Here is a 57671-nt window from a genome sequence, read left to right on the forward strand (position 1 = left end):
AAAAAAACTAAATGCCTATTGGGAGGTAGCCACGATACGAAGTTTAACGGATGATGCCGAAAAGGCTAGAGACTATTTAATGAAACTACCCGATCGTTTAGAACGCATTGCAGAACGTATGAAATTTCCAGAAGATCAATACCAATTTAAATGGGTAGCGGCTAACGGTACATTATAAATAAAATCCGGTTAAAACCGGATTTTTTATCTTAATACTTGCCGTGCTTATGCGCTTCTTGCCATTGGGCAAGGGCTTTCCACTTCCCTTCTGCACACATTTTGGCCTGCATAGGCCATGACGCCGGATCGTGAATTTTAAAGCGGGCACCAGCCGCATCTAATATTTCCTGACACTGGTTTACCTGAACATCGGATAATTCCTTCCAAGTTTGTATTCCGGAAGCGTGAAAAAGCTGTTCTATTTTTGGCCCTATACCTTCAATCACCTTTAAATCGTTCTGTTTTACCTTTCTCCCAAGCAACGAACTAGCCGCTTTTGCATTGTAGACCGGTTCGGGTATCTTTTTTATAACCGAAGTATCTACTGCTTGTATCTTCTTTTGTTGCTGACACTCATTTAAATCGATGCGCAACTGCGCATTTTCATTTTGTAAGGCTTCCCACTGCGATGCATCAAAGGGAAGCACTGCAGATTTCCTTCCTAAAAAATAACCTACAACACCAAAAGCAATCCCCAATAGCAGTAGTAAAATCCATTCTCCGATCACTAAATGTTCAAAATTCATACTATCTGTTGGTTTAGGTTGATGACATTGTTAGTATTTTATATTTCGGAGTACGCATCTCCTGTATGCGTAAGCGCCCTAAAGAAACATCTCTTTCCTTACGTACTAAAAAGTACACCTCTTTCTGTTATGATTGACGATTATAAATATATCAAAAAAAACCGAAACTCTATTGATCCTAAGAGGATTAAAAACAATGTAGCTATGGAGATATTAAAAAATACGTTTTGTAAAAAAAACCGTAAAAGAGGTCAGTTATACAGTATCTCGTACCACTTACATATATTAAAATGAAGCTGCACCAAAATAGTATTACCATTGTATGGTCTACTCTAAAAAATACTGTTTCTCCCGACAAGGTTTCGGCATTGAATCGGTAAGTCGTTTTTAGTACGATGCGTTTTGAGTTAGTTAGTCATAAAACCCGTTAGTTTCCGCTACGGGTTTTTTTGTTTCCCACTTACGGAGGTACGGAATCAGGTTGCATCAAAATTTGAATCTGCGAATGAAGAAGCAATCTATTTTTGACCTTATTTTAAAATGCGTGCCTCCCTATTCATCATAGTACATGGAGGGTATTCCTAAAAACAGTTTCATTTATGCGCTACAGCTGTTTTTGGCTACCGCCAACAAGGTTCTGACCATGGATTTAAAATAGCTTTTTTTGATGCCCTACCATCGGAGGTCTTCACGTAGTTGAACATGTACTATATGTTGCGATTGCAACGATACCTTCTTAAGCCCTATATGTACCTCAAAATAGCCGGTGACAGGCTGCCTTAGGCACCATACTCTTTTACTGCATCCACAAACGCTTTCGCATTATCCAGAGGGATATTCGGTAAAATACCATGGCCTAAATTGGCTATGTATCTGTCTTTTCCAAATTCATTAATCATTTGGGTTACCATTTTCTTTATTTCGGCAGGGGGAGATAATAGACGTGCCGGATCAAAATTTCCCTGTAACGTAATGTTTCCTCCACTTAAATAACGTGCATTTTGGGCAGAGCAAGTCCAATCTACTCCCAACGCCGCAGCACCTGATTTGGCCATCTCATGCAAAGCAAACCAGCATCCTTTCCCAAACACAATAACCGGAGCAAGGTCTTTTAAAGCCTCTACAATTTGTTGTATATAGCGCCAAGAAAATTCTTTATAATCCACTGGCGACAGCATTCCGCCCCAGGAATCGAACACCTGAACCGCATTTACGCCGGCATGTACCTTTGCTTTTAAATAGGCAATGGTGGTGTCTGTTATTTTTTGTAAGAGCAGATGTGCGGCTTCTGGCTGCGTAAAACAAAATTCCTTTGCTTTATCGTAGGTTTTGCTGCCTTCACCCTGCACACAGTAACACAGAATGGTCCAAGGCGATCCGGCAAAACCAATAAGGGGAATTTCATTGTTCAGTTTCAGCTTTGTTAGTTTAATGGCTTCCATCACATAATCTAGTGCCTCGTGCACATTTGGGATAACCACATGATCCACATCCTTTGGAGAGCGAATAGGATGCGGTAAAAAAGGCCCAAAGTTAGCCTTCATTTGCACCTCTATGTTCATGGCTTGCGGAATTACTAAAATATCTGAAAACAAAATAGCGGCATCCATACCAAACCTTCGAATAGGTTGTACTGTAATTTCGGATGCTAATTCCGGTGTTTGGCATCGGGTGAAAAAATCAAATTCTTTTCGAATCTCCATAAACTCAGGTAAATATCGGCCGGCTTGCCGCATCATCCATACCGGGGGTCTTTCTACCGTTTCTCCTTTAAGGGCTCTAAGAAACAAATCGTTTTTTATTTGCATAGCTACTTTATATGATCGGTTAACCCGATATTTTAAAATGATTTATAACACTTTGTACCACTTTTTCAATGGTACTTTCTGTGGCAATTGTATATAGCGACGTATATTTTTTTGCGGTATGGGCTGTAGTTTGCCCAATGCAGAAAGCCATACCTTTTGATAACGTGTTTTGTTGAAAATAACTCTCTACAGCACTCGGGCTAAAAAAAAGAACGCCATCAAAATGCGTATGGAAGCCTTTGAGATTCAATAGGGTCTTATACGCAGTGATTTCGTTTACTTTTATCTTCGCTTCTTTCAACCGTAACGGTAATTCGGCCCTTCTCATCGTTCCGGTAATAAAGGTAAACGCCCTGTCGTGGTATTTTTTTATTAGAACGGATGCTAATTCGTTGGCATTTTTGGCCATTTCCACCACCTGAAAATTGTGCTTCACTAATAAATCTTTTGTTTTTTGACCTACACAAAAGCAATTCCCCATAGATTTCGGAGTCGTGTGTTGTGTATCTCGCCTTTTCAGCACGGCATGCACGGCATTTTGGCTCGTAAAAATAGTGTTTTTTATAGGTTCTTCTATTTGAAAATCGACAAAGTGGATGCGAATGGCATCATACATCTCCAATGAAAATCCGGCTTTAATGAGAGGCTCTTTATGAGAATCTGACAGTATTTTGGTAGAGAGAAGCTTGGTACACATTTCTTTAGTATCTTAAGGTATTCTCTAGCCCCTTTAGGCCAATGCCTTTTTTATTCCCTTTAGTACCTCCCTACCTCCCTGTTGTAAAATTTCTTGCGCACAACGGTTTCCAAAGCCCTCTGCTTCGTCAAGTGCACTACTTTTTTCTATTTCCAATTTCTGACTTCCGTCCAAGGAGCATAAACATCCCTTAAAATGCAGTTGTCCACCTATAATCGTGGCTAGGGCTCCTATGGGCGCGCTACATCCGCCTTCTAAAGTGCGTAAAAACTCGCGTTCTATGGTTGTACATAATGCCGTAGGCGGATGATTTAAAGCAATTAACGCTTCTTTTGCATAGCTGTCTTTTTCCATAGCCACCACTACCATGGCGCCCTGAGCCGGTGCAGGAATCATCCAATCTAACACGATATGGTTTTGAGGCGTAAGCTGAATGCGTTCCAATCCCGCTGCTGCAAATATAGCACCGTTCCATGCGTTGTCTTTTAGCTTTTGCATGCGGGTGTTTACATTACCGCGCAAATCGTCTACCTTATGTTGGGGATATTTGTGCAACCATTGTGCCTTTCGGCGTAAACTTCCTGTGGCAATAGTGCCTTTGGTTTGTAAAAATTCTAAGCCTTTATGAACTAAAATATCAACGACATTGGCTCTGGGCAACACTGCTGCTTGCACCATTCCACGAGGAAGCACTGTGGGAACATCTTTCATGGAATGCACTGCTATATCGATATCGCCACGAAGCATGGCCACATCTAAGGTTTTCGTAAATATGCCCGTAATCCCCAATTCGTACAACGGTTTGTCTAAGATAAGATCGCCATCAGATTTTACAGGCATTAATTGAGCCGAATATCCTTGATTTTGTAACAACGATTTTACCGTATTTGCTTGCCACAACGCCAACTGACTGTCTCTCGTTCCAATACGGATAACTTTACTCATCTGAGGTCTACTTCTAATTGAAATACCTTCTGAATTAAATCTAAGCTGGTATTTGCATCGATGTCCGAATCCTTGAGGTGGTTTGCAAATTGTTTCGTAATTTTTTGAATGATGCGCTCCGAAATAATATCGGCTTGTTGGGTGTTGAAGTCTGATACTTTCTTACTTTGAAAGTTGAGTTCCTCATCTTTCATCGTTTTCAATTTCTTTTTCAAAGCCTTAATCACCGGTGCGAAACGACGGGTTTCCAGCCACTGAATAAATTCACGTTTTATATCTTCAATAATAGCTTCCGCTTCCGGAACATATTGTTTTCTTTTCACGAGGGTATCATCTGTCATTTGCGAAAGCGCATCCAAATGAATGGTGGTAATATGAGTCAGCTCTGCCACGTCTGACGAAACGTTTTTTGGAATAGACAAATCTAAGATGAGTAACGGCTTATTAGTATGTATAATTTCTTTGGATATGGTAGGCGATTGTGCCCCGGTGGCTACAATAAGTACATCGGCCTTTCTAATTTCGGTTTGCAAATCCCCGTAATCTTTGACGATCAGATTAAACTTTCCCGCAATTTTTTCGGCCTTGTCCTTTGTGCGGTTTATAAGGGTAATATGCGGGTTTTTGGTGTGTTTTATTAAGTTCTCACAGGTATTCCGCCCTATTTTACCGGTACCAAAAAGCAATATGTTTTTTTCAGAAATATCGGGGACATGAGCCATAATATACTTTACGGAAGCAAAGGAAACCGAAGTAGCACCCGATGAAAGTTCTGTTTCTGTTTTAATGCGCTTACTAGCTTGTATCACAGAATTGCATAGTCGCTCTAAAAACGGATTGGCTAATTCAAACTTTTTGGAACGTGTAAAGCCTTGTTTTATTTGACTAATAACTTCAAAATCTCCCAAAATTTGACTGTCTAGTCCGGTGCCTACCTTAAATAAATGGCTTATGGCGTCTTTATTTTTATACACATAGGCCACTTCCTGAAATTGTTCCACGGTACCGGGAGTATTGTCACACAAAAGTTTTATTAATTGATACGGATGTTGGGCAAACCCGTATAATTCGGTACGATTGCACGTAGAGGTAACCAAAAGACCATCAATGCCTTCCGCTTTGGCTTGCCCCAATAAACGATCCATACTAATTTCATCCAAACTAAAATTACCACGAACCTCAGCATCTGCTTTTTTATAATTTAGTCCAATGGTATAAAAGGAATTGTGTTTGGAAATATGGTAATCCTTCATGTAAGAATTTTGATCAATGCCCAAAAATAGTCGTAACAACTCATTAAAAATAACGCTGGAGGTACAAATTTTATCAAATTTTGTTTTTTGGGTTCTTTTTAACGGTAAAATGCTTAAAACATCTTATTTTTATAGGAAGCAAAGCAATTTTTTAATTTATAATTTAGAATTATTCTAAATAAAATAACACTAAATAGGGGTGTATGGATCACGAAAATATCGTTAAAGGTTCTTTTGAGGAAGTGTTTATTGAAGACGGTTTTTTTGTGTTTAAGATTCAGAACGATGCTCCCGAAGCGCAGCAGGTAACGCGGCAAATAGACAGTTCGTTTATTCAATTCCATTTTTGTGTAAAGGGAAAGGCAAAATTTGTGTTTAATGAAGGTCGCTATGCCTTGGAGGTAGCCGAAGAGCATTCTCTTTTGTTGTACAATACACAAATGGATTTGCCTTTAAATGTTGGGCTTGAACCAAATTCTTGGTTGGTTTCCGTGGTAATGACCATTCAAAAGTTTCATTCTCTTTTCTCCAAAGAGGCGGATTATATTCCATTTTTAAGTGCCGAGAACCGCGATAAAAAATACTATGTGCAAGAAGATATTACCCCGGCCATAGCGGTAGTATTAAGTCAGATTATACAACACAATCTCCATCCGTCCATTAAAAAATTGTACTTAAAGGGCAAAATATATGAGCTTATATCGTTGTATTTCAATAAAAATAGTGATGTAGATTTGGAACAGTGCCCTTTTTTATTGGATGAGGACAATGTTAGAAAAATTAGAAAAGCTAAGGAAATTATTATCTCGCGCATGGCAGAACCTCCTACTCTGGTGGATTTGTCCGAAGAAATAGGTTTAAGTTTAAAAAAATTAAAGGATGGATTTAAGCAAATTTATGGCGATTCTGTCTATAGCTTCTTATTTGATTATAAAATGGATTACGCCCGAAAAATGTTAGAGTCCGGACAGTACAATGTAAACGAAGTTGGTCTTAAAGTGGGCTATAGTACGGCCAGCCATTTTATTGCCTCTTTTCGCAAAAAGTATGGTACCACTCCCAAAAAATACGTTACCTCTTAAACGACCTCAGACAAAGTTTACAAGGCAGTTAAAGATAGTCTCAAATTATCTAGAAACCATAGTAAACTTCTTTGACAACAGAAATACAAATTACAGCATCCTTCGACTCCAAAACAAAGTTCTTTAGAGCAAATCAAAGAGGTGTAGTAGATGTTAAATTTTTATTATTCAAAAGACTCTATACTTTAGTGCTTTACCTCTTTTACTTTCGAAACTTTTTCGATTTTTACGAATCCCTGTTTCGCATCCTATAGAACCAATACCTTCAAACCGGCTCATACTTACCTTACTTCTTTATTCGGTTTTTTAGTGCTATTTCCGGCCTTATATTGTTGCCCATTATGCATCTTAAACGTAGCGATTTATACTAAATAGCACCTTCATTCGTTAATTTTCAGATAGGTGAACGTATTTTATACCTATACATCGTTAATGCCCTTTCTTTTAGAAAATATGAACAAGCTTTTACCCTTAGTACTCTTAAGCCTTTTGGTTGCCAGTTGTTCGGGCTACTTCGATACGACATCTAAAAACATGCCTTACACCCACCCTAAAAAACATGAGCACATGACAATAGACATCAAATCAATAGCAACGGCCTACCTTAAATCGGGCACTTACGGTGGTTCTACCCAACACGAAGTTTTTCCTACGGTGTATCACTACACCCATTTTGACGGGTACAATTCAGACAAAAACGAAGAATTTCAATCCTTATTTAGCACGTATATCCAAACTATAAAGGTGAACAACAGTATTTCTCTTCAAGAATATCTCACCTATTTATATAACAATAATTCCGAAAAACTGCAGGAAATACACCGTAAAGACCAAGAAAAGCGTGCCGTAGGGAACAGCCATGTGGAACTTGCAAAACTCTTTTTTGTAGATGATGAAGCAGGCACAGTGCTACGCATGGATCCTTACTTGGTCTCATTAAGCCACAACGAACACTCGAGCAACCTCCATCTATTTTTACAGGAAAATGCCACGCACTTTAAAAGCGAAATACCCGATGCATTTTTTACGAAATACTATGGAAACTAATCCTTTGGGCGCTCCCCTTAAAAAGTGGGTTGGGCTTGGAGTATATCCAAAGCGCAGCCGAAGGGCTGCCACCCCTATGGTAAAACCACCACGAGCCATGAGCAAACTATCGGTACTGTTGTTGGTATTATGCACACTCAACGCCTGTGCCCAACAAAAAGTCAAAACTCATAAAAGCACAAAAATGCAGTACAACAAAGAACAAATAATTTTAGAAGTGGCTTTATCGCCAGGAGGTCCAGGAAGCCACAGCTATGCCTACACTGTATATGCCGATGGTCGCGTTTCCCTTCCAGGAGATTCTTATCATACCGCTTCAAACCAACTTTCTTCAAAGCAGTTAGCGGCAATAAACAAAAAATTAAACAACATCGATCTTGAAAAGTTGAGTAACGCACAAAGAGGCGCGTTACCAAAACAAACCGTCCACAACGGACAATCTGTAAAATTGAACTGTTATCACAACAAAAAGTACTTTCGTCTAAGGTACCGAAAAGGAAGCGAACCCATTCCCGATGAAGTTACTCATTTCCACAACTATTTTATAAACTTGGCAACAACCCTTGAAAAAAGGAGTAATTTTTAACAAAAAAGTTGAAATGACAACAACAAAATCAACAGCGATTTTATTCGTTTTGGCGCTAACTATTAGCTGTAATAACACAAACACACAAACTCAAAACAAGGCCATTTCTGAAAATGAAATGACGAAAGAAGTGGAAACCATTATTAACGAAGCCATTTCGGAAAATGAAGCTATTAATGCACTGGCCGAAGTAAAGACCATCATTGAAGCGCTGGATGCATCAATTTTTATGGATAAAACCACCCCTCAAGAATTGGCAACATATTTCCCAATAGACTTACAAAAAGGAGATGCTGGCAATTACAGAAATGATGTTCCCTATATGGAGTATAAAACAATAAATGAATTTTCTTTTGAAGAGGGTGTATTAAACGCTATAATATGCGCTTCGGCGTACTTAGATAGGAATATAAAAGGGCAAAATAACCACGGCAAAGAGGTGCTGGAATACGTAATTACCCAACTTGGAAAACCTGAAATCGTTGATAGGGAGCAGCATTGGGAAAGAGAACATTACAACATCATTTTTCGGGATATTCACTTTTATGAGGATGGCAATTGGACCCTCTGGATACAATCGCACAAAAATTATTTTCCATCCGAATTTCTTCCTGAAGAGTAACCTTAAAATTCATATATGAGTCAACAACCCATAGACCTGCCGGATGAAATATGCCTCAGTGCCGTAATGCCGGAAGGTACATCGTACAAATCACAATTTCTATTTACAATAAAACATATTGTAAACCATCCTAATATTGAATTTTATTCTTGGTTTTTATCTGCGCAAATCGCAGAAAAAAGGTCGTTCAATGCGAAACTAACGACAAAACCTACAGCCAATGATTTTGAACGCTATAAGGACTATTTTGAAGACGGTTTTGGTATAGTTACCTCCGTGGGTCAATTCATTATAAGAGATATGGATGTTGACGACTTCACTAGAAAAAACAACGAAAATTTGGGGTACACTACGGGCTGGAGAATTACTGTAAAGTTGGTTGAATGTCTTATGGAACCATTTGATCAACATAAGTTCTTTGCAGCCATTCCTATTTATCAAAGTATTTTACAGGCATTGATCATTGAATACCCGCCAAAAAGGGCTATCATATATCGCCAACAAATTGGCAATCTTTACTTAGGGCCATTTCCTCCTCACGCAGAGCCAGAGGCCATGGTTGCTTACACAGATAAAATGTATATTGAAGAAACTTATGCTTCTCTGGATGCTTTTTGCGATCAGTGGGACAAGGTAAGTTTTCATAACCAAAACGGGGTTTTGGCAGAAAGAGATCTGCACATTATATCCGAGTCCGATTACAAAATAAGTATATTAAAACGAGGTATGGGTCTACTCCGTGTCGCCAAAGCATCTGTTCTTGGGGGATCGCGAGGAATTTATAGGATAGCACCTACGCCTTACGACGAACAGAAACTAGCGCAACTACCCAGTTATATAGAACAAATAGGCTACAATGAGAACGAAAAAAGCCTTGAATATACGGCCTATGTTCCGGAGGATGCTTTTTTTAGCCCAAAAGATATTTTCTTATTAATGGATTATGCAGAAAATGGCACCGCAGATGGCAAAGAAGTAAAAACCGTCATTATTACATTTCCTACAAAAGCAATGGCAGAAAAAGAAGCCTTAGTTCTTAGGTATTTGGATTATGTGAAAATTCAGTATTTGGCAGGTAATGGCTCGTGGGCAATTCTTTCTTAATAAAGTAAAACGCATTCAAAACATAGGAGATAAATAATAGCAACAAAAGAAAGTATGAAGAAAGTAAACGAACAACAAATAAACAATTACTTTCACCAACTTCAATTAGCCTTTCCTGAATTTGAAACGCATGAAAAGAAAATTTTTGAGCCTTCCGAAACTGATTTTCCATTTTCTTGGAAAGACCCACTAAAAGCAGCTGATAATGTACTTAAAGTGCTTGCCCGGCACATTGGTTTAGATGCAGAACGGTTTGATTTGATGTTCTACGAGCAGTACCCCGAAGAAGACGTAGAAGACCCAAATTCCGTATATCTCAAGTTCAGAAACGATAAAAAATCAACCTTGCAAGATTACCAAAATAGCGTTAAAAAATATTGCATCAACATAGATGCTTTTGTTTTTGCATATGCCGATTGGGTAATTGCTGCTATTGCGCACGAAATTTGCCATTTAAAACTTTTAGAAAAAGGAATTTTTGATGTTGGCGACGAAAAACTAATAGACGTTGCTACGGTTTATTTCGGTTTTGGAAAGTTAACAGCGCTTGCTTCTGCCAATAAGGGCAAAAGCCTAGAGCCACATGCTCATAAACGTTTTGGAAGCTTATGCGACGAGGAATGGTCATTTGCTTTAGCGGTATGCAACAACTACAAAAGATAAGCAAAGCACAGCGATAGCGCTTACTCCATTGTCTTAAGGTGTTGCCCTACTAAGGATAAACTAAGCGAACCTAACACCTGCTTGAAACGTTGCACCCCTTATTTTCAATGTCGTGCGCTAAGCCAAGTTTGCTTTTGGGTAAAAATCCTTTTACAATTAGTGCCAGCCCAAACACCATAAGTACAATCCCCAAAGTACGTTTCATAATGCGAATTCTTTTTGTGGTTAGTTTGCTTCGTAATTGCTTAGCCAGCAATATTTTACATAAATCGGTCAGAAAATAAGCCCCTATCATGGTTCCAAAAAATAAGACCATACGTTCGGGATCGTTATTTACACTAGGCCCAATAATGATAATGATGCCTAACCAAAAAATAAGGACACCAATATTGATAAAGTTAAGCAAAAACCCCTTCAAAAAAAGACCGGCATAACTGCCTTTGGTACGTTTTATTTTTACAGGTTCCTTTTTATTCTCCTTTCTTAAAAATGTTGTGATGCCAAATACAAGGAGAATTGCCCCACCAAACACATATAGCCCCGGCAGATTGCTTAGGTTTTCGAGAAGTTGATAACTACTAAAATAGGCTATGGTGATAAAAAGAACATCTGCCAAAATAACACCTAAGTCAAAACATACGGCCGCCCGAAATCCTTTTAATGCGCTGGTTTCTAATAGCACAAAAAAAACGGGGCCAATCATAAAACTCAATAAAAATCCTAAAGGTATTGCTGCCTGTACAACTTCTAACATGTAGCTACATTCGTATTATCTTTCCTCCAAAAACCGTTTTCTCTTCCATTTTTTCAGGATTGCCATACACATGCACAGTGCCACCAGCTTTTACGGATGCTTTTACGTAGTCTGAAGCAAAAATTTCTGCCGTAGAACCTGCATTCACATTAACAGTGGTAAATTTTGTTTTAAAATCCTTTCCTTTATACACACCTCCTGTATTCACAATAACATCTTGATTGTCTGAAGAACCCTTTGCTGTAACGACGCCACCGGTAACTGTTTTTATTAAAAGTTGTTCTACTTTGGCGTCCACTTCTACCTGACCCCCTTCCTGCGCTTTTAATTCTAACACAGGTTGCGAAAAGGGTTGTTTTGCATTTATTTTAGCATCTTCATTTACATCTAAAACCACTAAATTATCGGTATAATACAAGTCTATAAAAGTCCGATATCCGCTAAAAATTTTAGTAATTTCCATTCTAATTTTTAAAACGTCGTTTGTAAGCACAATGGCCACCTTATCGGTATTGGCACCTGTAATGACCGCCTTATTTTCATTGGATTTAATTAGTGTTACCGACAAACCATCGTACACCTTTACATCCCTAAAAGGCTGAAGCGCTTTGGTTACTTTTTCATTTTGCGATTGTAGACCTGACATCGCAAAAAAAAGGAAAACAAAAAGGAAAGCTTTCTTCATGTTCTATGATTTATCACAGTAATGGCACACGAAATCAAAATTCATTCCAAAAAAACTATTATTCCGTTGCCTTACCTATCAAGGTAAAGTCTAAATGTCGTTTTGCAAGATCGGCATTTTTTACCTTTACAATTACTTCGTCTCCTAACTGAAATGTTTTTTTGGTACGTTCGCCTATAATGGCATATTGCTTTTCATCAAAGATATAATAATCATTTTTTATATCCCGTATGCGTACCATACCCTCACATTTGTTCTCTATAATCTCCACATACACACCCCATTCTGTAACACCGGAAATAACACCCAAAAATTCCTTTTCGCCGTGATCCTGCATATATTTTATTTGCATATACTTTACAGAATCCCGTTCGGCATTGGCCGCCAAACTCTCCATATCGGAGGAATGTTTGCACTTTTCTTGAAAAATTTCTGCCTTTGGCGATGCTGCTCCTTCTAAATAATGCTGTAATAAACGGTGCACCATAACATCCGGATACCGCCGAATAGGCGATGTAAAATGGGTATAATAATCGAACGATAAGCCATAATGGCCTATATTATCTACTGTATATATCGCTTTACTCATACTCCGAATAGCCAAGGTATCTACTAAATTTTGTTCTTTTTGACCCTTTACGTCTTCCAACAACTTATTTAAAGAATTACTAATACTTTTACGATCTTTAAAATTTAATTGATGACCAAAACGTGAAATAATTTGATTCAATGCCATCAGCTTATCCTCATCCGGTATATCATGAACCCTATACACAAATGTTTTAACGGGTTTTTGTTTTCCTATATACTCGGCTACTTTTCTATTGGCTAACAACATAAATTCTTCTATCAATTTATTTGCTTCCTTAGCCTCCTTAAAATACACACTCTCGGGCTCGTGTTGCTCATTAAGATTAAAACGAACTTCTATTTTATCAAAAGAAATAGCTCCAGCTTGCATCCGTCTTGCGCGCATAATGTGTGCTAAATCATTGAGTTTCTTTGTGGCGTCTACTATAGAATCGCTTACATTGTACGCATAGCCACGTATAGATACCTCATCTGGTATGGCACTACTTCCGGTTTCTATAATATGTTGTGCTTCTTCATAGGCAAATCTTTCATTGCTATTCGTTACCGTTCTTCCAAACCATTGGTTTATAACATGTGCTTTAGCATCTAACTCGAAAACGGCAGAAAATGTGTACTTGTCTTCATTGGGTCGCAACGAACAGGCATTATTTGACAGTACTTCCGGTAGCATAGGTACCACTCTATCTACCAAATACACAGAGGTAGCTCGGTTATAGGCTTCATCGTCTAAAAGGGTATCAGGTATTACATAATGCGATACATCAGCGATATGAATTCCTATTTCATAATTACCATTTTCTAAATATTGAAACGATAGGGCATCATCAAAATCCTTAGCATCTTTAGGATCTATGGTAAAGGTAAGAACCTCACGCATATCCCTTCTTTTAGCTATTTCTTCCTCCTTAATCCCTGTATCTAAACCGTTGGCATATTGTTCTACCTCTATGGGAAATTCATAAGGCAACCCATATTCTGCCAAAATGGAATGGATTTCTGTATGATGTTCTCCTGGTTTGCCCAACACCTGTCGTATACTTCCTTCGGGAGAATCCGCACGATCGGGCCAATTGGTAATCTCCACAATAACCTTATCCCCATCGGTCGCCTCACCTAAATTATCCTTCCCTACAAAAATATCGGTATACATTCTAAAATCGGAAGGACGCACAAAAGCAAATGTTTTTTGCATATCTACAATCCCCACAAACGACATTTTATGTCGTTCTAAAACCTGAGTTACTTCCCCTTCTAATTTTTTACCCGATCTTCGTGGATATATGTATACCTCTACGATATCCTTGTGAAACGCTTTGTGAAGTTTGTTTGATGGTATAAAGACATCCTCTTCCATACCGTCAATTTTAATGTAGGCATTTCCTCTTCCCGTAATATCTACCACACCTCTATGATACGATCTTGTAGATGCTATAGCTTTATAATTTCCTCTACTTTCTTCAACTATTTTTTTTCTCTCTTTTAGTGCTACTAAGCTCTTAATGAGTTCATTTCTATCGTTGGCATCTGTTATTCCTATTTTTGCTGCAATTTGTTTATAATTAAAAGTTTTGTTGGGCTCTTTTTCTAAAACAGTGAAAATACCTTTGGTAATTTCGTTGCTTTTTTGCCCTTTAGATTTCTTTTTACTTTTTGACATGAACTATTTTAATTTCGTGAAAATTACGAATTATTATCCGAAGCGAAATGGATATACTTATGGGATTCCAAATGACATCATAAATTGTTATAAACAGTATTATATATATATATACTATTTAATTTTTAATTTAAAAAAAGGAAATGATGCTTATTATAGTATGTTCATAGTCTAAATAACTTTTTGTAGAAATTGTTGCTATGAACACTTAAATAATGTTATTGACATTTTGTACCACCCTATTTTATTTATAAATCAATACCTTATCAATGTTATAAACGATGTTGAATTGTATTTTTCAACATGAAATTAGTGATAATTTAATGTTAGTTTTATGTTAACTTGATAGGCTGTAGGTTTTATAACTTGCTACTATAAAATGAAAGATTTAGGTTGCATTGTTTTGAAATTTTTATAAGCGATAATTGCAAGCTAAATACAAAATGGAATAGTCCTTTTTTTTGTAAAGGTTTTTAACAATAGTAGGTGAAAACTATACTACTAAGAATCAGAATATTGTATTTTAAATTAAAGCTAAGTGTTCATAAACTCTTTTCTAACGGGTTTCCGATGCTTTTCGTACATTTATGTTTCTTTTTAATAGTACTATATATGAAATGAGCATAACTAAATTTTATCATTAGGTACCAAACCGATTTGATTATATTTTTTATGTGAATTCCTAAAAATGAAGTAACTAAAAATTTCTTCATTTACAGCAAACTATAAAATTTTGAACAGATGAAAATAGCTATTGGAAATGATCATGCAGGTACGGAATACAAACTTGCAGTTATTGGTTTATTAAAAGCAATGCACATAGAGGTTATAAATCATGGCACAGATGGTATGGATAGTGTAGATTATCCAGATTTTGTACATCCTGTAGCTATTGACGTAGAAGAAGGTAAGGCTCAGTACGGTATTATTATATGTGGCAGTGGCAACGGTGCTTCTATGACCGCTAACAAACATCAAAAAGTAAGGGCTGCTTTGTGTTGGACTAAGGAAATTGTAGCTTTAGCCAGAGAACATAATGATGCTAATATACTAAGTTTACCTGCTAGGTTTATCTCTTTACCACAGGCGTTGGATATGGTAAAGGTCTTTTTAGAAACCAATTTTGCAGGCGGTCGCCATGAGCGTAGAATTGAAAAAATATCTTGTAGTTAGGTAATTACATTAATTATGGGGCATTCGCATCACCATCATCACCATCATGCTTCGGATGTGAAAGGAAAGAATCTGGTGATTTCAATTGTACTGAATGTGCTCATTACCGTAGCCCAGATTGTAGGCGGTTTATTTTCAGGCAGTTTGGCTTTATTATCCGATGCGCTTCATAATTTTAGTGATGTAATCTCTTTGGTGCTTAGTTACGCAGCTAATGTATTTGCCAAAGAAAAAGCATCTCACCGCCATACTTTTGGATTTAAGAGGGCCGAAATCATGGCCGCTTTTATTAATTCGGCAACGCTTATGGTGGTGGCGGTATTTTTAATAATCGAGGCCATAGAGCGCTTAATTACTCCAAGAGAAATAGAAGGAAATGTAGTACTATGGTTAGCACTTTTAGGAATTTTAGCCAACGGATTTAGTGTGCTTCTTTTAAAAAAGGATGCAGCCTTAAATATGAATATTAAATCAGCGTATTTGCACTTACTTACCGATATGATGGCTTCCGTAGCCGTACTTGTAGGAGGAGTTCTAATTACTTTTTATAAGGTGTATTGGATTGATGCCGTACTTACGATGCTAATAGCCGGCTATTTAATTTACATGGGGTACGATTTATTAAAGGCCTCTACCAAAGTGCTGATGCTGGCAAGTCCGGAAACAATAGAAGTCTCCGCAATTGTAGATACTTTAAGTGCTATTGCCCCCATTAAAAATGTGCATCATGTGCATATTTGGCAGTTAAATGATCATACTATTCATTTGGAAGCGCATATCGATTTTAATCAGGATATTCTCCTTTCAGAATTTGATGCTGTTTTAACTACTATTGAAGAAACCTTAGGTAGGGAATATGGGATAAGTCATTTTAGTATTCAGCCGGAATTTGGTAAGTGCAGCAACAAAGAAATTATTGTACAGGAATAACAGGATGGATATTACGGTAAAAAAATTTAAGGATCTCCAAAACCAAGAACTCTATTATATATTACAGTTGCGAAGTGCTGTGTTTGTGGTAGAACAAAATTGTGTGTATCAGGATCTTGACGGGAAAGATTTTAAGGCACTTCATGTGATAGGCACCAAAAAAGGAGAACTAGTAGCGTATACACGTATTTTTAAGGCAGGTAAATATTTAGAATATGCCAGTATAGGAAGGGTACTTGTAAAAGAAAGTGCACGTAAATACGGTTATGGTAAAGATATCTTGAGCGCTTCAATAACAGCTATAGCAACCTATTTTAATGAAAGCAGGATACAACTTTCCGCACAATGTTATTTACAACGATTTTATAATTCGTTAGGATTTATAGCAATAGGGGAATCTTATTTGGAAGATGGAATTCCACATATCCTTATGGAGAAACGATAGGCACAGTTCCCGGAACGAACTAAATTTTTAATAACGATTCTTCAGACAAATTAATGTCTTTAATCATGTCATTGGTAAATTTATAGTGTCCTTTGGTGGTTATAATTTTAAAGCGATGATCTTTTAAGCGGCTTAGTGCATGCAATACTAGCCATTTGGATTTTAATAAGCGCGCCTTTTCAGATTTAAGACTGATATCAAAAACATAGCGACGACCGTTTTTGTACGCTACAATATCTGGGGTAATGCTAATTTCACTATCTTTTTTATGATACGTCTTTGGCCGATCATATCCTTCTAAATCGGCTTTTATCTGTTCAAAACCATGAAGTTCTAGGTGTTGGATTGATTTTTTTAAAAAAGCCTCGTTTTCCGTTTTTTCCGTAGTAATCATAATGGGAAATATACAAAAAACTAAGAACATAAAAAATTAATTAACAGCACTTTATATAGAAAAGATTTTTTTACATACAAATAAAGATGTTCATGAGACCGCTGATAATCTAAATGAGATTCTGTTTGTGTATGATGAAAAAAAGGTAATTCTAGCACCTTTCTCACCGCTACTTACTTACTCATTTAAAGCGCTATGTAGTTTGTATTTTTAAGGTAAGGCAAACGCTATAATTTTATTGCCTTTAGGCGTGCCTAATTTTTCACCGCCGCACGCAATAACCACATATTGTTTGCCATTAACAGCATACGTAGCCGGAGTAGCAAAAGCAGCAGCGGGCAGTTGATACTGCCAAAGAACTTTTCCGGTTTTTTTATCAAAAGCCCTGAAAAAGCCATCTTTGGTAGCTCCAATAAAGAGTAATCCATTGGCTGTAACTACAGGCCCTCCATAATTTTCGGTTCCGGTGGGCGTATTTCCTGCCTCGTTTAAAGTTTCAGATTCACCAAAGGGAATAGACCAAAGATAATTTCCTGTATTTAAATTAATGGCATGTAGTGTACCCCAAGGCGGGGAAATTCCGGGATTACCCGCTGCATCCAAGAACTTTGTGTACCCTGTATGGGTGTAAGGCACAACGTTTTCAGTTAGGGGTACGTCTGCAAGCACCTCCATTTTATCTTGAATATCAAATAAGTAATTTAATAAAGCTTCCCTTTCCGTTGTGGGTATTTGCGGAAAACCAGTCATCATACCTTTGCCTTGAGTTATAATGTCGGAAACTTCTAGTGTTGTCCTTCGTTGTTCGATATCAACTAAAGAGGGAAAGCCGCTGGCCGCCAATCCCTTTCGATCCTTTTGATGACAACTCGCACAATAGGTGGTATAAACGCGTTGTCCTAATGGCATTTCTTCTGATGATCCTTCTTGCTTTTCCATTTGGAGTAACCACGCCATTTCGTTGGAATTTACGTAAAGTATACCTTCGTTAGGATCTGCGGCTGCACCTCCCCATTCCGCTGCTCCGTCATAGCCCGGTAAAAGAAAAACAGGGGTTAAGGCTGGCGGTGCATAGAGCCGTTTAGCAGATTGATTAAATATGGTGATAAGTTCTTCCCGGTTTGGGGCATAGGGACTTATATCATTTTCGGTGAGTTCATTCGATTGTCGCGCAAAAGGTTTTGGCTTTACAGGAAAGGGTTGGGTGGGCCATGGCGTTTCACCCTCGAGGGTAGAAGACGGAACTGGGCGTTCTTCAATATCAAACAAAGGAACTCCCGTTTTCCGGTCGAATAGAAATACATAACCTTGTTTGGTTACCTGGGCTACAGCGGCAATTTTTTTGCCCTGATGTGTTACGGTTATTAAATTGGGTGGCGCAGGGAGATCTCTGTCCCAAATGTCGTGATGCGTAAACTGAAAGTGCCAAAGCCGTTCCCCTGTTCTTGCGTTTAACGCTAAAAGACAATTGGCATACAAATTACTGCCTTTTCGAATGCCACCGTAAAAATCCGGGGCTGCCGAGCCCGTAGGCACGTAAATAATACCTAACGCTTCATCTACTGCCATACCGGCCCAGTTGTTAGCGGCACCAACGGTGCCATTGTCGATATACGTTCGGTCTTCCCAAGTTTCTGAGCCCGATTCGTCCGGATAGGGAATGGTGTGAAAGACCCACGCTACAGCACCCGTAATTACATTAAAAGCCATAATATCGCCGGGAGCGGCACCCACATCTTCTCCGAGTCGCAACGGCATCACAATAAGATCCTCATAGATAGTACCCGGCGTATTAGAAATTACAAATGCATTTTTAGCCCTTTCCGGAAGGCCGGATCGTAAATCTATTTTTCCATTTTCACCAAAAGAAGGGATAGGCTGCCCGGTTAATGCATTTAGGGCATATAACTCGGAACCTACGGTGTATAGTATGCGTTTGTCTGCTCCTTTTTCCCAATATGAAACCCCTCTACTGGTAGAATGCCAAACTTTTAAGGAATCGCCAAAACGCCAGAGCTCTTCGCCTGTGGCTGCATGTAGTGCAAAGGCTCTAAGTGCTGCCGAAACACCATATAAAATTGTATCTATAATAATAGGATTCATTTGCATCTGTCCGTAGTCTTCAGAGGCGTAAGACCAAGCAACTTCTAAAGTCGTAACATTTTCGGGTGTAATTTGTGAAAGTGTAGAGTAGTGGTTACGATCCGGACCTCCTAAATATGAACGCCATGTAGTATAGTCTTGGACTAGCTTTGGGGATTCTAAGTTGTTTTTACAGGCATAGAAGAAGAAAATACTAAGTAAAAGTAATATGGTGTTACGCATGGTAAAGGCTTAGGATAAAAAAAAACATAGTTTTAAAAGTACAAAAAATAGCGAACACTACATTGGGCAAACCAATTTGTAAACGCCTCACAGAGAATTTAGAATGTAATGTAAGCGAGATTGTTTAAAACGTATGAATTGTGACACTAAAAAGGATACCCGATAGTTGGTTTTTTACCTTCCGATAAGAAAAACGTTAGCGTGCTTAGAAATCACGCACATTTTGATCTTAAAAATATTTGGGATAATCGAATGAGGTAGGTAGTTGCATAAAATTACTTGGCATCATTTGTCTTTGCCATCATAATTACAAAGGAGACATAAGGGAAAACAAATCATCTTCTACCGCGACGGTCATAAGCTGTAGGTTTTCAGGGTGTTTTTTGAGGTAACTGTTAAGAATTCGGTGAATGTCGCGATTGTCTTTTTGATGCACTAAAAGAGAAGCTATTTGTTTTGGGGAGATGTTTCTAAGTGGAGCTGTTTTGTATCCAAAGCCTTTATAGATACCGCCCTGCACTAACACAAATGCCGTTTCTTTGGGATGTCGGCCTTTTTCCCAAATAACAAAATTTTGGTTTTCAAATTGTAGTGAAGCAACGGCTCGTAAGACTCTGTTATTATAAGTGTTTATAGCTTCTTCTTGGCGACATACCCCTTTGCATTGCTTTATTTGGTAATGAAAGCAACTGCTTACATTGGTTTGTAAGCTACAGTATTTGGGGCAAAGCTCATACGTTTCGCAAAGGGTTTCCAAAAAACTTCGGCATTCGGTAACCGAATAAAATTTTAACAAAGGTTGTTGTACCAGTTTACTGTGGTTATAGGCCAGATGCAGTACGCCGGAGGTATCTTCATAGGTAAACAAGGCAATACTTTCTTTTACCCTACGCTGCGCCCGGTTGTATTTTGGAAATAGTTGTTTTATTTCTGCCGATTCCAGTAACAGTGCCAAGAGTTCACTTCCGGTTTCGGTGAAATCGATGTCTGCTACCTCCATACACATGGTAAGCTCTTTTTTCGTCTTATCGTAAAAATGGCTCAATACCCTTTGTTTTATGTTGTTCGCCTTGCCCACATAAATGACGTCCTTTTGGGCATTTTTAAAATAATATACCCCTTCGGTTTCCGGTAATTTTTCAAAAACTTCCTTGGGCAATAGTGGGGGAAGCGTGGCCTGCCTGGAACGAACATTTAAAAACGAAGAAAAAACGGTATTATCTGTGTCCAATTCCAGTAATTGGCGAAAGAGTTTTACCGTGGCTTCTGCATCACCTCTGGCACGATGCCTATCGGTAATAAAAATACCCTGTGTTGCGCATAAAGGACCTAGACTGTAGGATGATAAATGAGGTATCAGTTTGCGAGATAAACGCACGGTACAGAGTTTTTTTAGCTTAAAATCGAACCCTAATTCTTTAAATTCTTTTTGAATGCCGTTATAATCAAAGTTTACATTGTGCGCCACAAAAACAGTGTCTTTGGTAAACTCCAGTATGGTTTTGGCTACTTCATAAAACTTAGGTGCGTGCTGCACCATGGCATTGGTTATCCCCGTAAGATTGCTAATAAATTGAGGGATGTTGCACTCCGGATTAATGAGGGTGGTGTACTCATCAATAACTCGTTCCCCATCGAACTTAAAAATAGCGATTTCGGTAAGTTTCATTCCGGTATACCCATTTCCGGTGGTTTCTATGTCGACAATGGAATACATCTGAAAAGGTAAATATTGGGTTTTGAAGATAAGGATTTATTTTTTTACGCGATAATGGAGATTGAAATGCTCCGACGCTTGCCTTTTTGCACCATGGGCGGACGCAGAAACGCAATGTAAAGGTTCCTTTTGATGCCTCGTGGGCCTGCTCCGGGGTCGTTTGCCAATATAATTGTATACTTTCTGGCTATAAAGATATTTTCTTATGTGCGGTTTTCATATCTGCATATCTTGGATCTTGGATGTAATCTTGTTTTTGCATTTTAATAACCTCGATGCTCAGAAAACCAAATTCACTTACTACTTTTCCATAAAACCGATAAATCCCTTTGCCCCTAAAAATGTATTTTGCGGCCACCGGAGGAAAAAGTACCGTATCGAACACTTCGCCTTGCTGATCTACTAAAGTGGCAAATTGCATCCGTTTTCCGGTATGAGTGCGGGTATTTTTTACCGTTACAAGATAGCCATAAATGTCGATGTGCTTATGGAGGTATTTTTCTAAATCTTTACTGCCTTTGTTGTTTTTAGGGGGTTCTTTTAGTAGTGTAAATGGGCTGCACAAACAAAACCCCAACAACTCCCATTGGGTAAATGCGGTTTCTAAATCTGTGGCATACAATTTGGGAATCTGAAAATTTTGTGGTTTGGGCGGAAATAGTTTCGGATATACTACCGTTTTTGCTTTAGAGAGCAACATATGCGCCTGCCACAGCAACTCATATTTATTGATTTGGGTAAACCGAAAGGCATCAATCCGTATTAAAATACTGATCTGCTCTATGGAAATAGGTACCCGATCTAAAAAATCGTTTAACGAACTAAATGCACCTTCTTTTTGACGCGCTTTTATAAGGCGTTCCATGACTCTGGCTTCCAGTTCTTTTAAGTACATAAACCCCAGATAGATATCTGTTTCATAAATACAGTTTACAATTGCACTTTTATTTACGCAGGGAGGGTGAATTGTGGCACCCAACATTCGCGCCTCATGCACATAGAATTCGGTGCTATAAAAGCCACCCCCATTGTTAAGTACCGCTACCATATATTCTAACGGAAAATAGGCGCGTAAAAATAGCGTTTGGTAACTTTCTACGGCATAGGAAGCAGAGTGTCCTTTAGCAAAAGCATAACCTGCAAAGCTGGCTACCTGATTCCATACTTCGAAGATTACCGTGTCGGGATAGCCTTTTTTACGGCAATTTACGATAAACAGATCCTGTACTTTTTGAAACTCTTCTCGGGAGCGAAATTTGCCACTCATACCCCTTCGCAACACATCGGCCTGACCCAGATCCAGACCGGCAAAATGATGGGCTACTTTAATGACATCTTCCTGATACACCATAATACCATAGGTTTCTGGCATTACTTTTAACAATACCGGATGTGCCATTTTCTGTGCCCGTTCCGGATCGCTGTGGCGTAGGATATATTCTCGCATCATACCACTTTTTGCTACGCCGGGTCTAATTATGGAGCTTGCCGCTACCAAACCCAAATAGGTATCTACCTTTAGCTTTTTCAGCAGCATCCGCATGGCAGGCGATTCTACGTAAAAGCATCCCATACATTGGGCACTCTTTACCAGAGTATTAATTTGAGGGTCTTTTTTAAATTTCTTGACGTCGTGTATATCGAATGTATTTATTTTATTAGGTTGGTTCTGTGCTATAATTGCTATAGCCTCTTTTATTTTCGCAAGGCCGCGTTGGCTTAAAATATCAAACTTAAAAAGGCCTACATCTTCGGCAATGACCATATCAAACTGAGTGGTAGCAAATCCTTTTGGGGGCAAATGAGTAGCCGAAAAACAGTGAATGGGTCTTTCGGTAATTAAAATTCCTCCGGCATGGATACTGAGGTAATTGGGCATTCCATGAATATGTTGTGCGTATTTGAGCACTAAAAGAGAAATCTCATCCAAATCGGTGGGTTGGTAGCCTCCATCACAAAGCAAATCTATATCTTCTTTGGGAAGGCCGAATACTTTGCCCAACTCACGTACAGCCCCATTATGCTGAAAGGTAACATAAGTTCCTAAAAGCGATACATTTTTAAAGCGATTAAAAATATAGGTCGTCATGGCCTCCCGATCTTTCCATGAAAAATCGATGTCGAAATCGGGTGGATTTACCCGATACAGGTTAATGAAGCGTTCAAAATACAGATCGAGTTCTATGGGATCTACATCGGTAATTCTCAATAAATAGGCTACAATGCTATTAGCGCCACTACCGCGACCTACATAGAAAAAACCTTGACTCCGGGCATAGGAAACAATATCCCAATTGATAAGGAAATAGGATACAAACTTCATTTTCTTTATCAGATCCAACTCCTTTTTAAGCCGTTTTGAAATCTCTTCACCTTCTGAAGCTTTTATATCCGGATAGCGATAAGGCAGTCCTTTTTGGCATAATTCTTCTAAGAGCAGGGTGTCTTGTTGTGGGTTTCCGGTATAACACTGTAAGTTTTGTGGTTTTCGTCCTTCAGAAAAATCAAATACAATGTGGCATTCATTCATTAGCTTTTCGGTGTTTTCTAAAATAAAACTGTACTCGGAAAAAACGGCAGCTAAATTTTGAATCGGAAACATCTTTTCGTCTATATGCCCTTCTTCATCTTTAGGCAATAAACTTAATAACACATTGTTGTCAATGGCACGTAGCAAGCGGTGCGTATTAAAATCGCGTTTATTTCTAAAAGTAACGGGCTGTAGCACCACCAATTTGTGTTTTAGCCCTACCAATCTGGAAAAGGGTAGGCGTCTTAGATCGGCTATGGAAATACCTATATACTCGTGTTCCAGAAAAGATATATATTCGTGCAATACTACCTTTTCAAACGGATAAATTATATAAGCATTTTTAAAAAATGGGGCTTTAAAAGGGATCTTTTTTTCTTGGCGTAAGTGCTCGGAGAGAAAGGCATTTAGTTCCCTGTAGCCCTCATTGTTTTTTGCAATGCCCACAAAGCAGGGGTCTACACCATTTCTAAAGTCGATACCTAAAATGGGTTTAACCCCAAATTCAGGTGCTTTTCGAACAAAATTAAGGCAAGCCGAAGTATTGTTGATGTCTGTTAAGGCCAACTGTTTTATATGGTTTTCTTGTGCCAATTGCAGGAGTGCCACCTCAGAAAAGGTGCCGTAGCGAAGACTGTAGTAGGTGTGGCAGTTTAGGTACATTTTTCGTTGTTGGTTGTTCGTTGTCCGTTGATGGTTGTTCGTTGATGGTTTGACCTTTCCTAGCCTGTCCTAAGGCGGTTGATGTGGCGTTACTACATTATTACATTTTCAAATGGCTACATTTTCAAATTTTCAAATCGTTGTCCGTTGATGGTTGGGTCTCCCTTATCCCCTCTCAAGGAGTTAGATGTTTCGTTACTACATTTTCACATTATTACATTTTCAAATCGTTGATGGTTGTCGGTTGATCGTTGTCGGTTGATGGGTTGACCTTGCATAGCCCCCCCTAAAGCCGGAGATGCTGCGTTACTACATTGTTATATTTTCAAATGGCTACATTTTCAAATTTTCAAATCGTTGTCCGTTGATGGTTGTTCGTATTACTTTGTACTTCGTATTTCTAACTTCGTACTTCTGTTTGTTGATCGTTGTCCGTTGATCGTTGGGTCTTCTCTAGCCCTTCCCAAGGCGGGTGATCTGGCATTGTTACATTTTCACATTGTTACATTTTCACATTGTCAAATCGTTGTTGGTTGATCTTGCCTGATATCGTCCTGAAATCGGAAACGTTGGATATTTTACATCGGACGAATACCCATTCCCCTTTGGGGGTTAGGAGGCTACTGCTTTCTATGCGCCAAGATAATGGGTGGACCGCCGTTGAAAGGGTTATCCATTCTGCCTATGGTTTTTGCGCCCATGGCCGCAGCGCGTATTACGCTGCGGTCGCCGTAACGATTACGGATATGATCTAGGGCTGCGTATAAATTCAGGGCTTCTTCGGTATCTTCAAACAAATTAATCTGGTAATTGCCCTGTACTAAATGACTAAATCGAATACCAATGAGGCGTACCAATAATCTTTTGTGATACAACTGCTGAAACAGTTCTAAAATCTTTGGAATTAAAATATGGTCTGCACTGGTATAGGGAATTTTGAGTTGTTTGGAATAGGTGTTGAAATCGGAATACCTTAGCTTTACTGTGATGCAGGCCGTAAGCTTTTCTCCCCGCCGTAGCTGGTAAGCTAAATTTTCGGTCATCGCAATCAAAATACCCCGAAGTTTCACTATATCAATCGTATCTTTATCGAAGGTGCGTTCTGTGGAAATGGATTTTCGTTCCGAAAAAGGGATTACTGGCGTGTTGTCTATGCCATTGGCTCGTTTCCAAATGACCGCGCCATTAACGCCTAGCACCCGTTGCATTAAATCTATAGGCATTTCTTGAACAGCCTGAATTCTTCGCAACCCTAAATTACGTAAGGTTTGATACGTTTTATCGCCTACCATGGGTATTTTTTTGATAGATAAAGGGGCCAAAAAGAGTTTTTCGTATCCTTGATCTATTTTAAGTTGATTGTTGGGCTTGGCTTCATTGGTAGCTACTTTAGAAACCACTTTGTTAATAGAGAGTCCAAAAGAAATAGGCAATCCGGTTTCTCTGATGATGGTTTTTCGTAAGTTGGATGCGTATTGATAACACCCAAAAAAACGATCCATCCCGGAAAGGTCGGCGTAAAACTCGTCGATACTCGATTTTTCGAATAAGGGTACATATTCTTTAATGATATCCGTTACCAAATCCGAGTGCTTGCTATAGGTGCCTGCATTACCACGTATAACGACAGCTTCAGGACAAAGTTCTTTAGCCATTTTCATGGGCATGCCTGAGTGAATGCCAAAACCCCGGGTTTCATAACTGCAAGCAGCAACTACGCCTCTATCGCTTGTGCCGCCTACGAGGATAGGTTTACGCTGTAGGCGACTGTCGAGCAGGCGCTCTACAGATACAAAAAAAGTGTCTAGATCCAAATGAAGAATAGTCTTATCCATAACACAGCAAACAATATGCTAATATATGGATTATTTCCAATATTTTGGATTATTTCCTTTTTTTGATATTGAATTTTATACCCCTTTGGAATTGTTATAGTAACTTCATGTTTCACGGGGGAGGTATCTAAATCCTTTTACGCATAATAGCCAAATAGGAAACAGGGGAAACTGCCGCATCTTTACGTAAGATGCTTCACTACGTTGAGAATGACAAAATGGGAAAAAGTATGGATAAAACAGAAAAAGCGAGGCTTTATTTGCCTTCTACGGTATCAATGTCAACATAATCTTTCGGTGTCTTTCTGTGCCAATACGATGCTAGAATAGAACCTGTAATATTCATAAACGGCCCAAAAACGGCCGCTGCCAAGCCCATAGTGGCAATTTTTCCTAAGGAATTTGCAATGCCTGAAGCGAGACCGGCATTTTGCATCCCAACCTCTATAGCAATGGTACGGGCATCGCTCTCTGTCATTTTAAATAATCGACCAAACCAGTAGCCTAATGCATAACCAAAGGTATTATGAACCAAAACCAGCAACATCAAAATTCCGCCTATTTCCAGAAGACTATTTCTTCCGGCGGCAGTAATTATGGTAATAATTAAACCAATTCCTAGCATAGATACTACCGGCATGGCCTTGTCTAACCATTTGGCTTTTTCACCCCTCAGTTTATTAAAAAGCAATCCGGCACCGATAGGAATAATAATCATCTTCACAATAGTCCACATCATATCCAACACGTTAATTTCTATAAATTCTCCTGCCAAAAGCTTCATTAATAAAGGTGTAACAAAAGGAGACAGCAGTGTAGACACGGCCGTAATCGTAATGGAAAGTGCTAAATTGGCCTTTGCTAAATAAGCCATAACATTTGATGCCACCCCACTGGGAGAACAACCAATTAAGACAATACCAGCAGCAATTTCTGGAGGAAATGCACTGAATTTGGCCAAAGCAAGTCCCATAAAGGGCATAATACCCAATTGTGCTACAATACCAATTAAAACACCTTTAGGAGCCTTAAAGATCCCTGCGAAATCGGAAATACTCATGGAAGTTCCCATGCCAAACATAATGACCTGAATAAGAGGTATAATAAGCGCCGTGAGTTTAAAATCTCCTATTTGTGTAAAATATTGCGGGTAATACAACGCCATGGCAACTCCGGCGAATATCATGGTGGTAAACACATACCCACTAAGCGATGTATAGCCACTGAACCCCAACGCAAGCAAGGCGAAAAAAATAAGAATCGGGATTCCGGCATGGGCTATATTTCCGGTAAAGAGCAAACCTAAAATGACAAGTAGTAATAATGCAGATAAACCTAATGAAACGGAATGTATCGTAATTTTCTTCATGGGTGTTTATAATATCATTTTAATAAAAAAATTCAAGGCTTAAGAACGTACACTTTGCTTATACCTTATGGTTGAGAAAGCGTATTATAGTTTATAAGCTTGCCGAACCCATAATTTCCAAGAATTGTCTTCTGTTTTTTTGTAGATCAGTAGATTGCCTATCCGTAAATCTACGGCTTCCCCATTGCGAGAGCCATCGGCCTCCAGAATATGGCGAACAACCGCCGTGTTTCCTTCTAAATGAATGGTTTGTTCGGGCGTGTTAATGGTTAAAAAACGAAAGGGACCACTAACCAGATCTTCAATAAAGGCTGCCTTATCCTGCACAACACCACTGGAGTGGCCATAGGAAAGATATTCCGAACACAGTCGTTCTAACTGTTCCCTATCTCTGTCTATTAAGGCCTTATTAAATGCGGTAACGACTTCAATGATTTCGTTTTCATTGTTAGGAACGGCTATTGCGGTATTTTCTACCGGGAGATTATCCGGTGCTTTCTCTGGTTTGCAAGCCGTTATCCAAAGTAAAAAGAAAAGGGATACTATTGTAAGAAACTGTTTCATGCTACACTATTTTTTATGGTTCATTACTAAATCTTACCATGTGCGTTTGCTTAATACCGTATCTAAATCGGCTCTAGTCATGGTACCCAATTCAGGATGCTTTGCTAACCATTTTAAAAAATCTTCTTTTATTTTATCGGTCCATTGGCTGTCTATTTCACCTGTGGTATAACTGCGGTTCTTTACCATTTCAAAACCAAATTCGTCTTTAAGTGCCACAAATTCAGCGGTACTAACCACCAGATCGGCTAAATGTGCGGGGATAAATAACACCCCTTCTTCCTTCGCTAAAACCAAATCTCCGGGGAGTACCATGACCCCTCCTATACGTATGGGTGTATTAAGACCCATTAAAACCATTTCTTCCAAAAAGGAGGGATGAAAATCGCGCACAAATGCGTTAAATCCGTCAATTTCACTAACTGCTTCCAAATCACGTGCACTTCCGTTAAAGACTACACCATTGCCCGATTTGTTGAAAATTGAAGTAGCCAAAGTTGCTCCCATTAGGGTACCACCGTTAATTTTTCCAAAGCCATCGGCCACATAGACATCGCCTTGCGATAACATTTCTATAGGCCATGAATTTGTATTTCCTTTTCTTCCTTCTTTTTGTTGACCTCGTTCTTTAATATTTTTTTCTACATCGGGTCTGCTGGGCATATAGACAGCGGTGAGGGCTCTTCCTACAACAGGCACATTACGGTGAACCATTTTCCAATGACCTTCAAATTGATTGGTATAACCTTCATTTTTTAAAACCGTCCAAGCATCATCAATCCCTATCTTTTTAGCTCTTTCTAATAAATTATCGGGTATTTTGGGACGTCCGTCAGGAAATCGATCTCCCTGCCATGTTGAGGTTAAAAAAATTAGTTCTTCTTTAGAGATGGTTTGTGAAAAAACAGAATAAGAGATTAAAAGGCTAAACGTGAAAATCCGTATGAAAAGGATACTGTATTTCATGATAATGATTTTTTTTAGTCTTTAAATTTAGGCAATTAATTATTTTCTTTAGCCAAGTAGGCTTCAATATCGGCTATAGTGACTGTGAGTGGTTTAGGATATTTTTTAAACCAAGCTCGATATTCGTTTTTGATCTTATCGGACCAATCGCCATGAATTTCGCCGCTAGGATACTTTCCTTGTTGCAGCAATACGCGTTCAAACTCGTCTCTGAGCGCAGTTAGTTCGGAGCTAGAAACCAAACCCTCAACCAAATGTGCCGGAATAAACACGACCCCATATTCATTAGCAAAGGCGACATCACCCGGAAATACAGTTACATTTCCTATCCGAATGGGCGCATTAATTGATGTGGGTGTCATATCTTTTATATAGGAAGGATGTTGGCCTTTTACCCAAGCATTGAATCCTTCAGTGTCTTTTAATTCTTGCATATCTCGTACCGAACCGTAAAAAATAACGCCATTACCTGTTTTTCCGTAAATAGCATTGCCCAAACTAGAGCCTATAAGAGTGCCGTCTTTTACTTTTCCGTATCCATCGGCCACGTAGATATCTCCTTTGGTTAAAATATCGATGGGCCAAATATTGATACCTCCCTTTTGGGAGCGTCCTTCGGCTTTTCCTTGTGCCCGTATTAAACTGTCTAAATCGGGTCTTGTAGGCATAAACTGAGCCGTAACTACTCTGCCGGTCATGGTTTCACCCGGTTTTAAAATAAGCCATTCCTGTTCTACCTGATTGTGGTACCCTTTACGTCCTAAATAGCCCCAAATTTGTTCTAACGTCGCGTTTTTTAGGCGTTCTAATACCAAATCGGGTACTTTTGGCCTGCCGTCGTCAAAACGTTCCCCTTTCCAATGGGATGTGAGCGCTGTGACATATTCGGGAGTGGCACCAATTTGTTGTGCCACTACATTTAGAAAGCTTCCTACACAGATTCCTGTTAGCACAAGGGTTCTGTATTTTTTTAAAAACATTTTTACGGTACACATGTGTATTGCGAATTAATGAAGATTGTAAAAGCAATTTTTTGTAGTTGGTTTAATGGGTATTTTTTTATTTGAAAAAGGGTACGTCCTTGTCCGCATATTTGCGCAATCCTTCTTCATTGATTTCTACGCCTATACCGGGCTTATTGGATAAGGTGATAAAGCCATTTTCTACCATAGGCCCATCAAAGGTGACAATTTCCTTAAACATGGGATTTTTATGGAAGTAAATTTGCCATTCTAATATCATAAAGTTGGGCACTGAGGCGCACACATGACAGGCAGCCATGGCACCTAAATAAGAAGCTACCATATGCGGTGCAAATGGCACGTAGTATAAGTTGGCCAAATTGGCTATGCGCTGGCCTTCGCCGAGTCCGCCTGCTTTTTGAAGATCTGGCATAATAATATCTACGGCACCTTTCTCTAAAAGCGGTCTAAACCCGTGTGCTAAATAATGATTTTCTCCTGCACATATCGGTGTACTGGTGGAGTCGGTAATTTTTTTATAGGCATCTGTATTCTCGGCAGGAATGGGTTCTTCTAACCACATCATGTTTAGGGGCTCCAGTATCTTGGCCACTTTTTCTCCGGTAATGGCGTCATAGCGGCCATGCATATCGGCGCAGATATCGATGTTGGGACCTACCTCTTCCCGCGTTGCGGCCATTTGATCGTACATGCGTTGAATTTCTGCCGGACTGGCTGTCCAGTTGTATTTGTCGTATTTATTAGGATCATTCCCTTGATCCAAATCAAACTTAACAGCAGTAAAACCCATATCTACCGCCTCTCTTGCGCTTGAGGCGAAATCGGCAGGTTGTGGCAGTCGGTTTTGATACAATGCGGTATCCATATAGACTCGAATCTTATCTCTAAACTTACCACCTAATAATTGATACACCGGAAGCCCAAGTGCTTTTCCTGCCAAATCCCATAAAGCGGTTTCTACCGCAGTTAGTACGGCTATAAACATACCAGACTGGGCGCCTTCAAAGAAACCAGATCGTCGGATATCTTCAAAGAGCATGTGCACATTAAGCGGGTTTTTGCCAGTTAAGCGACGCCCAAACATTTTTACTAAATGGTAAGTGCCTGGTGTAGCATCTACACCCTCGCCATGACCTACAATGTCTTGATTGCTGTATATTTTAATAAACAGACTGTGTCCGCCACGAATATAGCCGCATTTAATATCGGTAATTTTTAGATCTGAAGGGGCAGAAAATTTTGGGGTGTTATCAATTGCGGTTTCATACCCTTTGGCATAATTAGCAAAAGGCAACGAAGCCATTGCGGCCGTCGCTACTGTTTTGGATAAGAAATCTCTTCTAGAATTTTTCATTGTTTTATGTTATAGGTTACCAAGTTCGAGTTTTTAGTAATTCTTGAATCTGTGCTTTTGGTACAGGAAGTTCATCGATATGACTATTTAACCATTGCGAAAAGTCTTTTTCAATTTCATCGGACCAGCGGGTATCAATTTGTCCGGGGGTGTATTTTTGTTCTCTCAAGCGTTGATGCCCAAACATGTCCCTTAACCGAACAATTTCAGAAGTTTTAACCACTTTTTCAGCCAAATGGGGCGGTATAAACATGACACCGCCGTCACGGCCAAGTACCACGTCTCCGGGCATTACCGTAGCCATGCCTATACGGGTTGGCGTGTTGATACCCACTAAGGTGGTGTTGAGTCTACCATTTGGGTTATTAAGATGATGCGACGGATGGTAAGATCGAAAGAAAGAGGTAAACGAGCCAATTTCCTTTAGACCGTTAATATCGCGAATGGCTCCGTTGTAAACAATGCCTTTTCCGGTTTTTGTATAAATCGAATTTCCTAAATTGTCTCCTATAGTTGGTCCGTCCAGGTGCGCACCAAATTGATCTACCACATAAACATCCCCTTTAATAAGCATATCTATAGTCCAAGCGTTTTGCGACTTAATCCTGCCGTCTTTATTGTGCCCGCGATCGTCAATAACTCGGTGTATATCGGGTCTTCCGGGCATGAATGTTGCCGTAACGGCGCGTCCTACAAGCACACTGTCTGGATTTATAGTTAGCCAATTTTCATCGTATTGATAGTTAAAATTATCACCTTTTAGAACGGCCCAAGCCTCTTCTAATGTTACTTTTTTCATTCGCTCCAAAATTTCATCCGAGACATAGGGTCGGCCATCGTTAAGACGCTCTCCTTTCCACTCAGGAGTTAAGAACAACAATTCTTCTTTGCTGATTTGCTGTGCTGCTAGTGTTATACTAAATCCAAGTAGCACAACGGTAGTCATTACCATTTTCCTCATAGTCTTTTCATTTTACGTATTATTACTGATTTAAAACATTGGAGGAACGATCCCGAAGTGAGTCTTCGGGATGTTCTTCCTTTCAACTAAACTAAACTAACTCAAACAATAGCGTTTCATTTTTTGTATAAAGTGCCTTTATGAGTTCTAGTCCTAATAAATACATTTAACTATACGTTCTATCGTGAGAACGTAATTCGTCCCATTCTTTAGTAGGAGCAAAGAACGTTTTATCCCTTTTATCCAAATGCTCTTTTACCACATCCAAATTAAGCTCAATACCCAGTCCGGGAGCGGTTAATGGTACGGGCGCAAATCCTTTATCAATCATTTTACCTCCACCGGTCATGGTTACCATGCTTTCCCACCACGGTACATCTACGGAATGGTGCTCTAATGCCAAAAAATTCTGTGTAGCGGCGGCACAATGCACATTGGCCATAAATGATACCGGGGTTCCTGCCTGATGCATCGCCATGGCAATCCCAAATTCTTCCGCATAGTCGCCAATTCTTTTGGTTTCCAATAGACCTCCTGAAGATGCTAAATCCGGATGAACGATATCAACCGATCTGTTGTGAATAAGGGGTTTAAAATTTTCTAGGAAATGAATATCTTCACCGGTAGTGGTAGGTGTTTCTATGGCATCGGTTATGGTTCGCCATTGTTCGGTATATTGCCAGGGCACCATATCCTCGAACCATGCCAGCCGGTATTTGTCTAATGACTTGGCCAATCGGATCCCGTTATTGAGGTCAAAATGCCCGTAATGATCAGTAGAGATGGGAATTTCATAGCCTACCATGTTTCGTACATTTTCAACAATTTGCTGTAAATGTTCTAGGCCCTTTTCTGTAATTTGGATTTGCGTAAATGGGTGCATGGTATTTCCGTAGGACATGTAATTTCGTTGGTCGCCCCATTGACTCAGCCTACCATTGGTATCTTCCCAAAATTTACCATTAACTACCGTACCGGGAATACCGCGAAGCGAGGCAATGGACACATCCATTTTTAGCCAGGTATAGCCTTGTTCCTTTATCCGGTAATTAATAAGTTCCTGTTGTTTTGCAGCATCGGATGGTTCCGGTGTATCGGCATACAAACGTACTTTATCCCTATATCTTCCGCCTAATAATTGCCATGCAGGCACATCATAGGCTTTTCCACAAATATCCCACAGCGCCATTTCCACAGCACAAACGCCACCCGCTTGGCGTGCAGGAGCTCCAAATTGTTTTATGCTTTTAAAGATCATTTCCACATTACATGGATTTTTCCCTAAAATGCGACTTTTAAGCATAAGGGCATAACGAACATCGGCGGCATCACGAACTTCGCCTAAACCGTAAATACCTTGGTTGGTATCTATACGTATTATGGCTGTACCGCCCATCACCGCTGTTAGGGCATAGCGCATATCGGTGATTTTTAGTTCCGAAGGAGCCGATGAACGCTTTACTTTTGAGGTGGTTTCAGCAATGCGATCCTCAAAGGAATAGCCCATAAGGCTCGTGAGACCAATACCGCCTAAAGCGGTTTTTTTCAAAAAGTTTCGTCGGTCATCAGCGGTTTTAGGATTTTCTATTTCAGACTGCCGCGATGAAGTGTACGCTTGTTCTTCTTTTTTGTTTTTATCAATTAGTTCTTTTAAGACATTTTTCATTTGCACAGTGTTTATGTGATTATTTTCAATCTAAAGATTCCCCGACCCTTGGGTTGGGGTTTCCCATTTACCTCTCCTTTGGAGAAGTCGGAACTGCCTTTTGGCAGTTCCGGGTAAGGTAAAATACAAAATTTCGGTTTTTGGCTCAAAGGCCAAAATGAAACTGGCGAATACCCCTATGGCTTGCCTCGGGGATAGTCAGTTTCAAGAAATTTTTTATTTAGTTGTGCCACCAAACTTTGGTGTCTAAATTGTCTGGTCCCATTCTGGCAACCGCAGCATCTAAGTTCGCTTTATTCACTGCAATTTCGGAAGTAGGATAGGTTAACCTATTGATAAAATCACCTGTTATGTCCTGACCGGGGAACGGATTTGGGGATAATGCGGGAAACCCAGACCTACGAAAGTTGGCAAAAGCTTCTGGGCCATTTAATAAAGAGGCTACCCAATATTGAGAATTGATTTGTTCTAATGCGGTGGCTGCTATCAAGGGATTATTTGCCACATAAGTGTCTATGTCAACACTTGCAATTGTAGCAGCAGCTCCATAATCGGCCAATTGCTCCATATGCGCTCTAATACCTGCTTCGTAGTACTCTTCGGCGGTACCGGCTACCCAACCACGGGTGGCGGCCTCGGCTAGTAATAGTTGCGTTTGGGCATACGTAAGTAAAAATGCCGGCGCAGTTTGGGCTCCTAGGGTAAAGCGATCTAGTTGCGAAAAGTCGAAAAAACTAGCCAGTCCTAAACCACTTGCCACAGCGGCTATGCTTGCATTGTCATGTCCCATGGGCATACCTATTTGATCCGCAGCATCTTTGGACGTTCTGTCTAAAGTTTGTTCGGAACCTGAAGAAGCTCCAATGAAGCGGATTGCCATAGCAGACAATCTGGGGTCATTGGTACTCGCTAAAAAATCGATAAAATTTGCGGTTAAGTAAAAATTATTAGCTTCTGATCCGTTAAAAAAACCGTTATGCGGATTGCTAAAATTATTATCGTGGCGTACAACAAAATTATCGTCATTCGATTGTAAAACGCCTCCGGCAAAGGCTGCTTCAACAGTTTGCCGCGCTAAGGCATTATCTACATTTACCAAACGCATACCGGCTCTTAATAATAACGAGTTGCCAAGTCGTCGCCATTTATTGAGATCGCCGGAATACAATACTTCTCCGGATTCTGGATTTGCACTTTCGCTAAATGCAGCAGTAGCCTCTCGCAATTCCTTTATAATGTCGGCATATATTTCTTGTTGCGCATCATATTTGGGAAATGTAATTTGGTCAGAGAAGCCTTTTCCCGCTTCAAAATAAGGGATATCCCCATATTCATCGGTAAGTACCATAAAGGCATAGGCTTCAATAATTCGGGTCATTTGTAATAAATTGCCTCGTTCGGGACTGTCAGCGATTTGGTCTAAAATATCCCCTGTGTGTTTAATTACATTTTGATAGTAATCGTTCCAGTGGACTTCGGTAGCCGTCCGGTTATCCTGATTAAAGTTAGCCCCAGTGACCACCCCGGAATTGGGCGTAATGATCTGCTGTACAATTCCGGCATCATACACGACGTTGCCAAAACTCTCAAAAGAGAGTCCGATAATGGCATTGTTCAATAAAAAAATCGGGTTGATACTCTCACTGGTAGGGTCTACCTTATTTGTATTGATTTCGTCAAAATTATTGTCGCATCCTGTAAACGCAAACATGAGGGCAAAAACAATGAAAGTGTTATATGTATTTTTCATGATTATGTATATCTTAAAGTTTAACGTTTAGATTAAAACCGATGCTTCGGGTTGTAGGAACTCCTGTAGATTCCAAGCCTGAAACATTATCTGAACTGAAGCCGAAGGAATCCGGATCGATGTTGTCTACCCATTTTTTTATGAGCCACACATTATTGGCCACTAAACTGAGATTAACCCCTTTGATGGGCGAATTTTCAGGAATAAATTTGTTGAAATTATACCCTATATTAATTTGCCTTAGTTTCCAGAAACCACCGTTATATACAATAGGTTCTACAATTTGTGATGTGCGCACTACCTCCCAAAAAGGTTGGGACGGAGTAGCTACCGTATTGGGCTGTCCTTGTTGGTTAACACCTTCTCCTATGACACCGGTTTCTCTTCCGGGAAGGGTCATTTTATGAAGACCATGACGAACCGCATTGAAATTGGTTCCGGAAATCATTTTATTGCCTAGTTTAAAATCAATTAAAAAGGAAAGCGTAAAATCTTTGTAGTTAATGGTGTTGGTGATACCTCCAATCCAGTTGGGCAATGCACTTCCAAAGAATTTAATGTCATCAGAGCGTAATGCACGTCCGTCATCACCAAAAACTTGACGGCCTTGATCATCAAATTTATAACCGAAACCTGCTAACTGTCCAATTTCTTCTCCTACAACTTGAAATAAGAAACCGTTAAACACATGGTTGCCCACCAAAATACTCTCGCCGGCTTCTTCAGTTTGTAGGCTTATTACCTTTGTTTTGTTATAAGAAGCATTAAAATTAATATCCCATTTTAGATCTTTTGAGCGAATGGGAGCTAACGTTAGCATGGCCTCAATACCATCACTTCGGCTTTCACCACTATTTATTAATGTACTTATAAAACCGGAACTGTTAGAAACCTGAGCTGGAATAATTTGATCAAAAGTAGATTTTCGGTACACGGAAACATCTAGTCCAACACGGTTATCAAACATTCTTATATCAAAGCCTGCTTCAGTTTCCTTGATACGCATGGGGCGTAAATTTCGATTAGGCAAGACCGTAGTATTGGCCCCGGCAACAGGTTGAGAAGAACCATCTGCACCGCTAAAAAAGTTAGCGTTAACATTGTAGAACAGCGCATCTGAAAAAGGGGGTACATCGGTATCACTACCTACTTCTGCATAGGCCAGTCTCAACTTTCCGAAGGAAAGCCAACTAGGAAGGTTTTCAATGGCATTTGAAAAAATGTAGCTTCCGGAAACAGAGGGGTACGATATACTCCTGTTCTCATCGGAAAGGGTAGAAAACCAATCATTACGAATAGTTCCACTTAGGTAATACGTGTCTTGGTAGGAAATATCAGCAGCAGCATACAACGAGTTTACAGCGCGTTCCGTACGGCTAAAAGTAGGGTTTTTTGCCCTTCCGTTTTGTACGGTATACAAATCGCGAATCACAAAATCGGTCACATCTACCCTGTTCAAGTCGGTTCTTCGATTCATTTTATTGCCACCTAGATTAAGACCTACATTAAAGTCTTCTCCAAAGTCTTTATTGGCTGAAATAAGAAAATCCAAGTTGGTTTCTCTAAACCTGCGGGATTCCTGAGTATAGGTCCCGTTTACAAACCCTGCTGGAGCAGCAGGTCTTGATGCTTGCCCTGTGGGGAATCCGTTAAAATCCTGATCTCTGGACCAATAATCTTGTCCGAGACGACCCTGTACAAACAACCACGGAAGAATGTCGTATTTCACTGTAACATTACCAAAAAAACGATCGCGGACAATGTTGTTGAATTGCTCCGATAGCGTAAAGAAAGGATTGGTTCTGTTTCGAAAACGCGAATACACAAATTCATTCCCTTGGGCATCAAACTTATTGGCCTCCAAGAGATCTAAAGGCATAGAATTAGCCAGATTGTATAAGGCCACCGGTATGGTGTTGTCTTGTTGCCCTACGTTGGGTGGGTTTGTATTTTTTTCGTTAGAGTAATTTACATTGGCACTTACGGTGAGTTGATCTGATAAATCATAAGTGGTACCCAAGTTTACCGTGCGGCGCTGAAAATCGTTATTAGGAGTGATACCTTCACTATCTAAATTGGATAATGATAAATTGAAGCCCCCTTTTTCACCGCCACCTTCTAAAGAAACGGAATTGGTAATATCAAAACCGGTGCGGTAAAATTGGTCAATGATATTACGTTGTGGCACATACGGTACTTCAATACCATCAAACAATACCTGTGTCAGTCCCGGTTGAAAACGTTCGCCAAAAGACCATTGTCCGGATGTTGGGTTGGCCGTTGTTGGTCTTACGCCATTTTCTCCTTGTCCGTATTCGTATTGATAATCCGTAAAATCCAGTACGTCTTGACTGGCAATGCTAAGGTTATATGTTACGCCAATGCCTGCACCACGACCTCTTGTTTTTGTGGTAATCATGATAACACCATCTTTGGCTCTTGAACCATAAAGCGCAGCACCAGTGGCTCCTTTTAAGATAGTCATGCTCTCGATATCATCGGGATTTATACTAGAAAACCCATCGCCACCATCTGAGGTAACTCCACCGGAATTGAATCCGACTTCGCTGCTTGTACTTCCAGGGCTTGTGCCAAAAGTAGTATTGTCTATGGGAACCCCATTTACTACAATGAGCGGATTATTGGTGCCGGAAATGGACGATTGCCCTCGGATTCTTACTTTAGATGATCCGCCTGGACCCGTGCCCAAACCTTGTACGTTTACACCGGCTACTTTGCCCTGCAAGGTGTTCATGAAATTGGTAGAACGGTTAACATTCATTTCCTCTGCATCTACTTTAGCTACAGAATACCCTAATTTTCTCGCATCTTGCTTAATACCAAGAGCCGTTACAACAACTTCATCTAATCCTTGGGCGTCTTCCACCATAACCACATTAAGAACAGTATTGTTTCCTACGGTTCGTTGTACTCGTGTCATGCCTATAAATGAATAAACTAAAATTGTTTGATCGGAAGGCACTTCAATGGTATAATTACCATCAAAATCGCTGGTGGTTCCGGTGGTGGTTCCTTCTATGTATATGGAAACACCGGGTAGAGGTTGCCCACTTTGATCCGATACGGTACCGGTTACAGAGCGCTGAAATAGCGCTGTGGCTAAGGGAGTGATTGGCCTAATTTCCTTTAATTTTAATGTATCCGTTTTAAAGATGATATGGCTGTCAACTACTTCAAATGTAATTGCGGTGCCTTGAAAAATAGACTTTAAAACTTCTGAAAGCGGCGTATCTTCAACCTTTATGGAAATCCGTCTCTTATAATTGACCTCCTTATCGTTATAGAGAATCTTGTAGTCTGTTAAAGATTCAATTTCTTTTAAGGCCTTTTCGACCCTAACACTCTCTAGATGTAATGTAATTTTTGTGTCCAACGCATTCTCTTTAGATTGCAATTGGAACGCTGAAAAAAGAAATACGCAAAAAGAGAGGATCATTTTTACATAGTGCGTTTTAGGATAAGAAGCGGTGCTCCTTATCTTCTGTTGATTTTTCATACTTTTGTAATTGAGTTAGTGGTTAAACAATGATTTGATCACTTCGATAATTAGCGGGGAATGTGCCAGCATTTCCCGTTTTTTTGTTTTTTTAAATAATAGCGTTGTTCTTTTAAGTCATAGGCTACTTCTTTTTATGGTTAATTGATGATTACTTGGTTGTTTTGTACATGAAATTTTATAGCAAAATTTCGGCTAAAGGCATGTAATACTTGTTCAATGGTTTCCGTATCAAAACTGGCCGTAAATACTTCTTCATCTACCGCTTTATTGGTATTGATGATTTTTACATTATAATGTCGTTCTAATTTTTTCAATATATCACTAAAAACCATGTGATTAAAAACCATCTTTCCGCTTATCCAAGCAACATGCTCCTCGGTGTCTACTTCTTCTAATGCCATTTTGTTGCTACTTTTGTTCCAACTGGCTTTAAAACCAGGCTCTAATACTGTTGATTTTTGTTGGGTAAATTGTTCTCCTTTCATAAACAGGCCTACAGCACCTTCTACCAATACAGTATTCATCTGATTATCTTCCGGATAAGAAGACACATTAAATCGGGTTCCCAAAACCCTAATATTAACCTCATCGGTATGTACTATAAAAGGTCGATGGGCATCTTGTACAACGTCAAAAAAAGCTTCCCCCGTGAGAAATACATTTCTACTTCCCTTTTCTAAAAAGTGTACAGGATATTTTAGGGAAGAGCCTGCATTTAGATGTACCTTAGTACCATCTCCCAATGTAATTTCAAATTGTTTGCCATAAGGAACATTCAGTTTATGGTAAACCACTTCTTTTGAGCCATGCATCGTGTCATAATGTAGCAGATTTCCATTTTGGGTACCCACGTTTTCGCCTTTGCTATTACGAATGGTTCGGGTGTCATCTTTTGATATAAATTGCACACCACCATCTTCCAAATACAGGGTTATTTCGTCTTGCTTGGGGATCAGCTCTTCTTCTCCTTCCGGTATAAAAATCCGGTCTTGAAAAAAATAACCGATTCCTAAGAAGGTAATCACCACAGCCGCATATTTTAAGTGCTTCATCTTTTTTAAGCGATTCAGAATACGTTTATCTTGTTTTATTTTTTTTACTAAATTTTGTTTAATCTTGTCCGTATTAAATTCCGTCATTGTATGGCTAATAGCGTAGTTTACTTCTACAAATTCGTTTAATTTCTGTTCGTTTTCCCATTTCGATAACCAAAGTTGAAGCAATTCCAATTCGCTGGCGTCAGCGGAGTTGTACATGAACTTTACGATAATCGTTTTTATGTCTACTTCTGACATTAAAAAATGTTTATTTTACACTATTACGAAGCCAATTTGTGATACCCCTACATTTTTCTTAAAAAAGACTTAATTTTTTTTGATTTATTTCTATATTAGAGGGTCGTTAATTTCTAATTTCATAATAATGAACCTCGATTATTCTGATAGTAGTAAACTTATTTCGGAGCTTATTAATGGAAAGGAGGATGCCTATGCGTTTTTGGTAGATACCTATAACCATAGGTTGTGTGTGTACGCCATGGGGTTAACCAATGACAAGGATAGAGCAGAGGATATTGTGCAAAATGTTTTTATACGAATTTGGGAGATGCGGAAGAATTTAAAGGCCTCCTTTTCAATTAAAAGTTATTTGTATAAATCGGTTTATAATGAATTCATAGATCAAAACAGAAAACGACAATCTGTTACGGCTCTAGAAAAGAAATACATTGAAGCGCTAGATCAAATTGTAGAAATTGATGAAGATCGACTGGAAAAGCGTATTTTACTGGTGCGGCAAGAAATTGAAAGATTGCCTCCAAAATGCCGAAAGATTTTCTTTTTAAGCAAGGAAGAAGGGCTGAGTAATATGGAGATTGCCGAGCGTCTTGATCTTTCTGTAAAAACCGTTGAAGCCCAAATGACAAAGGCTTTTGCGAAACTACGCGCAAAACTAGTTGGCACACCCCGACTAGAGCCTTTATTTTTTCTTCACTTCGGGAAGTACATTCCAATGGAATAATACCCCCCATCCATCGGCTTGCAATTGTAATGATCTAAAAATCTCTTTTAATTGTGTTAATTTAGTCCTATAGCGTTATTTGTATAGTTAAAAATCGTTTGTTTTATACGGAAAGCAGCAATTGTTCGTTAAAAACACCATGGATCATCTTGTGAAAATAACCCTAAAAGCACGGTATATTTATCTAGATACGTAACGGCGGATTACAGCTGCCTATCCTGGCGGGTCTTACCGTTTAAAGACAATATAATTATATGAAACGAGCCATGCTAAAATGTAGAACACACAGGAGAATGATCAGTGGCGAGTTCCATTCCTGCGCTGAGCGCAGGCGAAACATGACCCATTTTATAAAATAGATAGAACACATGAATAAATATTTTTTGGTAGTTCTTTGGCTCTTTAGTTTTGGTTTTGCCATAGCGCAAGTGGCAGATGATAAGTTAAAACATTTGGGTGCCGGTGTGGTAATTGGCGGTCTTGGAGGGTTGGCTGCAAACAAGCTATTTAACGGTGACCGGTATTGGACCTGGTCTGCTGCGGTTGGTGGCAGCCTTGCTGCAGGAATCGTAAAAGAGAGTTATGATGAGTCTAGAGGTGGCAAATTTAGTTCCAGCGACGTGCTCTACACCACATTGGGCGGAATAATCTCTGGTTTGGCCTTTGAGCTTTTTGTGAACCGCAAACAATGTCGTAGACGTGGCCGACCCTGTAGTTGTTATGCTTCCATTACGCCAGCACCTGCCAAGACGTCCATTAAAATAGGGATAATCCCCGCAGATCTCTCAGAAAATGCGTCGCGTAGTTTAGTATCGGCCATGCAAGCGCAACAGCTGCGGCTACATCATTATGCTATGCATTAGGTTGGAATAGCGCTCTGGGGACAAAAATCTTGTGACTATTAGCTAAGATCCTTTCGCCACGGTTCAGTGCTACAATTAAAACGGAGTATAAGATATTCAAGGTTGCTTAAAAACGACGTGAAATGGAAAACACCATAAACTGATGTCTTATGGTTTGCGATGCTTCGGCAGCGTTATAACGGTAGCCCACAAAATAACCTGTGTTCCTTTTTTGCCATTGAAAATCAATACCACCATGAAAGACAACCTTTTCCGGGGCCACTGTAAATTCCGAGCTATCGCCAAAAAGATGACCTTCTAATAGGGCGTTATAGCCCACAAAACGATATCCGGCTTTTATACTTACAAAAAGCTCACTAGTTCCAACACGCTTAAAGGCCATGCTGGAGGAAATGGGATTGCGTTTTCCAAAATGCAAGAGTAGCTCGGGCTGTGCATAGATATCCTTAGTACCTAATGCAATTTGCGGATGAAATCCAAAATAAATGCTGAAAGGATTGGGTGCCCATTGCCATTCATAGACATAGGCAGCATACATATTGGTATGGAAACTGTTCGCAATCTGACCTACCCAAGTGGGCTCATCCGAGGATATAATTGTCCTATGATACCATTTTTGAAGGCTTCCGGCACCCGAGATGCTTCCCGTTACACCAAGGAGTACACCCAGTTCTAATGCATGGTTCGCTTTGGCATAGGACCAAGCGCCTTGTACCCCTAAAAAACCAGCATAAGGCCGATCCATTTTATTAAAATCACTTGTTTCTATTTCAAATGGGGTATGCATTTCTTGTGTAAGGGTAAATGAAAGTTGTTCGTTACCATTGCTAAAAAGGCCATTCGGAAAGGCCTTTCGAAACGTGAAAAATAACCCTGCAGTATAATAGTAATCGGTGCCCATAAGCAGATCGTTGTCATGGCGTATTTCTATTTGATAGGGTAAGGTGGCGGCAATAATGCTATCGTGCAGTTGCTGCGCGTAAACGAAATTGTAACATAAGAGAAAAGCAAGTGCTATATAACTGGCGGCTGTTGGTTTTGGTAGAACTCCCTTCGATGTCTTCAAAAGCAATATGTGTTTAGGTCAAAAGGCGTGTCGTGTGTCAAACCCCATTCATCTTATGTTTTGGCATAGCCCAATATACATAGATATAATTTGTTTGTCGATAAAGTACCTCATACTTTCACCCGATTCTCCTATTTTTGGGTTGGATTCAAAAGAAGGGTTCGTTGTAACCTACTTTAATAAAGGTGCCTTTATGAGACAAAATTGTTTCGTATAGATAAAGAGCTCATGAGTTGCGACCCACGCCATGGTATTATATTTTGAACAAGACAAATTAAGTTCCCGTTTTTAAGCTTCAATTTTAAGCATATCTTAAGAAAGACCTAAGGCTATTATAAATTTAAAGCGTAACTTTTGTACCATGAGAATTTTAATCGTAGAAGATGAGCCAGGTATTTATCAGTTTCTTAAACAAGGGCTTGAAGAAGAATCCTATATGGTAGATGTGGCCGTAGAAGGCCAAAAAGGACTTCAGTTGGCACTTTCCGGCGCATACGATTTGTTACTGCTAGATTGGATGGTTCCGGGAATGAGCGGCATTGAGATTTGCAGGCAGTTTAGAAAAGAATTTAAAGAAACCCCAGTTCTATTTTTAACTGCGAAAGATACGGTAGATGAGACCATTTTTGGATTGCAATCCGGGGCGAATGATTACATTAAAAAGCCCTTTCATTTTGAAGAACTTTTAGAACGCATTAGAGTACAGCTACGTCCAAAATCCGGCGAACATCATATTTTCACCTTAGGCACTATTAGCTTAAACACTGCAAAGCATCAGGTGTTAAAAGAGGGCAAGGAGATTTCGCTAACACAAAAGGAATTTGCCTTACTAGAATATTTAATGCGCAATAAAGGAATGGTATGCCGAAGATCCAGAATAATAGAACACGTTTGGGATATTCATTTTGATTATGATACCGGAGTTATCGATGTTTACATTAATGCGCTGCGCAAAAAACTGCACCTTTCGGAAACAGAAAATTACATACAAACAGTAAGGGGTATAGGTTATATTGCTAAAGAAGGATGAGTCTAAATTTCAAAAACAGAATTGCTCTATTATATATGCTGGCTACGGCTATCATGATTGCCTTTGCCTTTGGCGCTGTTTATTTTGTAGTACAGGAAACCGTATATCAAAATATAGATAGCGATCTGGCGTATGAAGCCAACAAACACACTTCCGAAATTAAGATAGTGGGCGATAGTATTAAAATCATCAACAAAAAAGAATGGGAAGAAAGGGAGCATCGGGAGGTACAGGTAAACCCGGTGTTTATCCAAATATTAGATAAAGAAGGAAGGTTTATGGATAAATCGCCTAACCTAAAAGAACAAGAGCTTTATTTTAGGGAAGGGGCATCCTATGGGGGGCATTATAACGAAACCCTGAACCAAACAAGCATACGTCAAGTGCAGGTACCTATAGAGGTAAATAGTAGCCTTCGCGGATTTATCATTGCGGCCATGTCTTTAGAATCTTCCAAAATGGTATTATTAAACCTGCGGAATGTGTTGTTTATCTCCTATTTGTTGGTATTGGCGATACTCTATTTTATTTCTAGGTATTTAGCCGGAAGAAATATTGCGCCAATTACCCATATCACGGAGACCACGAACAGAATTACCAAAAACAACCTGAATGAACGCGTAGCGCTACCAATGCACAAAGATGAGCTTTTTGAACTCTCGTCCAGTATAAATGAACTTTTGCAACGTATTGAAAATGCCATTGAACGAGAACGCCAATTTACCTCAGACGCATCACACGAACTGCGAACACCTTTGGCCTCATTAAGAGGAACTTTGGAAGTGCTTATTAGAAAACCCCGAGAACAGGCAGAATATGAAGCCAAAATTGCGTACAGCCTTTCCGAAATAGATCGGATGACGACCACTATAGAACAATTATTACTACTGGCTCGCTTAGATAGCAATAGCAATAAAAATAATACTAGCGTTACCCTACCATTGATGGCTATTGTGGATGACATTCTTTTGCGGCATAAAACCGAAATTACGGCTAAAATTTTAAAAATTGATTGTACTTCGGATGCTCCGGTAGAAGCAGCTGTGCCGCTATACTATTCCAATTTAATTCTAGATAATAGTATACATAATGCCATAAAATACTCTAAAATTAGGGGCAAAATTACCATTAAAATACACCACACAAACACGCATCTTATTTGCGAAGTTAAAGACAACGGAATTGGAATTAAACAGGAAGATGTAGGTTTGGTTTTTAATCATTTTTTTAGATCGGAAGCTTTAGACCATAAGCATATTACCGGCAATGGACTTGGGCTTTCTATTGCTAAAAAAGCTGCCGAGGCTATACAAGCCCATCTATCTGTAGAAAGTGAACTTGGCCAAGGAATGCGGTTTACAATCTCATTTTTAAGGGAATCTTAAGGCAAATAACAGCAAATACTTAGGTGCAACCTGTACTTTTAAAAAATAGAATATTAAAAACCAACTATGTTAGAACGCATCATACAATACAGTATTCATCATAAACTAATTATCTTATTGTTTACCGCCATTGTGATTGGTTTTGGGGTGTATTCTCTTTCGCATATTCCCATTGGTGCGGTGCCGGATGTTACCAATAATCAAGTACAAGTTATTACCACTTCTAGAAATTTAGCTACTGAAGATGTTGAAAAGTTTTTAACGTATCCTGTGGAGTTAGAAATGGCTAATTTACCTGGTGTTGAAGAAATTCGCTCCATATCTAAGTTTGGACTTTCGGTAGTTACCGTGGTCTTCGAGGATAAAATAGGAACCTATCTACCCCGACAGCTCATTGCCGAAAAAATAAAAAGCGCCGAGGAACGTATTCCCGTAGGTTTCGGAACGCCTTTTATGGGGCCTGTTTCTACTGGTTTGGGCGAAATTTACCAATATGTAATAGACGTTGATGCCAAGCACAAAGACACCTATTCCCTATCCGATATCCGAACGATACAAGACTGGATTGTAAAACGACAGCTATCCGGAATACCCGGCGTGGTAGAAGTCAATACCTGGGGAGGTCATTTAAAGACGTACGAAGTGGCTGTTAATCCCGAAAGGTTACGTGCTGTAAACGTTTCTATTTTGGATGTTTTTACGGCTTTGGAAAAAAACAATAGTATCGCCGGTGGTAGTTATATAGAAAAAGGAAATGAAAGCTTTTTTATTCGGGGAGAAGGCTTAGTAAGCTCTTTATCCGATATTGAAAATATTGTGGTTGCCAACCGGGATGGCATTCCATTGCTTATTCGCGATATAGCAAAGGTGGGGTTTGGCAGGGCAAATCGCTTTGGTGCCATTACAGGGAACGGGGAAGGAGAAAAAGTACTGGGGCAAGTTATGATGTTGAAAGGAGCCAACTCTAACTCCGTCATAGAAGCCGTGAAGCAGCGCGTGGCTGAAATTCAGAGCACCTTACCGACAGGGATAAGCATCAATCCTATTCTGGAGCGAAGTGAACTTATTTCGAAAACCACTTTTACCATTGCCGAGAACTTAATTCTAGGTTGTTTAATTGTTATTTTTGTAGTGGTACTCTTGTTGGGTAACTGGCGTTCCGGTTTGGTGGTGGCATCTGTTATTCCCTTATGTATGCTCTTTGCGCTATCGCTCATGTACGTGTTCGACGTAGATGCTAACTTAATGAGTTTAGGGGCTATCGACTTTGGAATAATTATAGACGGCGCCGTTATTATTGTAGAATTTATTGCCTTTAAAATTACCAGTCAACGCACTACACTATTGGCGCTTCCTGTACACGAAAGGCAAGGTCTCATAGACCGCATTACGTATCAAGGCACCACAAAAATGATGAACTCCGCCGTTTTTGGGCAGTTAATCATCATCATTGTATTTATTCCTATTCTATCTTTGGTGGGCGTAGAGGGGAAAATGTTTCGGCCTATGGCCATGGTATTTTGTTTTGCGTTACTCGGAGCCATGATTTTTTGTTTCACCTATATTCCGGTAATGGCATCGCTTTTTATCAAACCTGCTAATACCGATAGAAAGACCATTTCTTCGCAATTAATTGGGTTTCTTCAAAACAAGTATGTGCCCATTATTACCTGGGCCATGCGCAGAAAGAAGTTGGTTTTGGGATTGGCCATTTTAGTATTGATTTTTTCCGGGTTGTTGTTTAGCCGAATGGGGGGCGAGTTTGTACCTACACTAGATGAAGGCGATTTTGTTATACAGCCCGTGCTTAAAACAGGCACTTCCTTATCTAAAACCGTAGCGGCAACAACACAGATGGAGCGGATTCTTTTGACCTTTCCGGAAGTAGCCCAAGTGGTAACGCGTATTGGTGCTGCCGAAGTACCTACCGATCCTATGTCTATGGAAGAAAGCGATGTGATCATTAAATTAAAACCAAAAAATGAATGGGTTTCTGCCGAAAGCAAAGATGAATTAGCCGATAAATTTAAGAAGGCATTGACCGACGAAATTGCCGGTGTAGATTTTGAATTTACCCAACCCATTGAAATGCGGTTTAATGAATTGATAACTGGAGTAAGGGCAGATTTAGCCATAAAGATATTTGGCGAAGATTTAGAAATTTTACATCGCAAAGCCGTGGAAATTGAAAAAGCCATAAAGGATGTGGAAGGTGCTGCAGATATTATTGTAGAAAAAACGGAAGGATTACCCCAAATGTCGGTTACCTACGATCGTCAAAAAATTGCCAAATACGGAATGAACATCGAAGACCTGAACAAAGTGGTTACCATGGGTTTTGCCGGAATGTCGGCGGGGACTGTGTTTGAAGGTGAAAAGCAATTTAATTTGGTTGTTCGATACGATGAAGCACACCGGAAAGATATTGGTAATCTTGAAAGAACCGCGGTTATGTTGCCCAATGGTAATACACTTCCTTTAAGCGAATTTGCCCAAATAAACTATACAACGGGGCCTGCAAAAATTTCTAGAGACGACACCAAACGGAGAATAGTGGTGGGTGTTAATGTACGCAATAGAGATTTAGAATCTGTGGTAAATGATGTGCAGCGTATTATAGAGCGCGACATTAAATTTCCTGCCGGTTACACGGTTAGTTACGGCGGACAGTTTGAAAATCTTCGTGCGGCTTCTAAACGCCTTACCATTGCCGTTCCAATTGCCTTGGTATTAATTTTTGTATTGCTCTATTTTGCTTTTAATTCCGTAAAAGAAGCCTTACTCATATACAGTGCCATTCCGCTTGCGGCTATTGGTGGCGTGCTGTTGCTTTATGTTAGAGGACTTCCTTTTAGCATATCGGCTGGCGTAGGATTTATTGCCCTTTTTGGCATCGCCGTTTTAAATGGTATTGTTTTAATTGAAGAATTTAAAGAATTAAAAGCGCATGGTATTACCAACATAAATAAACGAATTCTTATGGGAACAAGAAACAGACTGCGCCCGGTGTTGCTTACCGCTGCTGCTGCTGCTTTGGGATTTTTACCTATGGCAATTTCTACTTCGGCAGGGGCAGAAGTACAACGCCCACTAGCTACTGTGGTGGTAGGTGGATTAATTACCGCAACCATTTTAACGTTGGTAGTACTCCCTATCCTTTACAGTATGTTTGATCGGAAAGACCATATACCCAAGCGGAAATTAAAAGTTAATTTAAAAGCACTTCCCCTTTTGGTCCTTTTGGTTTTGCCGGTTATGGGCAGTGCGCAATCTCGTGAGATTTCCGCGCAGGAGGCTTTGGAAATTGCATTGGAGCATAACAAAGGATTACGCGCTGCTGCACAAATGGTAGATCAATCAAAGCAATTGGTAGGCAGTGCCTTTAACTTAGATAAAACCCAAATTTATTATAATTATGATGAAAATAATATTGCACCAAACGGACTAGCCTTACGTGTGTTCGGGATTAGTCAGTCCTTACAATTTCCCACCGTTTACGGCGCGCAACGCCGGTTGGAAAAACAAAAGGTAAATTTGGCTTCGCAGCAATATCGATTGTCCGAAAGATTGCTCACCAAAGAAGTAAATTTGGCGTATTACAATGCCGTATATCAAAATAATCTTGTTGCGCAATATGCCTATTTAGACAGCCTTTACGGGCAATTTGCCAATGCCTCTGAAAAAAGATATCGTGTAGGTGAAACCAACCTTTTAGAAAAGCTCACTGCCCAAGCCAAGCATAAAGAAATAGCCGTACAATTGGCACAAAGTAGGGAAAATGAGAAAAAAGCTCTTGCTTTATTACAACAATGGCTGCAGTCAGATTCCTTGTATGCGATTTCCGGTCGTAAAATGCCCAAGCTAGTCCTTCTGGATTGGAATGCTACCGAACACCCCGGAGCACAATATTTAGAGGCGGCACAAGACTTATCGGAAAGTGCACTAAGGCTGGAACGCCAAAAACTATTGCCCGATTTGCAAATAGCAGCCTTCCAAGGTACTAATAGTGGTGCAGATGTAAGGCAATATGCTGGCTTTCAGGTTGGGGTGGCTGTTCCCCTTTGGTTTGGGGCACATAAAGCGAAGATCAATGCCGCAAAAACAGAAACTCTTATTGCCGAAAATCAACTCGAAAATTATAAGATCCAATTAGAAGCAAGTCATCAAGGACTACTGTCCGATCTTAAAACTTTTGAAGAGGCACTCACCTATTACGAGACAACCGGAAAAACCTTAGCCGACCAATTAACCACTAATGCCTCCAAAGCCTTTGTGAACGGCGAATTGGATTTTCTACAATATGTACAATTATTGGAAAGCGCTAAAACTATTGAAATTAACTATTTACAAAATCTTTTTCAGTACAATAGAACGGTTTTAGAACTTAACTATTTAACGAACTAATGATATTACCATGCAAAACAAGATTATAAATCGCTTTAAAATACCTGTGTTTTTTGCAGGAATAGTGCTATTGGGTAGCTTCGTTTCTTGCGGAACCACAGAAAAGCCTTCATCCGAAGTGTCAGATACCCAAGATGTGGTAACCCTTAGTGATGCCCAATTTGCTTCAGGACAAATGGCGGTTGGAAAAATGACCTTACGCGAATTTACCAATGTGATTAAAGTGAATGGCGTTTTTGACGTACCGCCCGAGAATAGAACCACTGTAAGTGCTTATTTCGCAGGATATGTAAAAAAATTAACCCTCCTGCCCGGTGAATCAGTAAAGAAAGGGCAAGTGCTTTTTACCCTAGAAAATCCGGAATATATACAAGTGCAACAGAATTTTTTAGAAGCACGCGGTCGTTTGGCTTATCTTAAATCGGATTATGAACGGCAAAAGGCATTACTGGCGGATGAGGTAACCTCCCAAAAGAATTTCTTGAAGGCCGAATCGGACTATACGGTTACACAAGCCCAATACCAATCTTTACGAAAGCAACTTGTGCTTATGAATATTAATCCGGATGCGATTACCGCAGAGCGCCTTAGTGCTGTAATATCGGTAGTTGCGCCATTATCAGGTTTTGTAACCTCGGTTCCAATCACGCAGGGCATGTATTTAAATCCTTCCGATGAAGCAGTGACTATTACCAATTTAGATAATATGCACTTTGAATTAAAGGTATATGAAAAGGACCTGCCTTTTATTGAAGAAGGACAGACCATACGAGCCAAACTACAAAATAATGAAGAAAAGGAGATTTTGGGTGAAGTGCATTTGGTAAATAGAACCATACATGCCACCGATAGAAGCGTAGCCATTCATGGCGATATTTTACATCCGGAAGACGCTGAACTGCTTACCCCCGGCATGTATGTAGAGGCAGAGATTATTACAAGTACAGCAACCTATTTGGCGTTGCCGGAAGAAGCTATCGTTAGTATAGAAAATGAGCCTATTGTTTTGGTAAAAGAAGCCGACAATACCTTTAGAAGAAGGGCATTGCAGATAGGTATTACCAAAGATGGATACACACAAATCCTAAATGCGTCCGATTTTGATCCGGAAACCGTATTTTTGACAGCCGGAGTTTTTAATTTAATTTCGGAATAAATGCTATGGAGTGCCAAACGAAATTGAATATAGGCATAGGTATAATTTTATCCTTACCAAGAAGGCATCTACCTAAAAAAACATATCTTAGGATACCTCTATAGGCCATAGCAACTTTATAAAAAATGGTCTTGGGTATGGAAAGTAAATAGTGTGTAAATGAACATCATATGCAACTCACAAAACCGTATTACGCAGTAATTTTTACCTCAATACGAACAGACGGGGATTGTGGTTATGGAGAAATGGCCCGCCAAATGGAAACCCTGGCGCATCAGCAAAAAGGATTTTTGGGTATGGAAAGTGCCCGGGAGGCTATAGGAATTACAGTAAGCTATTGGGAATCGCTAGAAGCAATAGCCCACTGGAAAGCCAATGCAAGCCATAGGATAGCGCAAACCAAAGGACGTACAGATTGGTATACATACTATCGGGTTCGTATATGTTTGGTAGAAAGAGAATATGATTTTGAAAGTTAAATACATAAGATCATTTCGGAACAAAACTGGTATCTTCTTTAGATCCCATCCTAAAAAAATTCTTTTTGTAACTATTAGCGCTATTTTTTATTATTTCTGCCTACCTCAAACCCTTTTTAAGGCACCAACTGCTACCGTTATAGAAAGTGCTGAAGGCACATTATTAGGGGCTAAAATTGCGTCTGATGGACAATGGCGTTTTCCGGAAATAGACAGTGTGCCGTATAAATTTCAACAATGTATTTTGCTCTTCGAGGATGAATATTTTTACCAACATCCTGGATTCAATCCCGTTGCTATGGCCAAAGCCCTAGCATCGAATTTGCGTAAAAGGAAAACGGTACGGGGCGGAAGTACCCTTACGCAGCAAGTTGTGCGCCTATGGCGACAAGAAAAAAAACGCTCTTATCTTGAAAAGGCCGTAGAGCTTCTGCTGGCAACACGCTTAGAATGGCGGTATACTAAGGATGAGATTTTAAAGTTATATGCGAGTCATGCTCCCTTTGGAGGTAACGTTGTGGGCTTAGAAATGGCTGCTTGGCGTTATTTTGGCTTGCAACCACACCAGTTATCATGGGCAGAAGCAGCAACGTTGGCAGTCTTGCCTAATGCGCCTAGCCTAATCTATCCGGGAAAGAATCAATCCAAATTAGAAGCAAAACGGAATCGGCTTTTAAAAAAGATCCATCAGCATCACCTCATAGACCAAACAACCTACGAATTGGCTCTTTTAGAAGCACTACCCCAAAAACCTTTTTCAGTGCCTCAAAACGCACCACATCTGTTAACGTATGGATCAAAAAAATGGCAGGGTCAGCGGTTGCGAACAAATATAAACGCCCAATTGCAAGGGCAAGTAAACGGTTTGGTAGAAAAGCACTACAAAAATTTAAAACAAAATCAAGTGCATAATGCAGCCGTGTTGGTAATGGATGTGCATACAAGAGCCGTGCTATCTTATGTGGGGAACACCCCAACGGACAAGGAGCACGAAAAGGATGTAGACATGGTTCAGGCCAATCGCAGTACAGGAAGTGTACTAAAACCCCTACTCTACACGGCCATGTTAGACGCCGGCGAACTGCTACCCGATATGTTAGTACCTGATGTTCCTACGCAAATAGGGGGCTATACCCCCGAAAATTTTAATGAAACCTATTCCGGAGCAGTAAAAGCCAAAGTCGCCTTAGCGCGATCACTGAATATTCCTGCTGTGCGTTTGTTGCAATCCTACGGCGTAAAGAAATTTAGGGATCAATTGGATTTTTTTAATCTTCGTGGCATCAACAAAGCTGCCGATCATTACGGGCTTACCCTAATATTAGGTGGCGCAGAAACGAACCTTTGGGATTTGTGTAAGACGTATGCGGCCTTGGCGTCTACTTTAAACCATTATACAAGTACCTCAGGTACGTATTATTCAAACGAGGTGGTAGCACCTCAATTAAGTAAAAACACCTCGGTTCATTTTGGACAGCAATCTCCCCAAAAATCCTTTTTCGACGCAGGGAGTATATACCTTACTTTTGACGCTATGAAAGAAGTAAATCGCCCCGACGGCAACGAATCTTGGGCGTTTTATGATTCTTCTAAAGAAATCGCCTGGAAAACAGGAACAAGTTTTGGCAATAAGGACGCTTGGACTATAGGACTTACTAAAGATTTTGTGGTGGGCGTTTGGGTAGGTAATGCCGACGGAGAAGGGCGTCCCGATCTTACAGGCGTATCTAGTGCAGCGCCTATTTTGTTTGATGTGTTTGATGTCTTGCCACCGTCGGCGTGGTTTACAAAACCTTTAGATGAGTTTGCACCCATTACCGTCTGTACGCAAAGCGGCTTTTTGGCTTCTGAAGCTTGCCCCGGTAAAACTATCGATATTCCTAACAAAAGAAATGGCATAGCAGTGTGTTCATACCATCAATGGGTGCATTTGGATGCGAATCGATTGTTTCGCGTACATGCCTCCTGCGAAGCCCTTTCGCAAATGGTTACAACCTCATGGTTTGTATTACCACCGCTACAGGAATTCTATTATAAAAAAGCCCATCCGGAATATCAAAATGTACCACCACTGCGGGCAGACTGCCTAGGAGCCGAGGAATCGGGAATGGCATTTATTTATCCTAAAGATAAAAGTAGAATTAGCCTATCCAAAAATTTTGAAGGCACCTACAACGAACTCATTCTAAAAGTAGCTCATCGCAGATCGGACACCAAAGTATTTTGGTATTTAGATGACCGGTTTATTGGCGAAACACTTCACTTTCACGAATTGGGCGTGCTTCCCGATCCAGGAAATCATAGGATAACTGCGGTTGATGCTTATGGCAATGAAGTTGCTATAGAAATAACAATAGATTAAAACAAGGGGGTTGTCTTTAGTGAAATAAACCCTTACTTTTATGACGTAAAAAATTGTGGGCGTTGCAGAATTGAGAAGGTATTTCTTAACCCATCACAACAGTCAGCGCTAAAAAAGCACTCCATATGGAAAAGAATATCCCATTTTCTAATCTCAACAGGGCAGAAACATTTAATAAACTAGCTGAAGAGAGTTTTGACTTAGTCGTAATTGGCGGCGGTATTACCGGTGGCGGTATTGCCTTAGATGCCGCTTCAAGGGGGCTAAAAGTGGCGTTGTTAGAGAAGAATGATTTTGCCTCTGGCACTAGCAGCAAATCTACCAAGCTAATTCATGGTGGACTCCGGTATTTAAAACAGTTCGATTTTTGGCTAGTGAAGGAAGTGGGTTCCGAAAGGGCTATTGTACACAAATTAGCTCCACATTTGGTGTTACCGGAAAAGATGTTATTACCGCTTATTGAAAATGGTTCGTACGGTAAATGGCTTACCTCTATTGGTTTAAAAGTGTATGATATTTTGGCGCAGGTTACCGGAGAAGATCAACGGAAGATGTTAGAAAAGAAACCAGCTCTAAAACTAGAACCATTGTTACCTAAAAAAATCCTTAAAGGCGCAGGCTATTACGCAGAGTACCGCACGGATGATGCCCGGCTGACCTTGGAAAATATAAAAACAAGCCTCAAATATGGTGCTACTGCACTAAACTACGCCACCGTATTAGATTTTGAATATAACGATGGAAAAATAAGTGGAGTAAAAGTAAAGGACGAAACCTCCCAAAAAGAAATCACGGTAAAAACGGCTTATGTCATTAATGCAGCAGGTCCTTGGGTAGATGAACTTAGGAGTATCAACAATTCTAAAAAGGGGAAACGATTGCACCTAACCAAAGGGGTACATTTGGTATTTCCAAAAGAAAAATTACCCGTGAGGCAGTCGGTCTATTTTGATGTACCCGATGGGCGCATGATGTTTGCCATTCCGCGCGGAAAAGTAACGTATGTAGGTACTACCGATACCAATTACACCGAAGACAAGGATCATGTAAAGGTAGATCTTGCCGATGCTATGTATCTTATTTCTGCCGTAAACAATATGTTTCCTAGTGTAGATTTGAGGTTAGAAGATATTGTTTCCTCATGGGCCGGTTTGCGACCTTTAATTCACGAGGAAGGAAAATCAGCTTCGGAATTATCGAGGAAAGATGAAATTTTTGTTTCAGACACCGGCCTTATCAGCATGGCAGGGGGCAAACTTACGGGATACCGCAAAATGGCCGAGCGCGCCGTGGATCGCATTGCCAAAAAAATAGAGGAAGAAAGCGATAGAAAGTTAAAAGAATGCCGTACCGCTTCCATTTTCCTGTGCGGGAACGAGAACTTTAAAAAATCAAAACACGTTCAAAAATATATCGATGAGGTTTTTGAACGATTAGAACCTGAGGGTTTTGCCAAGTACGATGCATGGTATTTGGTTACCAATTATGGCACACAGACCGAAACCATTTTGGAAACGTATGCCACACTTAAAGAAAAAGACAATCCTACATGCTTACTAAAGGCTGAACTTCATTTTGGCGTACAGTACGAGATGGTACAAAACCCCATGGATTTCTTTGTACGCCGCACAGGCAGGCTCTATTTTGATATTGAGAGTGTGCGCACCTATATGGATCCGGTTCTGACCGAGTTTCAAAAATTGACAAAGCTCGATGGTACTACTATGGCCGCCTATAAAAACACGCTAGAAAACCTAATCGAAGAACATTCTAATTTCTCCTTAGAGCGCGGGTAGCCATTGTTACTTGTTCAGAGCAATCTTCGTGTACTGAAGCGCCACGGTAAGTGAATCGTTTTTCTCCGAGTCTAGGCACTATACGTGCAAATACCCGTAGTTTGGGGTTAGGTGGGTTTTCCATTCGTGTTTTATAACATATACGAGCTGTGACTTGGCGCTAATTGGGTCATGAGAGTGCTAAAAATTGCTACTTGCGTATGGTTGCAAAACGTTTTAGCGACTGTGGAAATGATATAAAAAACCAAAGGAGACGTGTTTTAAAGGGTTAGAATTCTGATGGAATAATAAACATTGCAATAAAAAATGAATAAACAAAAATTTAAAGCATCATCGAAGCGATATGACGCTAAATTTTGTGTAAAACTTTGAATGGAACACTATAAATTAACAGATGGAAACTGCCATACAATATTACAATGATATAATTCACTACTTCAAAGCAAATTACATCAATATTGTTTTTATCCTGCTTTTTGTAGTCGGTGGATTTGTAATTTCCAATTTTATAAAGCGAAGGATAAAAGTGCGATTAGTAAGGAAATCGCCTAACCATATCACGGCAAGCTTTATCTCACAAATCGTCGGATTTATTCTTAAGTCAATTATAGTTTTCACTACCCTATATTTACTTGGGCTTAGTGCCTTTACTAATAAATTGCTGGCAGGTGCTGGACTTTTAACCTTTGTAATAGGTTTTGCATTAAAAGATATTGGCGAGAACTTTTTGGCAGGAATTATTCTGGCCTTTAAAAGTCCCTTTAGGTTAGATGATTTAATAGAAGTAAATGGTATAACAGGTCATGTTAAAGACATTAGCATACGGGAAACACTGGTAAAAACGCCCGATGGTAAAGATGTGTTTTTGCCAAATGCTATCATTCTTAAAAATCCTTTATATAATTACACCCTCGACGGATTCTTACGGTATGAATTTACAGTAGGGATCGCTTATGAAAACAATCCTACAGAGGCAATTAATCTTATATTTGAAACGGTAAATAATGTTGAGGGTATATTGAAAGGCGATAGAACTCCTGTCATTACCATTACTGAGCTGGCTACTAATGCTATCAATATTGAGGTGAAATTTTGGGTAGACACCTTTAAATCAACGAAACGCTCTGTTCACATGAGTGTTCGTTCACGAGTGATGAATGATGTGGTTGAAGCATTAATTAAAAAGGGATATAGTTTACCTGCTACCATCTTAGAATTAAAAAACTACGAGCCCTATGGAAATTTAAAATTGAATGTAGAAAAAAAATTGGAAGGAAGTGATTTGCATGACGTAGCACCGCAAGATTCTTAAAGAGAATAGATCGATTTATCCCAACAAAATACTTCAAAAAAAATCGAAATCCACATAAAGGCAGTAAGTAATTATGCCGAAATGATTTTAAGATTGGGAAAAGAAGCCATCAAGGAAGAATATAAGCGTAGGAACCTTAAGTAAGATTAAAATGTTGACGGCAGGAGAAATCAATCACACAACAACTAATGTTTAGCAAACCGGTATTACATGTACAACAACTTAATAAATTAAAAATATGCTCACAGCGATACATCCAAAGTTACCGATGCGAGACAAGGCGGTAACGAAAGAGTATTACCTAAACAAATTAGGGTTTCAAATTTTTGGAGACAATGACTTTGACGGTTATTTAATGCTTCATAAGGACAGCATTCAAATTCATTTTTTTGACTTCAAAGACCTTGACCC

General features: G+C 39.7%; 45 protein-coding genes (2 of these 45 running past the window's edge). 21 read left to right on the forward strand and 24 right to left on the reverse strand.

Annotated elements, in window-relative coordinates; translation table 11 throughout:
• On the forward strand, positions 1-178 hold the 3' end of the coding sequence (locus tag U1E44_RS06335) for an acyl-ACP desaturase (protein ID WP_322930215.1). 818 nt of this gene lie to the left of the window's left edge; the window shows 178 of its 996 coding nt (coding positions 819-996); the start codon falls outside the window, past its left edge; the stop codon is at positions 176-178.
• A 31-nt stretch (positions 179-209) separates the two neighbouring features.
• On the opposite strand, the gene U1E44_RS06340 is transcribed toward U1E44_RS06335, so the two are convergent.
• From U1E44_RS06340 to hemA, 5 genes are all read right to left on the reverse strand, one after another.
• Positions 210-746, reverse strand: a complete 537-nt coding sequence (locus tag U1E44_RS06340) for a hypothetical protein (RefSeq protein WP_322930216.1) — start codon at positions 744-746, stop codon at positions 210-212.
• Between the two features lie 779 nt (positions 747-1525).
• On the reverse strand, positions 1526-2554 hold the full coding sequence (hemE, locus tag U1E44_RS06345) for a uroporphyrinogen decarboxylase (RefSeq protein WP_322930217.1): 1029 nt from the start codon (positions 2552-2554) through the stop codon (positions 1526-1528).
• A 19-nt stretch (positions 2555-2573) separates the two neighbouring features.
• A complete protein-coding gene (locus U1E44_RS06350) occupies positions 2574-3251 on the reverse strand; it encodes a uroporphyrinogen-III synthase (RefSeq protein ID WP_322930218.1) in 678 nt (225 codons plus the stop codon).
• Positions 3252-3284: 33 nt separating this feature from the next.
• Complete coding sequence (gene hemC / locus U1E44_RS06355; protein ID WP_322930219.1) at positions 3285-4196, reverse strand: hydroxymethylbilane synthase; 912 nt, start codon at positions 4194-4196, stop codon at positions 3285-3287.
• Positions 4193-5449, reverse strand: a complete 1257-nt coding sequence (hemA, locus tag U1E44_RS06360; protein WP_322930220.1) for a glutamyl-tRNA reductase — start codon at positions 5447-5449, stop codon at positions 4193-4195. The genes hemC and hemA overlap by 4 nt, the downstream gene beginning before the upstream one ends.
• A 203-nt stretch (positions 5450-5652) precedes the next feature.
• Here hemA and U1E44_RS06365 point away from each other — a divergent pair, with 203 nt between their 5' ends.
• The 6 genes from U1E44_RS06365 to U1E44_RS06390 all read left to right on the forward strand — a co-directional run bounded on the left by U1E44_RS06365 (position 5653) and on the right by U1E44_RS06390 (position 10553).
• Complete coding sequence (locus U1E44_RS06365; RefSeq protein WP_322930221.1) at positions 5653-6531, forward strand: AraC family transcriptional regulator; 879 nt, start codon at positions 5653-5655, stop codon at positions 6529-6531.
• A gap of 453 nt (positions 6532-6984) precedes the next feature.
• A complete protein-coding gene (locus U1E44_RS06370; RefSeq protein ID WP_322930222.1) occupies positions 6985-7578 on the forward strand; it encodes a hypothetical protein in 594 nt (197 codons plus the stop codon).
• Positions 7568-8164: a hypothetical protein gene (locus U1E44_RS06375; RefSeq protein WP_322930223.1), complete on the forward strand. Its 597-nt coding sequence runs from the start codon at positions 7568-7570 to the stop codon at positions 8162-8164. The genes U1E44_RS06370 and U1E44_RS06375 overlap by 11 nt, the downstream gene beginning before the upstream one ends.
• Before the next feature lie 13 nt (positions 8165-8177).
• The gene (locus U1E44_RS06380; RefSeq protein ID WP_322930224.1) at positions 8178-8786 is read left to right on the forward strand and encodes a hypothetical protein; all 609 of its coding nucleotides are present in this window, start codon (positions 8178-8180) and stop codon (positions 8784-8786) included.
• Between the two features lie 15 nt (positions 8787-8801).
• Positions 8802-9890: a hypothetical protein gene (locus U1E44_RS06385; RefSeq protein ID WP_322930225.1), complete on the forward strand. Its 1089-nt coding sequence runs from the start codon at positions 8802-8804 to the stop codon at positions 9888-9890.
• A 54-nt stretch (positions 9891-9944) separates the two neighbouring features.
• Positions 9945-10553 (forward strand): hypothetical protein, encoded by a 609-nt coding sequence (locus tag U1E44_RS06390; protein ID WP_322930226.1) that lies wholly within the window; start codon positions 9945-9947, stop codon positions 10551-10553.
• A gap of 70 nt (positions 10554-10623) precedes the next feature.
• Here the strand turns inward: U1E44_RS06390 and U1E44_RS06395 are convergent, their stop codons facing one another.
• Genes U1E44_RS06395 through rnr form a run of 3 tightly spaced genes read right to left on the reverse strand, consistent with a single transcriptional unit; the run spans position 10624 to position 14243 of the window.
• The gene (locus U1E44_RS06395) at positions 10624-11307 is read right to left on the reverse strand and encodes a LysE family translocator (protein WP_322930227.1); all 684 of its coding nucleotides are present in this window, start codon (positions 11305-11307) and stop codon (positions 10624-10626) included.
• 4 nt (positions 11308-11311) lie between these two features.
• Positions 11312-11992, reverse strand: coding sequence for a head GIN domain-containing protein (locus U1E44_RS06400; protein ID WP_322930228.1), 681 nt, complete (start codon positions 11990-11992; stop codon positions 11312-11314).
• 58 nt (positions 11993-12050) lie between these two features.
• Positions 12051-14243 carry a ribonuclease R gene (gene rnr / locus U1E44_RS06405; protein WP_322930229.1) on the reverse strand — a complete coding sequence of 731 codons (2193 nt, stop codon included), beginning with the start codon at positions 14241-14243 and terminating at the stop codon, positions 12051-12053.
• A gap of 741 nt (positions 14244-14984) precedes the next feature.
• Between rnr and U1E44_RS06410 the strand changes: the two genes are divergently transcribed.
• From U1E44_RS06410 to U1E44_RS06420, 3 genes are read left to right on the forward strand one after another with little or no spacing between them, the layout of a single operon-like run.
• Positions 14985-15416 (forward strand): RpiB/LacA/LacB family sugar-phosphate isomerase, encoded by a 432-nt coding sequence (locus tag U1E44_RS06410; protein ID WP_322930230.1) that lies wholly within the window; start codon positions 14985-14987, stop codon positions 15414-15416.
• A 15-nt stretch (positions 15417-15431) separates the two neighbouring features.
• Positions 15432-16346: a cation diffusion facilitator family transporter gene (locus U1E44_RS06415; protein WP_322930231.1), complete on the forward strand. Its 915-nt coding sequence runs from the start codon at positions 15432-15434 to the stop codon at positions 16344-16346.
• A 4-nt stretch (positions 16347-16350) separates the two neighbouring features.
• A complete protein-coding gene (locus U1E44_RS06420) occupies positions 16351-16791 on the forward strand; it encodes a GNAT family N-acetyltransferase (RefSeq protein WP_322930232.1) in 441 nt (146 codons plus the stop codon).
• A gap of 19 nt (positions 16792-16810) precedes the next feature.
• On the opposite strand, the gene U1E44_RS06425 is transcribed toward U1E44_RS06420, so the two are convergent.
• The 15 genes from U1E44_RS06425 to U1E44_RS06495 form a co-directional block, all read right to left on the reverse strand.
• Positions 16811-17185, reverse strand: coding sequence for a hypothetical protein (locus U1E44_RS06425; RefSeq protein ID WP_322930233.1), 375 nt, complete (start codon positions 17183-17185; stop codon positions 16811-16813).
• Between the two features lie 210 nt (positions 17186-17395).
• Positions 17396-19510 carry an outer membrane protein assembly factor BamB family protein gene (locus U1E44_RS06430; RefSeq protein ID WP_322930234.1) on the reverse strand — a complete coding sequence of 705 codons (2115 nt, stop codon included), beginning with the start codon at positions 19508-19510 and terminating at the stop codon, positions 17396-17398.
• A 307-nt stretch (positions 19511-19817) separates the two neighbouring features.
• Positions 19818-21227 carry an exonuclease domain-containing protein gene (locus tag U1E44_RS06435; RefSeq protein ID WP_322930235.1) on the reverse strand — a complete coding sequence of 470 codons (1410 nt, stop codon included), beginning with the start codon at positions 21225-21227 and terminating at the stop codon, positions 19818-19820.
• 187 nt (positions 21228-21414) lie between these two features.
• On the reverse strand, positions 21415-24420 hold the full coding sequence (locus U1E44_RS06440) for a DNA polymerase III subunit alpha (RefSeq protein ID WP_322930236.1): 3006 nt from the start codon (positions 24418-24420) through the stop codon (positions 21415-21417).
• A gap of 620 nt (positions 24421-25040) precedes the next feature.
• Positions 25041-26255 (reverse strand): DNA polymerase IV, encoded by a 1215-nt coding sequence (gene dinB, locus U1E44_RS06445; protein ID WP_322930237.1) that lies wholly within the window; start codon positions 26253-26255, stop codon positions 25041-25043.
• Positions 26256-26511: 256 nt separating this feature from the next.
• A complete protein-coding gene (locus U1E44_RS06450) occupies positions 26512-27624 on the reverse strand; it encodes a bile acid:sodium symporter family protein (RefSeq protein ID WP_322930238.1) in 1113 nt (370 codons plus the stop codon).
• An 84-nt stretch (positions 27625-27708) separates the two neighbouring features.
• A complete protein-coding gene (locus tag U1E44_RS06455; RefSeq protein WP_322930239.1) occupies positions 27709-28188 on the reverse strand; it encodes a nuclear transport factor 2 family protein in 480 nt (159 codons plus the stop codon).
• Between the two features lie 33 nt (positions 28189-28221).
• Entirely contained in the window at positions 28222-29154 is a 933-nt protein-coding gene (locus U1E44_RS06460; protein ID WP_322930240.1) for an RraA family protein, read from the reverse strand.
• Positions 29155-29189: 35 nt separating this feature from the next.
• Positions 29190-30149, reverse strand: coding sequence for an RraA family protein (locus U1E44_RS06465; RefSeq protein ID WP_322930241.1), 960 nt, complete (start codon positions 30147-30149; stop codon positions 29190-29192).
• Positions 30150-30213: 64 nt separating this feature from the next.
• The gene (locus U1E44_RS06470; RefSeq protein ID WP_322930242.1) at positions 30214-31491 is read right to left on the reverse strand and encodes a mandelate racemase/muconate lactonizing enzyme family protein; all 1278 of its coding nucleotides are present in this window, start codon (positions 31489-31491) and stop codon (positions 30214-30216) included.
• A gap of 16 nt (positions 31492-31507) precedes the next feature.
• Positions 31508-32452, reverse strand: coding sequence for an RraA family protein (locus U1E44_RS06475; protein ID WP_322930243.1), 945 nt, complete (start codon positions 32450-32452; stop codon positions 31508-31510).
• A gap of 166 nt (positions 32453-32618) precedes the next feature.
• Positions 32619-34118: a mandelate racemase/muconate lactonizing enzyme family protein gene (locus U1E44_RS06480; RefSeq protein ID WP_322930244.1), complete on the reverse strand. Its 1500-nt coding sequence runs from the start codon at positions 34116-34118 to the stop codon at positions 32619-32621.
• 220 nt (positions 34119-34338) lie between these two features.
• Complete coding sequence (locus U1E44_RS06485; RefSeq protein ID WP_322930245.1) at positions 34339-35868, reverse strand: SusD/RagB family nutrient-binding outer membrane lipoprotein; 1530 nt, start codon at positions 35866-35868, stop codon at positions 34339-34341.
• A 13-nt stretch (positions 35869-35881) separates the two neighbouring features.
• On the reverse strand, positions 35882-39385 hold the full coding sequence (locus tag U1E44_RS06490) for a SusC/RagA family TonB-linked outer membrane protein (RefSeq protein WP_322930246.1): 3504 nt from the start codon (positions 39383-39385) through the stop codon (positions 35882-35884).
• A 140-nt stretch (positions 39386-39525) separates the two neighbouring features.
• Positions 39526-40683 (reverse strand): FecR family protein, encoded by a 1158-nt coding sequence (locus tag U1E44_RS06495; protein ID WP_322930247.1) that lies wholly within the window; start codon positions 40681-40683, stop codon positions 39526-39528.
• Positions 40684-40810: 127 nt separating this feature from the next.
• Here U1E44_RS06495 and U1E44_RS06500 point away from each other — a divergent pair, with 127 nt between their 5' ends.
• Positions 40811-41407, forward strand: coding sequence for an RNA polymerase sigma factor (locus U1E44_RS06500; RefSeq protein ID WP_322930248.1), 597 nt, complete (start codon positions 40811-40813; stop codon positions 41405-41407).
• Between the two features lie 368 nt (positions 41408-41775).
• Positions 41776-42270: a hypothetical protein gene (locus U1E44_RS06505; protein WP_322930249.1), complete on the forward strand. Its 495-nt coding sequence runs from the start codon at positions 41776-41778 to the stop codon at positions 42268-42270.
• A 106-nt stretch (positions 42271-42376) separates the two neighbouring features.
• Here U1E44_RS06505 and U1E44_RS06510 read toward each other — a convergent pair whose 3' ends face one another.
• Positions 42377-43336 (reverse strand): lipid A deacylase LpxR family protein, encoded by a 960-nt coding sequence (locus U1E44_RS06510; protein ID WP_322930250.1) that lies wholly within the window; start codon positions 43334-43336, stop codon positions 42377-42379.
• Between the two features lie 361 nt (positions 43337-43697).
• Here U1E44_RS06510 and U1E44_RS06515 point away from each other — a divergent pair, with 361 nt between their 5' ends.
• From U1E44_RS06515 to U1E44_RS06555, 9 genes are all read left to right on the forward strand, one after another.
• On the forward strand, positions 43698-44366 hold the full coding sequence (locus U1E44_RS06515; RefSeq protein ID WP_322930251.1) for a response regulator transcription factor: 669 nt from the start codon (positions 43698-43700) through the stop codon (positions 44364-44366).
• Entirely contained in the window at positions 44363-45751 is a 1389-nt protein-coding gene (locus U1E44_RS06520) for a sensor histidine kinase (protein ID WP_322930252.1), read from the forward strand. The genes U1E44_RS06515 and U1E44_RS06520 overlap by 4 nt, the downstream gene beginning before the upstream one ends.
• A 66-nt stretch (positions 45752-45817) precedes the next feature.
• The gene (locus tag U1E44_RS06525; protein ID WP_322930253.1) at positions 45818-50155 is read left to right on the forward strand and encodes a CusA/CzcA family heavy metal efflux RND transporter; all 4338 of its coding nucleotides are present in this window, start codon (positions 45818-45820) and stop codon (positions 50153-50155) included.
• Between the two features lie 10 nt (positions 50156-50165).
• Positions 50166-51311 (forward strand): efflux RND transporter periplasmic adaptor subunit, encoded by a 1146-nt coding sequence (locus U1E44_RS06530; RefSeq protein WP_322930254.1) that lies wholly within the window; start codon positions 50166-50168, stop codon positions 51309-51311.
• A gap of 170 nt (positions 51312-51481) precedes the next feature.
• Positions 51482-51790 (forward strand): antibiotic biosynthesis monooxygenase family protein, encoded by a 309-nt coding sequence (locus U1E44_RS06535; protein WP_322930255.1) that lies wholly within the window; start codon positions 51482-51484, stop codon positions 51788-51790.
• The gene (pbpC, locus tag U1E44_RS06540) at positions 51774-54152 is read left to right on the forward strand and encodes a penicillin-binding protein 1C (RefSeq protein ID WP_416242048.1); all 2379 of its coding nucleotides are present in this window, start codon (positions 51774-51776) and stop codon (positions 54150-54152) included. The genes U1E44_RS06535 and pbpC overlap by 17 nt, the downstream gene beginning before the upstream one ends.
• Before the next feature lie 125 nt (positions 54153-54277).
• Positions 54278-55948, forward strand: coding sequence for a glycerol-3-phosphate dehydrogenase/oxidase (locus U1E44_RS06545; RefSeq protein WP_322930257.1), 1671 nt, complete (start codon positions 54278-54280; stop codon positions 55946-55948).
• A gap of 394 nt (positions 55949-56342) precedes the next feature.
• A complete protein-coding gene (locus U1E44_RS06550; protein ID WP_322930258.1) occupies positions 56343-57260 on the forward strand; it encodes a mechanosensitive ion channel family protein in 918 nt (305 codons plus the stop codon).
• 238 nt (positions 57261-57498) lie between these two features.
• Positions 57499-57671: the 5' portion of a bleomycin resistance protein gene (locus U1E44_RS06555; protein WP_322930259.1), read on the forward strand. Its footprint extends 187 nt past the window's final position; the window shows 173 of its 360 coding nt (coding positions 1-173); its start codon is at positions 57499-57501; its stop codon lies off the right edge, out of view.

The sequence above is a fragment of the Aurantibrevibacter litoralis genome (genome assembly GCF_034651555.1).
Lineage (GTDB): Bacteria > Bacteroidota > Bacteroidia > Flavobacteriales > Flavobacteriaceae > Aurantibrevibacter > Aurantibrevibacter litoralis.

What these genes read in the sequence shown, in the direction of transcription:
- U1E44_RS06535 (WP_322930255.1), top strand. Translation starts at nt 51,482, where the DNA reads ATGCAACTCACAAAACCGTATTACGCAGTAATTTTTACCTCAATACGA.
- U1E44_RS06395 (WP_322930227.1), bottom strand. Translation starts at nt 11,307, where the DNA reads ATGTTAGAAGTTGTACAGGCAGCAATACCTTTAGGATTTTTATTGAGT.
- U1E44_RS06525 (WP_322930253.1), top strand. Translation starts at nt 45,818, where the DNA reads ATGTTAGAACGCATCATACAATACAGTATTCATCATAAACTAATTATC.
- U1E44_RS06500 (WP_322930248.1), top strand. Translation starts at nt 40,811, where the DNA reads ATGAACCTCGATTATTCTGATAGTAGTAAACTTATTTCGGAGCTTATT.
- U1E44_RS06380 (WP_322930224.1), top strand. Translation starts at nt 8,178, where the DNA reads ATGACAACAACAAAATCAACAGCGATTTTATTCGTTTTGGCGCTAACT.
- U1E44_RS06390 (WP_322930226.1), top strand. Translation starts at nt 9,945, where the DNA reads ATGAAGAAAGTAAACGAACAACAAATAAACAATTACTTTCACCAACTT.
- U1E44_RS06480 (WP_322930244.1), bottom strand. Translation starts at nt 34,118, where the DNA reads ATGAAAAATGTCTTAAAAGAACTAATTGATAAAAACAAAAAAGAAGAA.
- hemE (WP_322930217.1), bottom strand. Translation starts at nt 2,554, where the DNA reads ATGCAAATAAAAAACGATTTGTTTCTTAGAGCCCTTAAAGGAGAAACG.
- U1E44_RS06470 (WP_322930242.1), bottom strand. Translation starts at nt 31,491, where the DNA reads ATGAAAAATTCTAGAAGAGATTTCTTATCCAAAACAGTAGCGACGGCC.
- U1E44_RS06455 (WP_322930239.1), bottom strand. Translation starts at nt 28,188, where the DNA reads ATGAAACAGTTTCTTACAATAGTATCCCTTTTCTTTTTACTTTGGATA.
- U1E44_RS06495 (WP_322930247.1), bottom strand. Translation starts at nt 40,683, where the DNA reads ATGTCAGAAGTAGACATAAAAACGATTATCGTAAAGTTCATGTACAAC.
- U1E44_RS06370 (WP_322930222.1), top strand. Translation starts at nt 6,985, where the DNA reads ATGAACAAGCTTTTACCCTTAGTACTCTTAAGCCTTTTGGTTGCCAGT.
- U1E44_RS06365 (WP_322930221.1), top strand. Translation starts at nt 5,653, where the DNA reads ATGGATCACGAAAATATCGTTAAAGGTTCTTTTGAGGAAGTGTTTATT.
- U1E44_RS06545 (WP_322930257.1), top strand. Translation starts at nt 54,278, where the DNA reads ATGGAAAAGAATATCCCATTTTCTAATCTCAACAGGGCAGAAACATTT.
- U1E44_RS06530 (WP_322930254.1), top strand. Translation starts at nt 50,166, where the DNA reads ATGCAAAACAAGATTATAAATCGCTTTAAAATACCTGTGTTTTTTGCA.
- U1E44_RS06515 (WP_322930251.1), top strand. Translation starts at nt 43,698, where the DNA reads ATGAGAATTTTAATCGTAGAAGATGAGCCAGGTATTTATCAGTTTCTT.
- U1E44_RS06385 (WP_322930225.1), top strand. Translation starts at nt 8,802, where the DNA reads ATGAGTCAACAACCCATAGACCTGCCGGATGAAATATGCCTCAGTGCC.
- U1E44_RS06520 (WP_322930252.1), top strand. Translation starts at nt 44,363, where the DNA reads ATGAGTCTAAATTTCAAAAACAGAATTGCTCTATTATATATGCTGGCT.
- U1E44_RS06465 (WP_322930241.1), bottom strand. Translation starts at nt 30,149, where the DNA reads ATGTGTACCGTAAAAATGTTTTTAAAAAAATACAGAACCCTTGTGCTA.
- dinB (WP_322930237.1), bottom strand. Translation starts at nt 26,255, where the DNA reads ATGGATAAGACTATTCTTCATTTGGATCTAGACACTTTTTTTGTATCT.
- U1E44_RS06490 (WP_322930246.1), bottom strand. Translation starts at nt 39,385, where the DNA reads ATGAAAAATCAACAGAAGATAAGGAGCACCGCTTCTTATCCTAAAACG.
- U1E44_RS06425 (WP_322930233.1), bottom strand. Translation starts at nt 17,185, where the DNA reads ATGATTACTACGGAAAAAACGGAAAACGAGGCTTTTTTAAAAAAATCA.
- U1E44_RS06420 (WP_322930232.1), top strand. Translation starts at nt 16,351, where the DNA reads ATGGATATTACGGTAAAAAAATTTAAGGATCTCCAAAACCAAGAACTC.
- U1E44_RS06460 (WP_322930240.1), bottom strand. Translation starts at nt 29,154, where the DNA reads ATGAAATACAGTATCCTTTTCATACGGATTTTCACGTTTAGCCTTTTA.
- hemA (WP_322930220.1), bottom strand. Translation starts at nt 5,449, where the DNA reads ATGAAGGATTACCATATTTCCAAACACAATTCCTTTTATACCATTGGA.
- hemC (WP_322930219.1), bottom strand. Translation starts at nt 4,196, where the DNA reads ATGAGTAAAGTTATCCGTATTGGAACGAGAGACAGTCAGTTGGCGTTG.
- U1E44_RS06435 (WP_322930235.1), bottom strand. Translation starts at nt 21,227, where the DNA reads ATGTATTCCATTGTCGACATAGAAACCACCGGAAATGGGTATACCGGA.
- U1E44_RS06350 (WP_322930218.1), bottom strand. Translation starts at nt 3,251, where the DNA reads ATGTGTACCAAGCTTCTCTCTACCAAAATACTGTCAGATTCTCATAAA.
- U1E44_RS06430 (WP_322930234.1), bottom strand. Translation starts at nt 19,510, where the DNA reads ATGCGTAACACCATATTACTTTTACTTAGTATTTTCTTCTTCTATGCC.
- U1E44_RS06375 (WP_322930223.1), top strand. Translation starts at nt 7,568, where the DNA reads ATGGAAACTAATCCTTTGGGCGCTCCCCTTAAAAAGTGGGTTGGGCTT.
- pbpC (WP_416242048.1), top strand. Translation starts at nt 51,774, where the DNA reads ATGATTTTGAAAGTTAAATACATAAGATCATTTCGGAACAAAACTGGT.
- U1E44_RS06440 (WP_322930236.1), bottom strand. Translation starts at nt 24,420, where the DNA reads ATGTACCTAAACTGCCACACCTACTACAGTCTTCGCTACGGCACCTTT.
- U1E44_RS06400 (WP_322930228.1), bottom strand. Translation starts at nt 11,992, where the DNA reads ATGAAGAAAGCTTTCCTTTTTGTTTTCCTTTTTTTTGCGATGTCAGGT.
- U1E44_RS06340 (WP_322930216.1), bottom strand. Translation starts at nt 746, where the DNA reads ATGAATTTTGAACATTTAGTGATCGGAGAATGGATTTTACTACTGCTA.
- U1E44_RS06505 (WP_322930249.1), top strand. Translation starts at nt 41,776, where the DNA reads ATGAATAAATATTTTTTGGTAGTTCTTTGGCTCTTTAGTTTTGGTTTT.
- rnr (WP_322930229.1), bottom strand. Translation starts at nt 14,243, where the DNA reads ATGTCAAAAAGTAAAAAGAAATCTAAAGGGCAAAAAAGCAACGAAATT.
- U1E44_RS06485 (WP_322930245.1), bottom strand. Translation starts at nt 35,868, where the DNA reads ATGAAAAATACATATAACACTTTCATTGTTTTTGCCCTCATGTTTGCG.
- U1E44_RS06475 (WP_322930243.1), bottom strand. Translation starts at nt 32,452, where the DNA reads ATGAGGAAAATGGTAATGACTACCGTTGTGCTACTTGGATTTAGTATA.
- U1E44_RS06450 (WP_322930238.1), bottom strand. Translation starts at nt 27,624, where the DNA reads ATGAAGAAAATTACGATACATTCCGTTTCATTAGGTTTATCTGCATTA.
- U1E44_RS06550 (WP_322930258.1), top strand. Translation starts at nt 56,343, where the DNA reads ATGGAAACTGCCATACAATATTACAATGATATAATTCACTACTTCAAA.
- U1E44_RS06415 (WP_322930231.1), top strand. Translation starts at nt 15,432, where the DNA reads ATGGGGCATTCGCATCACCATCATCACCATCATGCTTCGGATGTGAAA.
- U1E44_RS06410 (WP_322930230.1), top strand. Translation starts at nt 14,985, where the DNA reads ATGAAAATAGCTATTGGAAATGATCATGCAGGTACGGAATACAAACTT.